We start from the raw sequence: 57,671 nt of genomic DNA, 5'->3' as shown, positions 1-57,671 counted from the left end.
TCAGCCGCCGGCGCAGCGAATAGCGCGCATCCGCCGGCGGCGGCACGGCCGCCGCGGCGCGCCGCCAGCGCGGCCACCTCATCGCGGCGCTCCCAGGCAGTAGCCCTGGCGCCGGATCGTGACGATCAGTGCGCTGCCCAGCTTCTTGCGCAGGTGCGAGATGTGCACTTCGATCGCGTTGCTCTCCACTTCCTCGCCCCAGCCGTACAGCGCGTCCTCGAGCTGGTCGCGGCCGACGATATGGCCCTTGCGCGCCAGCAGCGCATGCAGCACCGCGTACTCGCGCGCGGTCAACGCCACCGGCTCGCCGTTGCGGGTGACGCGCTTGGCCACCGGGTCCAGGGTCACCTCGCCGTGCGACAGCAGCACCGCGGGATCGCCGCCGCCACGGCGCAACGCGGCGCGGATGCGCGCCGACAGCTCTTCCAGGTCGAACGGCTTGACCAGATAGTCGTCGGCGCCCAGGTCCAGGCCCTGTACCCGGTCTTCCAGCGCATCGCGCGCGGTGATCATCAGCACCGGCGTGGTCACCCGCGCCGCGCGCAGCGTGCGCAGCAAGGCGTCGCCGTCGAGTCCGGGCAGGCCGCGGTCGAGCAGCACGCACTGGTAGGGCTGCGCCTGCAGCGCGGTGCGCGCCTCGTCGCCACGGGTCAGCCAGTCCACGGTGTAGCCGTCCAGCTTCAGCCACCCGCGCAGGGTGTCGCCGAGCGAAAGATCGTCTTCTACCAGGAGGATGCGCATCGGGGAAAAATAGCGGGCCGGGCTTAAGGGAATCTGATGGTCGCGACCATACGCGATGCGCGGTGGCGCCGCCGCGAGGCCCCGCGCAGGCGGACCGACACCCGCCCTGCCCGCTCGACCGCCGCAGCGCTCGTCGCGTGCCGGCATGGCTCCGCGCCGGTGCGACCCGTACACTGCGCCGATGAACTATCGCCACGCCTACCACGCCGGCAACCATGCCGACGCGCTCAAGCACACCGTGCTGCTCGCGCTGATCGACGCGCTCAAGCGCAAGGACAGCCCGTTCTTCGTGCTCGACACCCATGCCGGGCGCGGCCGCTACCTGTTCGCCGGCAGCGAGAGCCGCAAGACCGGCGAGGCCGCGGCCGGGGTGCTGAAGCTGATGGGCCAGCCCACCTTGCCCGAGGTGCTGGAGCGCTACCTGCGCGCAGTGCAGGCCGACAACCCGGTGGGCGCCCTGCTCGCCTATCCCGGCTCGCCGCTGCTGGTCGCCCAGGCCATGCGCGAACAGGACCGGCTCGCCGCCTGCGAACTGCAGCCCGAGGAAGCGGCCGAACTGAAGGCGCTGTTCGGCAACGACCGCCGCGTGCAGGTGCATGCCGGCGACGGCTATGCGGCGATCAAGGCGTTCGTGCCGCCGAAGGCCGGCGCGGCCAAGATCGGCCGCGGCCTGGTGCTGATCGATCCGCCCTACGAATCGCAGGACGCCGAATACCCGCTGATCGCCGCGGCGCTGCGCGAGACCCTGACCCGCTGGCCGCAGGCGATGTGCGCGGTGTGGTATCCGATCAAGCAGCGCCGCAGCCTGCAGCCGTTCTTCCGCAAGGCCGCGGCGATGCCGGCCAAGTCGGTGCTGCTGGCCGAACTGCAGGTGCGCCCCGACGATTCGCCGCTGCGGCTCAACGGCAGCGGCATGCTGCTGCTCAATCCGCCGTGGCAGTTCGAGCAGGCGCTGGCCAGCGCGCTGCCGGCGCTGAAGCAGCATCTGGGCGAGGCCGGCGCCTCCAGCCGCCTGGAGTGGCTCAAGCGCGAGGAGTGAGCCGGCGCGCGGGACGTCCCGCCACGCCGCAGCCGCGCGCGTGTCACGCACGGCACTGGGTCAATAGCAATCCCAGTTGTAGGCGACCCGGCTGAAATCGCCGCGCTGCAGGTCGGCCGGATCGATGAAGAAGTTGGCGATGCCGCTGTCGCCCCACATCATGGCGTCGTCGCTGTCCAGCTGCAGCAGCAGGACCTGCGCGTCCTGCGGCGTGCGCGGATCCTCCTGGGTGAACTCCGGATAGCCGCCGAGCTTGTGCCCGCTGCGATTCAATGCGTCGTACAGCGCCTCGTCCACGTCGTCCTGCGGCAGCGCATGGCGGCCGGCGTAGGCGGCGGCGACTTCGTCCAGCGGCCGGCCCAGCGCCTGCTCGAAGTGCACGTCGCTGCTGCCGATGCTTTCCTCGCCGACAGCGAAATGCATCGCCCGCGGATGCGCCGGATCGAACGGCAGCGCGTCGGCGGCCGGCAACGGCACCTCGGCCTGCCGCGCCGACGCATCGGGCCGCGGCCAATACACCACGCGGAAATTGCGTTGCGCGCTCAATGCGGCCAGGTCGGTGGCGCCGTCGAGATTGGCGCCATAGAAATCGTCGCTGCCGATGAAGAACTGCAGCATGCCGTGGGTGGGATAGCCGCGCAGCGGCGGCATCTTCGCCAGGTCCACCTGCGCCAGCAGCGCCAGCGGCTGGCCATGGGCGTCGTGAGGGTAGGCCTTTTCCGCGGTCCAGTACGGGCGGCCGCCGACCTTGCTGGCCAGGCGATCGTCCTGCGCCATCGGCTGCAGGCGCAGCTGCGCCACCGGCTTGCGCGTGGCATCCAGACGTTGCCGGTACGGTGCCAGCACCGCATCGGCCGGCACCTTCGCCGCGGGCGCGGCGCTGGACGATGGCGCCACCGTCGGCGGCGCCTGCATCGTGCGCTTGAGCCACCAGAAGCCGCCCAGCATCAGCCCACCCAGCACCGCGACCAGCGCCAGGGTGATCACGGTGGACAGCAGCACAGCGTTCGAGGTCTTCATTCCGTTGTCGCCCGCGATGGACCGGGCGCCACTGTAGCAATGCCGCTCAGCTGCCGGAAGCGACTTCGGCGGCGCCCGGCTCCGGCTCGAAGAAGCTCCAGCGCACCGCCGGGAACTGCTGCTTCAGGCCGCGCTCGATGCGGGTGATGTCGGCCAGCAGCGCCGCCGCATCGTGCTTCTGCCGCAGCGTGGCCTGCACCGACACCATCACGTCCTCGCCCAGTTGCATCGCGATCAGGTGGATCACCCGCTCGATCTCCGGTTGCGCCTGGAAGAACGCATGCAATTGCCGCTGCATTGCCGGGTCCACGCTCTGCCCGATCAGCATCGCCTTGATCTCGATCGCCACCAGCACCGCGACCACGATCAGCAGCGCACCGATGGCGATGGTGCCCAGCGCGTCCCACAGCGGATTGCCGGTCAGCACCGTCAGCAGCACCGCGGCCAGGGCCAGCGCCAGGCCGAGCAGCGCCGCCAGGTCCTCGCCGAAGATCACGATCAGCTCGGCCTGGCGGCTTTCGCGGAACCAGGTCCACAGCGAACGCTCGCCACGCACCTTGGCGATCTCCTGCAGGCAGGTGCGCAGCGACACGCCCTCGGCGACGAGCGCAAAGCCCAGCACGCCCACCGCCCAGCCCCAACTGCTCAACGGCTCGGGCTGCAGCAGCTTGTGCACGCCCTCGTACACCGAAAACATGCCGCCGATGCAGAACAGCATCACCGCCACCAGGAACGACCAGAAGTAGATCGCGCGGCCGTAGCCCAGTGGATACTCGGCGCTGGCCGGGCGTTTGGCCTGGCGCATGCCCAGCAGCAACAGCAGTTGGTTGCCGCAGTCGGCCAGCGAATGCACGGTCTCGGCCAGCATCGCGCCCGAGCCGGTGGCCAGCGCCGCCGCGCCCTTGGCCAGGGCGATGGCCAGGTTGGCGCCGAGCGCGAAGAAGATGGCGCGCCGCGAATCGCCGCTGCCGGACATGGCCTATCCTTCTAGAAAATCCCCGCACAGGGTAGGCAAACGCGGTGAGCGCTGCGTTCACGGCATCCGCCCCGGGTAATGCGAGAATCCAGGCTTCGTCGAGGATCATCCGGCAATGGCTACCCGCAACCGCATGCCTCCGTGGCATGAAAACTTCACCTTGCCCAGCGGCCGCGAGCTGCTGATCCGGCCGATCCGGCCGGAAGACAGCGCGCCGCTGCAAGGCGCCTTCAGCCTGCTCGGGCCGACCGAGATCCGCGAGCGGTTCCTGCATTCGGTGCAGGAACTGACCGAGGACATGGCGCAGCGCCTGACCCATCCCAATCCGAAGACCGAACTGACCCTGGTCGCGGCCGAACCGCTGCCGCCGGGCGAAGCGGTGGTCGGCGCGGTGGCGCGCGCGGCGATCACGCCCGGCACCCGCGAGGCCGAATACGCGATCCTGGTCAGCAGCTTCGTCGCCGGCCAGGGCCTGGGCCGGCAGCTGATGCGCAAGCTGGTCAAGTGGGCGCGGCGCAAGTACCTGGACCGGCTCTACGGCGATGTGCTGGAAAGCAATCTGCCGATGCTGCAACTGGCCGAATCGCTGGGCTTCCAGCCGATGCCGCATCCGGACACCCCGGGGCTGGTGCGCGTGGTGCTGGAACTGGGCAACTGAGCGAGGGCGGCCCTGCTCGGGCTGCCGCCAGGTGCGTAACCCACCTGCAGACCGCGAACCACGCATGGGTTCGCGAGCCCCAGCGGCTCACCCGCAGTGCTGCGGACGCGGCCACCGCCTGCGCCGCCCGCCTCCGCTGTGCCCGACCAGGCGACCGCGCCGCACCCCGCGCACGCTTGCGGCCAATCCCCAATCCCGACTCCCCAATCCCAGCTTGCTAAACTAAGCGGTCAATGGCGCCTCTTTCCTTCCCCGTTCCGCCGCTGCCCAAATCCGGCCAGCTCCGCGCCTTCTGGCGCGCCCCTGCGTCCTCGACCGCGCTGGCCTGGCACATCGCCTGCGCCGCCGCGGCGCATCGCGGGCCGCTGCTGGTGGTCGCGCGCGACAACCAGAGCGCGCACCAGATCGAGGCCGACCTGCACACGCTGCTGGCCGGCGACGGCAGCCTGCCGGTGGTGCCGTTCCCGGACTGGGAGACCCTGCCCTACGACCAGTTCAGCCCGCACCCGGACATCGTCAGCCAGCGCCTGTCGGCGCTGCACCGGCTGCCGACGCTGAAACAGGGCATCGTGGTGGTGCCGGTGCAGACGCTGATGCAGCGCGTGGCGCCGTTGCGCTACATCGTCGGCGGCAGTTTCGACCTGCACGTGGGCCAGCGCCTGGACCTGGAGGCGGAAAAACGCCGCCTGGAGAGCGCCGGCTACCGCAACGTGCCGCAGGTGATGGACCCGGGCGATTTCGCGGTGCGCGGCGGCCTGCTCGACGTGTATCCGATGGGTTCGGACACGCCGTTGCGGATCGAGCTGCTGGACGATGACATCGACTCGATCCGCGCCTTCGACCCGGAATCGCAGCGCTCGCTGGACCACGTGCAGGCGGTGAAGATGCTGCCCGGCCGCGAAGTGCCGATGGACGATGCCAGCGTGGAGCGGGTGCTGGCCACGCTGCGCGAACGCTTCGACGTGGACACCCGGCGCAGCGCGCTGTACCAGGACCTGAAGGCGCGGCTGGCGCCGTCGGGCATCGAATACTACCTGCCGCTGTTCTTCCAGGAGACGCGCGGCGCCGGCGCCGCGGCGCGCGATGCCACCGCCACCTTGTTCGACTATCTGGGCGAGTCGGTGCTGCCGCTGCTCGCGCCGGGCGTGGGCGCCGCCGCCGATGCGTTCTGGGCGCAGACCCAGAACCGCTACGAGCAGCGCCGCCACGACGTGGAGCGCCCGCTGCTGGCGCCCGAAGAGCTGTACCAGGCGCCGGACACGCTGCGCGAAAAGCTCAACGGCCTGCCGCGCATCGAGGTGTGGGCCGCCGACCACGCGCGCATCGACGAGGCGCAGGCGCTGGGCGACCAGCCGCTGCCGCCGCTGCCGGTGGCGGCCAAGGACGCCGCTCCGGCCGAAGCGCTGAAGAGCTTCCTCGGCAGCTACCCGGGCCGCGTGCTGATCGCCGCCGACTCGCCGGGCCGCCGCGAAGCGCTGCTGGAAGTGCTGGCCGCGGCGGGGCTGAAGCCCGAGGTGATCCCAAACTTCGCAGCATTCCTCCCTTCTCCCCCCGGGAGAAGGTGGCGCGAAGCGCCGGATGAGGGTGCGGCGCTCGCGCCATCCTTGTCGAAGAAGGCTGCTGCTGCTTCTGCTTCTGCTTCGTCTGCATCCTCCACAGCTGCGCAGAAGCAGGTCACTAGCGGCCGTACCCTCACCCCAACCCCTCTCCCGGCGGGAGAGGGGCTCGACTCCGATGTAGCGCCTGCACGCTTCGCCATCGCGGTCGCACCGCTGGACGACGGCTTCGCCCTCGACGATCCGCACATCGCGGTGCTCACCGAGCGCCAGCTGTTCCCCGAGCGCGCCGGCCAGCCGCGGCGCACGCGCCGCGCCGGGCGCGAGCCGGAAGCGATCATCCGCGACCTCGGCGAGCTGACCGAAGGCGCGCCGATCGTGCACGAGGACCACGGCGTCGGCCGCTACCGCGGGCTGATCGTGCTCGATGCCGGCGGCATGCCCGGCGAATTCCTGGAGATCGAATACGCCAAGGGCGACCGCCTGTACGTGCCGGTCGCGCAGCTGCACCTGATCAGCCGCTACTCCGGCGCCTCGGCCGAGACCGCGCCGCTGCATTCGCTGGGCGGCGAGCAGTGGACCAAGGCCAAGCGCCGCGCCGCCGAGAAGGTGCGCGACGTGGCCGCCGAACTGCTGGAGATCCAGGCGCGGCGCCGCGCCCGCGCCGGTCTGGCCTTGCAGGTGGACCGGGCCATGTACGAACCGTTCGCGGCCGGCTTCCCGTTCGAGGAGACCACCGACCAGCTGGCCGCGATCGAGGCCACCCTGCGCGACCTGGGCAGCAGCCAGCCGATGGACCGCGTGGTCTGCGGCGACGTCGGCTTCGGCAAGACCGAGGTCGCGGTGCGCGCCGCGTTCGCCGCGGCCAGCGCCGGCAAGCAGGTGGCGGTGCTGGTGCCGACCACGCTGCTGGCCGAACAGCACTACCGCAACTTCCGCGACCGCTTCGCCGACTGGCCGCTGCGGGTGGAAGTGCTGTCGCGCTTCAAGAGCGCCAAGGAGATCAAGGCCGAGCTGGAGAAGGTCGCCGACGGCGGCATCGACGTGATCATCGGCACCCACCGCCTGCTGCAGCCGGACGTGAAGTTCAAGGACCTGGGCCTGGTCGTGGTCGACGAGGAACAGCGTTTCGGCGTGCGCCAGAAGGAAGCGCTGAAGGCGCTGCGCGCCAACGTGCACCTGCTCACCCTCACCGCCACGCCGATCCCGCGCACGCTGAACATGGCCATGGCCGGGTTGCGCGACCTGTCGATCATCGCCACCCCGCCGCCGAACCGGCTGGCGGTGCAGACCTTCGTCACCGCCTGGGACAACGCGCTGCTGCGCGAGGCGTTCCAGCGCGAGCTGGCGCGCGGCGGCCAGCTGTACTTCCTGCACAACGACGTGGAAAGCATCGGCCGCATGCAGCGCGAGCTCAGCGAGCTGGTGCCCGAGGCGCGCATCGGCATCGCCCACGGGCAGATGCCCGAGCGCGAGCTGGAACGGGTGATGCTGGATTTCCAGAAGCAGCGCTTCAACGTGCTGCTGTCGACCACGATCATCGAATCGGGCATCGACATTCCCAACGCCAACACCATCGTCATCAACCGCGCCGACCGCTTCGGCCTGGCCCAGCTGCACCAGCTGCGCGGCCGCGTCGGCCGTTCGCACCATCGCGCCTACGCCTACCTGCTGGTCCCGGACCGGCGCAGCATCACCGGCGATGCGCAGAAGCGGCTGGACGCGATCGCCTCGATGGACGAACTCGGCGCTGGCTTCACCCTGGCCACCCACGACCTGGAAATCCGCGGCGCCGGCGAACTGCTCGGCGAGGACCAGAGCGGGCAGATGGCCGAGGTTGGCTTCAGCCTGTACACCGAGCTGCTGGAACGCGCGGTGCGCAGCATCCGCCAGGGCAAGCTGCCGGACCTGGACGCCGGCGAGGAAGCGCGCGGCGCCGAAGTGGAACTGCATGTGCCGGCGCTGATCCCGGACGACTACCTGCCCGACGTGCACACCCGCCTGACCCTGTACAAGCGCATCTCCAGCGCGCGCGACAGCGAGCAGCTGCGCGAACTGCAGGTGGAGATGATCGACCGCTTCGGCCTGCTGCCGGATGCGGTGAAGCACCTGTTCGCGGTCGCCGAGCTGAAGCTGCAGGCCAACACGCTGGGCATCCGCAAACTGGAACTTGGCGAGAACGGCGGCCGCATCGTGTTCGAGTCCAAGCCCAATATCGATCCGATGACCATCATCCAGATGATCCAGAAGCAGCCCAAGCTGTACGCGATGGACGGCCCGGACAAGCTGAAGGTGAAGCTGCCGCTGCCGGAAGCGGCGGACCGCTTCAACGCCGCGCGCGGCCTGCTGGCGGCACTGTCGCCGCGGTGACCGCCAGGCCCTGAGCTGCGCGCAGAAGACCCCTGCGCACAGCGGCACGCCATCCAGACGGTCGCGCACCGCGGGTGCGCACAACGCGAACGTTCCGAAAAACGGCCGGCCTCCCCGGCCGTTTTCTGTTGTGGTAGCGCTACCCCAGTACTGGCACGGCGCATGCATCCATTTCGTGGTGGCGGACGGCACTTGCCCATAACTGGAATGGGGTGCCGCTCACTAGACTGAACCGCTCATCCTTGTCAAGGATTTGCGAGACAAATGCGTCTTTCGGCCTAAATATTCCGAAAAGGCGCCGATATCTGCTTACAGCAAGCCCGACCGGCTTGTTTCGCACCCGCGCCGCGGCCGGGATTTCGACGTTCCCCCTGCTCGAATCGGAGACATCCCATGCGCTCGAAACTCCCGGACTCCCTGCCCCCGCCGCTGCAACTGAGCCTGGATGGCGACATGACCATCCGCCGCGCCGGCGAACTCAAGCCGCTGCTGTTGCCGGCGCTGGAACACCCCGGCGGCCTGCAGCTGCAGTTGCAGGCGGTCACCGAAATCGATGCCACCGGCATCCAGCTGCTGCTCGCCACCCAGGCCGCGCTGCGCGCGCTGGGCCGGCCGTTCCAGCTCGACGGCTGCAGCGCGCCGGTCACCGACGCGCTTGACCTGCTCGGCCTGCGCGACACGCTCGCGCCCGGCGCCAGCGACACCTTCCACTGATCGGCGCCAGCTCATGAATTTCGCTCAACTGCTGCAGACCTTCATCGCCGAGAGCCGCGACCTGCTCGAGGACATGGAACGCAACCTGCTGGAAGCCGAACGCGGCGAAGCCGGCCCGGACGCGGTCAATGCCATCTTCCGCGCCGCGCACACCATCAAGGGCTCCGGCGGGCTGTTCGACCTGGCGCAACTGGTGGGCTTCACCCACGTGGTGGAGAGCGTGCTGGACCTGGTGCGCGAGCACGCGGTGGCGCTGGATTCGGAGCTGATCCAGCTGATGCTGGCCTGCTGCGACCACATCCGCGCGCTGGTGGAAGCGGCGGCCGGCGCCGAGGCCGACGAAGCGGTGCTTGCCGCCGAGGGCGAGCCGCTGCTGGTGCGCCTGCAAACCTATCTGCAACCGGCCGCCGCGCCGGCGGCTGCCGCCACCACGGTCGCGGCCACCGCCGCGGCGCAGACAGGCTACTGGCGGATCTCGCTGCAGCTGTTCAGCGACGCGCTGCGCTTCGGCAACTCGCCGCTGCACCTGATCCGCTGCCTGCGCAGCCTGGGCACGCTGGAAGCGGTGCGCACCCGCCACGAGCGCGTGCCGGCGCTGCCGGAACTGGACCCGGAAGCCTGCTACCTGGGCTTCGACATCCTGCTGCGCTCCGACGCGCAGCAGGCCGCGATCGAGGACATTTTCGAATTCGTCCGCGACGACTGCGAGTTGCAAGTCGTGGCGGTGGATCCGCACGGCGATGCCGCCAATCTGGAGTTGCCGCTGCTGGTGGCCGAAGCCGGCGGCCACGGCCACGCCGACGACTTCGCCAACTTCGGCAGTCCAGAGCCGGCGGCGGTGCTGGCCGCGCCCGCGCCAGCGGCACCCTCTGCACCCGCCTCCGCCCTGCCGGCGGCGCCGGCCAAGGCCGCAGCGGCACCCGCCGCCGCGCGCAGCGAGGGCGGCTCGATCCGCGTCGATGCCGACAAGCTCGACCGCATGATCGACCTGGTCGGCGAACTGATCATCGCCGTCGCCAGCACCGGCGCCAACGCGCAGCGCACCGGCGACGCGCAATTGCTCGAATCCACCTCGATCCTGGCCGGGCTGGTCGAGGACGTGCGCGAGAGCGCGCTGCAGCTGCGCATGGTCAAGATCGGCGGCACCTTCAGCCGCTTCCACCGCGTGGTCCACGACGTGGCGCGCGAACTGGGCAAGGACATCGTCCTGGTGGTCAACGGCGAGGACACCGAGCTGGACAAGTCGGTGGTGGAGAAGATCGCCGATCCGCTGACCCACCTGGTGCGCAACGCGATGGACCACGGCATCGAGCCGGCCGAGCTGCGCCAGGCGCGCGGCAAGCCGGTGCGCGGCACGGTGCGGCTCAACGCGTTCCACGATTCGGGCAGCGTGGTCATCCAGATCAGCGACGACGGCGGCGGCTTGAATCGCGAGCGGATCCTGGCCAAGGCGCTGGAGCGCGGCTTGATCGAGCCCGGCCGCAGCCTGTCCGATCGCGAGGTGTTCGCGCTGATCTTCGAGCCGGGCTTCTCCACCGCCGAGAAGGTCACCAACCTGTCCGGCCGCGGCGTCGGCATGGACGTGGTCAAGCGCAACATCACCGCGCTGCGCGGCAGCGTGGACATCAGCAGCCAGCAGGACGTGGGCACCACCATCTCGGTGCGGCTGCCGCTGACCCTGGCGATCATCAACGGTTTCCAGGTCGGCGTCGGCAAGTCGGTGTTCGTGGTGCCGCTGGACGTGGTCGAGGAATGCGTGGAGTTCGCGCCGAACTACCAGAGCGACTACATCGACCTGCGCGGCGGGGTGCTGCCGTACGTGCGCCTGCGCTCGCTGTTCGGCATCGCCGGCGCGCCGCCGGCGCGCGAGAGCATCGTGGTGATCCGCCAGGGCGCGCAGCGCTTCGGCCTGGTCGTGGACACGCTGCTGGGCGAATGGCAGACCGTGATCAAGCCGCTGGCCAAGGTGTTCGCCGGGGTCAAGGGCATCAGCGGGTCGAGCATCCTCGGCAGCGGCGGCGTCGCCCTGATCCTGGACGTGCCCTCGCTGCTGTCGCAAGTCGAACCTTCCACCGCTTCGCTGGCGGCCTGACGCCGCCCCGCGGGTGCCGCCGCGCACCCACACCATTCATAGACGCTAGCCAGGAACCGCTGCCATGTCTTATCGCTCACGGATCGCGACCACGTTATTGATCACGACGGCCATCGCCGTCGCCCTGCCCGCCGCTGCCGCCGCCACGGCGCTGCTGCTGCCGCTCGCGCAGGGCGCCGCGCTGGCCCTGGTCGCGGCCGCGACGCTGGCCTGCGCCGGCGTGCTGGGCTGGGCCGCGCTCGCCGCGGCGCGCACGTTGAACCTGGCCACCGCCGGGCTGGACGCGCTGGTGCGCGGCGACCTGGAACGGATCGTGCCGGCAGCCGGCGCCGCCGACAACGAAGTGACGCAGCTGCTGCGCACCGCGCAGGCCGACCTGCGCCAGTTCCACGCCGACGTCGGCCACATGGCCAGCGCGCATGCCGCCGGCGAGTGCGAGGTGGCGATGGATCCGGCGCGCTGGCCCGGCACCCACCGTGATCTGGCCCAGAGCATCAACGCGATGGTCGCCGGGCACATCGGCGTGAACAAGCAGGCGATCGATTGCGTGGCCGAATTCGGCCGCGGCAACTTCGCCGCGCCGCTGGCCGCGTTCCCGGGCAAGAAAGCCTTCATCAACGACACCATCGAGCAGGTGCGCCGCAACCTGACCGGGCTGATCGCGGAAATGCGGCGCATGTCCGACCAGCACGAGGCCGGCGAGATCGACGCGGTCATCGACAGCGCGCAGTTCCAGGGCGATTTCCGCGGCATGGCCGACGGCATCAACCGCATGGTCGGCGGGCACATCGCGGTCAAGAAGCTGGCGCTGGGCGTGGTCGCCGAATTCGGCCGCGGCAACTTCGACGCGCCGCTGGCGCAGCTGCCCGGCAAGAAGGCCTTCATCAACGACACCATCGAGCACGTGCGCGGCAACTTCAAGCAGCTGATCGCCGAGATCAACCGCATGTCCGCCGAGCACGACAAGGGCGAGATCGACGTGGTCATCGACACCGCCAGGTGCGAGGGCGACTTCGCCACGATGGGCGACGGTATCAACCAGATGGTGGCCGCGCACATCGCGGTCAAGAAGCTGGCGCTGGGCGTCGTCGCCGAATTCGGCCGCGGCAACTTCGACGCGCCGCTGGCGCAGCTGCCCGGCAAGAAGGCCTTCATCAACGATACCATCGAACACGTGCGCGGCAACTTCAAGCACCTGATCGCCGAGATCAACCGCATGTCCGCCGAGCACGACAAGGGCGAGATCGACGCGGCCATCGACACCGCCAAGTTCGAGGGCGACTTCGGCGCGATGGGCAACGGCATCAACCAGATGGTCGCCGCGCATATCGCGGTCAAGAAACTGGCGATGGGCGTGGTCGCCGAGTTCGGCCGCGGCAATTTCGACGCGCCGCTGGCGCAACTGCCCGGCAAGAAGGCCTTCATCAACGACACCATCGAGCAGGCGCGCGGCAATCTGCGCAGCGTCGGCGACGTGATCAAGGTGATGGGTGCGGTCGCCGACGGCGACCTCAGCTGCAAGGTGCAGGGCCGCTACGAGGGCGCGTTCGCCGACATGCAACGCTACGTCAACGCCACCATCGACAAGCTCACCGGCATCGTCAACGAAGTCAACAGCAATGCGGTCACGCTCGCCAGCGCCTCGGAGGAACTCTCGGCCACGGCGCAATCGCTGAGCCAGGCGGCCAGCGAACAGGCGGCCGGCGTGGAGGAGACCAGCGCGTCGCTGGAGCAGATGACCGCCTCGATCTCGCAGAACGCCGAAAACGCCAAGGTCACCGACGGCATGGCCGCCAAGGCCGCACGCGAAGCCGCCGAGAGCGGCGAAGCCGTGCGCGCCACGGTCAACGCGATGAAGGAGATCGCCAGGAAGATCAGCATCATCGACGACATCGCCTACCAGACCAATCTGCTGGCGCTGAACGCGGCGATCGAGGCCGCGCGCGCCGGCGAGCACGGCAAGGGCTTCGCCGTGGTCGCCGCGGAAGTACGCAAGCTGGCCGAGCGCAGCCAGGTCGCCGCGCACGAGATCGGCGACGTGGCCGGTTCCAGCGTGGAGCTGGCGGAAAGCGCCGGGCGCCTGCTCGACGGGATGGTGCCGTCGATCCGCCGCACCTCCGACCTGGTGCAGGAGATCAGCGCTGCCTCCGAGGAACAGACCTCCGGGGTCGGGCAGATCAATACGGCCGTGGTCCAGCTCAACCAGACCACCCAGCAATCGGCAGCCAACGCTGAAGAACTGGCGGCCACGGCCGAAGAAGTAAGCAGCCAGGCCGAACAACTGCAGGTGCTCATGAACTTCTTCAGGACCGGCCCCGCCAACGCGGCGTCCGCCCCTACCCCGCTGCCGCGGCGCGTCCCGGTACCGCCGGTGCGGGCGCCGCGCCTGCGCGCCTTCGCCGGCGCCGCACCTGCGGCGGCACGGCTCGACGAAACCGCGTTCGAAACCTTCTGATCCCCGCACCAGCCCACCCGGAACCGGCCGCGACACGGCCGGGACCCGCCACCCCATCACCGATAGGTACACAGCGATGTCCAACGCCATCTCACTCTCTTCCAAGCTATGGACTGGCTGCTGCATCGCCGTGCTGCTGCCGTTGGCAGCCAGCGCGGCCGGCTTCGCGCTGGCGCTGCCGCCAGGCCAGGTGCTGGCGCTGGCCATCGCCGCAGCGGTGCTGGGCGGCGCGGTGCTTGCCTACGTGGCGCACGCGATCTCGCGCTCGCTGGGCATCGCCACCGCCGCCCTGACCCGCTTCGCCCGCGGCAATTTCGAGGTGGTGATGCCGACGGTGCGCAACGACCAGGCCTGCGAGATCCTGTTGGCGCTGCGCGAGGTGCAGTTCGGCGTGCGCCAGATCGGCGACGAGATCGGGCGCATGTCGCGCGAGCACGATGCCGGCGACATCGACGTGATCATCGACAGCCAGCGCTTCGAAGGCGATTTCCGCAGCATCGCCGAGGGCATCAACCGCATGGTCGCCAGCCATATCGCGGGCAAGAGGAAGGCCATGGCCTGCGTCGCCGAGTTCGGCCGCGGCAACTTCCAGGCGCCGCTGGAGACCTTCCCGGGCAAGAAGGCGTTCATCAACGACACCATCGAACAGGTGCGCCGCAACCTGCTGGGGCTGATCGCGCAGATGAACCACATGTCGGCCGAACACGACGCCGGCGACATCGACGTGACCATCGACAGCCAGCGCTTCGAAGGCGATTTCCGCAGCATGGCCGACGGCATCAACCGCATGGTCGTGGGCCACATCGCGGTCAAGAAGCTGGCGATGGGCGTGGTCGCCGAATTCGGCCGCGGCAACTTCGACGCGCCGCTGGCGCAGCTGCCCGGCAAGAAGGCGTTCATCAACGACATCATCGAGCAGGTGCGCAGCAACCTGCGCGCGCTGATCCGCGATACCAACCTGCTGGTCGAAGCCGCCGGTGCCGGACGCCTGGACGTGCGCGCCGACGCCGGCCTGCACCAGGGCGATTTCCGCCGCATCGTCGACGGCGTCAACCAGACCCTGGACACGGTGATCGGGCCGCTGACCGAAGCGCGCCAGGTGCTCAAGGCGATCGAGGACGGCGACCTGACCCGCACCGCCAACGTCGCCTGCCACGGCCAGCTTAAGGAACTGTGCGACAGCATCAACGGCACCGTGGCGCGCCTGGCGCAGGTGGTCGGCGAGGTCAACATCAACGCCGAGGCGCTGGCCAGCGCCTCGGAAGAAGTCAGCGCCACCGCGCAGTCGCTGAGCCAGGCGGCCAGCGAGCAGGCCGCGGGCGTGGAGGAAACCAGCGCCTCGCTGGAGCAGATGACCGCCTCGATCGCGCAGAACACCGAGAACGCCAAGGTCACCGACGGCATGGCCGCCAAGGCCGCGCGCGAAGCCATCGAAGGCGGCGAAGCGGTGCGCTCCACGGTGGCGGCGATGAAGCAGATCGCGCACAAGATCGGCATCATCGACGACATCGCCTACCAGACCAATCTGCTGGCGCTGAACGCGGCGATCGAAGCGGCGCGCGCCGGCGAGCACGGCAAGGGCTTCGCCGTGGTCGCCGCGGAAGTGCGCAAGCTGGCCGAGCGCAGCCAGATCGCCGCGCAGGAGATCGGCGACGTCGCCACCTCCAGCGTCGAGCTGGCCGAGAACGCCGGCAAGCTGCTCGAGCAGATGGTGCCGTCGATCAAGCGCACTTCCGACCTGGTGCAGGAGATCACCGCCGCCTCCGAGGAACAGACCTCCGGCGTCGGCCAGATCAATGCCGCGGTCGGCCAGCTCAACCAGACCACGCAGCAGGCCGCGTCCAATTCCGAGGAACTGGCCGCCACCGCCGAGGAGATGAGCGGCCAGGCCGAGCAACTGCAGCAGCTGATGAGCTTCTTCCGCACCAACCAGGCGGCGGCGACGCCGCGGCGCCCGGTCGCGGTGCCGCGCGCCGGCAGGAAGCCGGCGGCACCTGCGCGGGCACGCAGCTACGGCGAGGCCGGGCTGGCGCTGGTGACGGCACCGGACGAACTGCATTTCGACAGCTTCTGAACCAACCCGGCGTCCGGCCTTGCGTCCGCACAGCTGGCGCGCGGCGCGGACCCGGACCGCTCGCACATTCCATCTTCAAGAGATCACGCGCGTGTTTGCCAACATGAAAATCGGTACAAGAATCGGCCTGGGTTTCGCCTCGGTGCTGCTGTTGATGCTCGGCATGGGCCTGTTCGCCACCGACAAGCTGGCCCAGGTCAACCAGTCCTCGACCGACATGGCCGAGAACTGGATGCCCAGCATCCGCTACATCCAGCAGATGAACACCAACACCTCCGACCTGCGCGTGGCCGAGCTGCAGCACGTGGTCAGCGAGCGCCCGGAGGAAATGGCCAAGTTGGATCAGGTCATGGACAAGATCCTGGCCGACTACGCGAGCAACCGCGACCATTACGTCAAGCTGATCTCCTCGCCCGAGGAAAAGGCCGACTACGACGATTTCGCGCACAAGTTCGACGAATACCTGGCGCTGCACAAGCAGGTGCTGCAGCTGTCGCGCGAGCTCAAGACCAGCGAGGCGATGGCCCTGCTCAACGGCCGCCAGCAGACCCTGTTCGACGATTCCTCGGCGACCCTGGACAAGCTGGTCGAGATCAACGTCAAGGGCGGCGAAGCCGCCAGTGCGCAGGGCGATGCGCTGTACGCCAGCGCGCGTAGCTGGATCGTCGCGGTGATCGCGGTATGCGTGCTGCTCGGCGCCGGCATCTCGGTGTTCATCGTGCGCGGACTGATGCGTCTGCTTGGCGGCGAGCCGGCCTACGTGGCCGAGATCGCCAACAAGGTGGCGCAGGGCGATCTGGCCCTGGACGTCAGGACACGCGCCAACGACAACGGCAGCGCGCTGTATGCGATGCGCAGCATGGTCGAGCGGCTGAAGCTGGTCATCGACGGCCAGCGCCGCGTGATCCAGGCCGCCAACCGCGGCGACTTCTCCGAGCAGGTCGCGCTGGACGGCCTGGCCGGTTTCCAGCGCGAGATGGGCCAGGGCCTGAACGATCTGGTCGGCACCACCGGCAACAGCATCCAGGACGTGGTGCGGGTGATGAGCGCGCTGTCCGATGGCGACCTGACCCAGAGCATCGACAAGAGCTACGACGGCGCCTACGCGGAGATGAAGAACTACGTCAACGACACCATCGCGCGCCTGTCGCAGGTGGTCAGCGAGGTCAACGGCAGCGCCGAGGCGCTGGCCAGCGCCTCGGAGGAAGTCAGCGCCACCGCGCAGTCGCTGAGCCAGGCGGCCAGCGAGCAGGCGGCCGGAGTCGAGGAGACCAGCGCCGCGATCGAGCAGATGACCGCCTCGATCGCGCAGAACACCGAGAACGCCAAGGTCACCGACGGCATGGCCAGCAAGGCCTCCAGCCAGGCGCTGGACGGCGGCGAATCGGTCCGCGCCACGGTGCAGGCGATGAAGCAGATCGCGCAGAAGATCGGCATCATCGACGACATCGCCTACCAGACCAACCTGCTCGCGCTGAACGCGGCGATCGAAGCGGCGCGCGCCGGCGAGCACGGCAAGGGCTTCGCCGTGGTCGCCGCGGAAGTGCGCAAGCTGGCCGAGCGCAGCCAGGTCGCCGCGCAGGAGATCGGCGACGTCGCCGGCTCCAGCGTCGAACTGGCCGAGAACGCCGGCAAGCTGCTCGAGCAGATGGTGCCGTCGATCAAGCGCACCTCCGACCTGGTGCAGGAAATCACCGCCGCGTCCGAGGAACAGGCCTCGGGCGTGAGCCAGATCAATACCGCGGTCGGCCAGCTCAACCAGACCACCCAGCAGGCCGCGTCCAACTCCGAGGAGCTGGCCGCCACCGCCGAGGAAATGAGCGGCCAGGCCGAGCAACTGCAGCAGTTGATGAGCTTCTTCAAGCTCGCCGGCGTGGCGCCGCCGCGCCGCGCGGCGACCGCGACCGCAGCCGCGCGCAAGCCGGCGCAGCCCGCCCGCGCCGCAGCGCGCAAGCCGTTCGTGCGTTTCGCCGACAGCCAGCTCGCGCTGGCCGGCGCTGCGCCGGACGAAGCCAATTTCGACAGTTTCTGAGGACCAGCCATGAACGCTCACGCATCCACCGTCCCGTTCGGCGGCACCGATCTCGCTCCCGACCAGTTCCTGACCTTCCTGCTCGGCAAGGAGATGTTCGGCGTCGGCATCCTCGGCATCAAGGAAATCATCGAATACCGCACGCCGACCGACGTGCCGATGATGCCGCCGGCCTTGCGCGGGGTGATCAACCTGCGCGGCGCGGTGGTGCCGGTGGTGGACCTGCAGCAACGCTTCGGCCGCTCCGCCAGCGAGGTCACCAAGCGCACCTGCATCGTCATCGTCGAAGTCGCCAACGGCAACGAGCGCCAGGTGCTGGGGCTGCTGGTGGACGCGGTCAGCGAAGTGCTGGAGATCGCCGCCGCCGACATCGCCCCGGCCCCTGCGTTCGGCGCCGGCATCCGCCGCGATTTCATCCACGGCATGGGCAAGGTCGGCGAACGTTTCGTGATCCTGCTCGATGCCGATGCGGCGCTGTCCACCCAGGAGTTCGTCGCCATGGCCGGCGTCGAGTCGGCTGCCGAGGAAGGCCTGGCCGCCTGAGTTTCCCGCGCGGCGTGGCGCCTCGCGCCGCGTCCACCTTGCCCACCGACGGAATCCGCATGTCGCTCGCCCCCGAAATCGCCACGCTCAGCCAATTCGGTACGGTCCTGGTCGTCGACGACAGCCATGTCCAGCGCGAGCATGCGCTGGCGCTGTGCCTGCGGCTGGGCGCGGTGGCGGTGGAGGGCGTGCCGGACGGCCATGCGGCGCTGGCGCGGGTGAGCCAGGGGCCGGCGCCGGGGCTGTTGATCGTGGATCTGGAAATGCCCGGCATGGACGGCGTGCAGCTGCTCGATGCGCTGGCCCGCTGCAACGTGCGCGTGCCGATCGTGGTCGCCTCGCAACGCGGCTCGGCGCTGATCGACTCGGTGCTGCAGGTCGGCCGCGCCAGCGGCCTGCAGGTGCTGGCCGGCCTGGAAAAGCCGCTGCGCGCGGCCGAACTCGATGCGGCGTTGCAGGCGCACCCGCAGCCGCTGCCGGCCGCGCGCAACGACGCCGGCGCCGGCGATCCGACCGACGCGGCGATGCTGCACGAGGCGCTGCGCCGCGGCGACATCGAAGTGGCGTACCAGCCCAAGGTGGACATGCGCAGCGGCCAGGTCAGCGGCGTGGAAGCGCTGGCGCGCTGGCGGCATCCGCAGAACGGGCAGATCGCGCCGGACCGCTTCATCGCCCTGGCCGAACGCGAAGGCCTGATCCATGCGCTGACCGCCAGCGTCGCCGACCAGGCGATGGCGCGGCTGGCGACCTGGAAGCAGTCCGGCTTCCGCCTGACCCTGGCGATCAACGTGTCGCCGTGCCTGCTGCAGGACCCCGGGCTGCTCGACGAACTGCAAACGCAACTGCGCCGCCACGGACTGGTGCCGGCCGACGTGATCCTGGAGATCACCGAAAGCTCGCTGGTCGAGGCCAGCGCGCTGGGCATGCTGGCACGGCTGCGGCTGCAGGGCTTCGGCCTGTCGCTGGACGACTACGGCACCGGCTTCTCCTCGCTGCAACAGCTGACCCGCATCCCCTTCACCGAACTGAAGATCGACCGCATCTTCGTGCACGACGCGCACCGCAGCCGCAATCTGCGCACCGTGCTCGAATCGGCGCTGGGCATGGCCCAACGGCTGGGCCTGAGCACCGTCGCCGAAGGCATCGAAACGGTCGAGGACTGGCAACTGCTGCAGGAACTGGGTTGCGACCTGGGCCAGGGCTATCTGCTGGCGCGGCCGATGGGCGGCGGCGCGCTGACTACCTGGCTGCTCGAGCACCAGACCCGGCTGCAGGAACACGGCCCCACCTCGGCGCAAGCGCCGCACCACTGACTCCCGGACCACCATGACCAGCACCGACACCATCACCGAGCAGGAATTCGGCAGGTTCCAGCGCTTCATCTTCGACGCCGCCGGCATCACCATTTCCCCGGCCAAGAAGGCGATGCTGTGCGGGCGCCTGGGCAAGCGCCTGAAGGCGCATTCGCTGCAGACCTACACCCAGTACATGAAGCTGCTGGAAAGCCGCGAAGGCAGCGGCGAGGTGCAGACCGCGATCGACCTGCTGACCACCAACGAAACCTACTTCTTCCGCGAACCCAAGCACTTCGACCTGCTGCGCAAGCTGGCCAGCGAGCACAAGGGCAACGCGCCGTTCCGCATCTGGAGCGCGGCCAGTTCCACCGGCGAGGAGGCCTACAGCATGGCGATGGTGCTGGACGACACGCTGCAAGGTCGCGCCTACGAAGTGGTCGGCACCGACATCAGCACCCGCGTGCTGGCCAAGGCGCGCACCGGCCACTATCCGCTGCAGCGCATCGAGCACATGCCGCCCGCCCTGCTCAAGCGCTACTGCCTGAAAGGCCGCGGCGAATACGAAGGTAGCCTGCTGATCGACCGCAAGCTGCGCGACAACGTGCGCTTCCTGCACGCCAACCTCAATGCGTCGCTGCCCAACCTCGGCCAGTTCGATGTGATCTTCCTGCGCAACGTGATGATCTACTTCAACGGCCAGACCAAGCGCGAAGTGGTCGCGCGGGTGCTGTCCACGCTCAAGCGCGGCGGCATCTTCTGCATCGGCCATTCGGAAAGCCTCAACGACGTCAACAACGAAGTCGTGCAGGTGGCGCCGTCGGTCTACCGCAAGCCATGAGCGCCCCTGCTGCATCTACAAGGAACGACCGATGACGACGACGATCAAGGCCATGGTGGTCGACGATTCGGCGGTGGTGCGCCAGGTGCTGGTGGCGGTGCTCAACGACGCGCCCGGGATCGAAGTGATCGCCGCGGCCGCCGACCCGCTGCTGGCGATCGAGAAGATGCGCCAACAATGGCCGGACGTGATCGTGCTGGACGTGGAAATGCCGAAGATGGACGGCATCACCTTCTTGCGCAAGATCATGAGCGAGCGCCCCACCCCGGTGGTGATCTGTTCCACCCTCACCGAAAAAGGCGCGCGGGTGACCATGGACGCGCTGGCCGCCGGCGCGGTGGCGGTGGTGACCAAGCCCAAGCTCGGGCTGAAGCAATTCCTTACCGACTCGGCCGAGGAACTCGTCGCCACGGTGCGCACCGCCGCGCGCGCCAACGTCAAGCGCCTGGCCGCGCGCAGTGCCGCGCCGCCGGTGGAAGCGGAGGTCAAGCACACCGCCGACGTGATCCTGCCGGCGCAGGGCGGGCGCCCGTTGGCGCAGACCACCGAACGGGTGATCGCGATCGGCACCTCCACCGGCGGTACCCAGGCGCTGGAGGAAGTGCTGACCGCGCTGCCGCGGGTCAGCCCCGGCATCGTCATCGTGCAGCACATGCCGGAGAAGTTCACCGCCGCGTTCGCCGCGCGGCTGGACAGCCTGTGCCAGATCGCGGTGAAGGAAGCGGCCAACAACGACCGCGTGGTCCCGGGCCGCGCGCTGATCGCGCCCGGCGGCAAGCACATGCTGCTGCGCCGCAGCGGCGCGCAGTATTTCGTCGAGGTGGTGGACGGGCCGCCGGTGAACCGGCACCGGCCGTCGGTGGACGTGCTGTTCCGCTCCGCCGCGCGCGCCGCCGGCGCCAATGCGCTGGGCATCATCATGACCGGCATGGGCGACGACGGCGCGGTCGGCCTGCTGGAGATGCGCCAGGCCGGCGCGCGCACCGTGGCCCAGGACGAACAGAGCAGCATCGTGTTCGGCATGCCCAAGGAAGCGATCAAGCGCGGCGGCGCGGAGAAGATCCTGCCGCTGGGCTCGATGGCGCGCGAGATCGTGCAGCAGCTGACCTAGCGCGGCTCGCCGCCGCCGAAATGCCGTCCCTGTAGGAGCGGCTTCAGCCGCGACAGGCATTACCAATAGAACCTGTCGCGGCTGAAGCCGCTCCTACAATTTCGCTACGGTCCGTGCCGCTACAGCTGCGACTCCACCGGCAACCAGCCGATCACACGCGCCGCGGCACGCCGCCAGATCCCTGCCTCCGGCTCGCGCTCCCAGGTCGTTGGCGGCCGCGCCGCCGCGTCGTGCCAGCGCACCGCCCCATCCTGCAGCGCCAGCCGGTAGCTGACCGGCGCCGACACCTTCGTCCGGTACAGCCGCTCGAGTTCGGCCGCCGCCGCGCGATCGCGGAACAGCAGGCCCATCTCGGTATTGAGATTCATCGAGCGCGGGTCGAGATTGAACGAGCCGATGAAGCCTTCGCGCCCATCGACCACGAACGCCTTGGTGTGCAGGCTGGCGCCGCTGGAGCCGAACAGGCTGCCGCCCGGATCGCCCTGCGGCTTGAGTTCGAACAGCGCCACGCCCTGGCGCAGCAGCGGCACCCGGTAGCCGGCATAGCCGCCATGCACCGCGACCACGTCGTTGGCCGCCAGCGAATTGGTCAGCACACCGACCGCGACGCCGCGCTGGCGCAGCTGGCCGATCCAGCGCATGCCCTCCGCGCCAGGCACGAAGTACGGCGAGATCAGCGCCAGTTCGCGCTGCGCGCGCGCCATTTCGCCGACCAGCCGCGGCGTCATCCAGTCCGCGCGCGGCGGCGCGCCTTCGGCCTTCTCCGGCGGGTCGGACACGATCGACGCCTCGGCGCTCCAGTGGATCGGGCGCTCGCCCTCGACCAGGTTGCGCACGCTGGGCGCCTGCCGCAGGCGCTGCACGTAGGGATGCGCCCGCGCCGAACCCAGGCCGGCATCAATGCTGGCGCGCAGCCTGGGCAGCGCCTCCGGCTCGGCCTGTACCAGCGCGCCGAGCGGCACCGCGGTGCGGCTGTTCCAGTAGGCGTCGAAGATCTGCGCGGCCTGCGCCACCGCCGGCCCCACCACCGCCACATCGGTGTCCATGAAATTGGTGTCGCGCGCCGCATCGAAGTATTCGTCGCCGACGTTGCGCCCGCCCACCACCGCCATGCGCCCATCGGCGATCCAGGCCTTGTTGTGCATGCGCCGGTTGACGCTGAAGAAGCGCAGCACCAGTTCCACCCCGCGCATCAGCGTGCCTTCGCGGGCGCGGGTCGGGTTGAACAGCCGCACCTCGATCAGCGGATGACTGTCCAGCGCGGCCAGCACCGAATTGCTGCCGTGCACGTTCATGTCGTCCAGCAGCAGGCGCACGCGCACGCCGCGGTCGGCGGCGCGCAACAATTCGTTGTAGAGCAGGTTGCCGGTGAAATCCGCATGCCAGATGTAGTACTGCAGGTCCAGGCTGCGCCCGGCCGCGCGCGCGGCCGCCGCGCGCACCGCGAACGCCTCGACGTTGTCGGGCAGGATCACCATGCCGCTGTGCCCGGGATGCGCGGCGGTCAGCGGCGCCACCACCCGGTCGATCGGGGTGTGCAGCGCGGTCGCCGGCAAGGCGTGGCTGGCCGGCCCCTGCGCGCGGTCGGCGAAGCGGCCGTAGCCGTACAGCGCCGCCAGCGAGGCCAGCACCAACGCGGCCAGGGCGATGCCGCTCCATTTCAGCGCCTTCTTCATCTTGCGGACTCCCCATGACATCGGCGCAGTGTAGGCAATGCCCTGTGTAGGCCGCTGCGCGAACGCGCTCACCCCGAGTTGATGTGCTCCTTGCAGTACAAGCGCCGATACGCGGTTGGGGTCATGCCCAGGCGTTGGCGGAAGATGCGGCGGAAATAGCCGCAATCGCTGAAACCGGCGCGCTGCGCGACTTCGTCGACGGTGCAGGTGTTCACCAGCAGCAGTTTCTCGGCAAAGGCGATGCGCTGGCGATGGATCGCCTCGGTCAGCGTGGTGCCGAACGCGCGGCGGTAGATGCGGCCCAGGTAGTCCGGATTGCAATGCAGCTGCGCGGCCAGCGTGGACGCGGTCAGCGCGGTATGGAACTGGGTGCCGATCAGCTGCTTGGCGCGGTACGCCAGCGCCACGCCGGCGCGATCGGAGTCGTGCGGATCGGGCCAGGCGCCGGCCACGCATTGCAGCATCGACAGCACGATCGGCTCCAGCATCGGCAGCGTGCGCCGTTCTTCCTGCTCGGCGAGGAACCAGCGGAACAGGCCAACGAAACGCTCCGGATCGCGGATCGCGGTGCGTTGCGGCATCGACAGCAGCGTCGCCTCGTCCGCGGCGACGGCGGTCGGTGCCAGTTCGAAATGCACCCAGTAGAACCGCAGCTCGTCGGAGAAGCGGCCCAGGCCGGCGTGTTCGCGCCCCGGCCACAGGATCAGCGTCTCGCCGGGGCCGATGTGGAAGTCGTCGTCCTGTTCACGGATCGACAAGGTGCCGCGCTCGACGAAGATCAGTTCGTAGGACTGGATCACCCGCGTCGGGTGCGCACCGACCCCGCGGGAAATGAACAGTCCGCCGTTCTGCACCCGGATCGGATAGGCGACTGCGAGTTCGAGCATGTCGGAAGCGTCTCCCCGCGAGAATGGCACGCTGCACTGCAGCAAACAAAGCGCGGCATCGCCGCGCACGCCGCCGTAGCCGCGCAGGTCGGAATCGTACCGTTTTTATACCGCACCGGCTCTTGTTCCGATGCCGCCGGCATGCGACTTTGCGGTGGCGCCGCATCCCGCGCCCGCCAGGAACCGTCCCGTTGAATGCGACCGCCGTTGGCCCCGTTGCCGCAGGCGCCGAACAGGCCGCCACGCACCGCCTCTCGCGCCTGGAAAAGTTCGGCTACGGCCTGGGCGATGCCGGCGGCACCATCGTCACCTGCCTGATCGCCAACTTCCTCACGTTCTTCTACACCGATGTGTTCGGCCTGACCCCGGCGCTGGTGGGCACGCTGTTCACCGTGCTGCGCATCGCCGACGCGGTGTCCGATCCGCTGATGGGCCTGCTCGCCGACCGCACCCGCAGCCGCTGGGGCCGCTTCCGTGGCTGGCAGCTGTGGATCGCCTTGCCGATCGGCATCGCCTGCGTGCTGACCTTCAGCACCCCGCAACTGAGCTACGCGGCCAAGGTCGCCTACGCCTTTGCCAGCTATTTCCTGCTGTCGCTGTGCTACACCGCGATCAACGTGCCGTATTGCGCGCTGATCAACAGCATGACCAGCGACCACCGCGAAGTGGTGTCGGCGCAGTCGTGGCGCTTCGTGCTGTGCGGCATCGCCGGCTTCCTGGTCTCGGTCGGGCTGCCGTGGCTGGTGCGAGTGCTCGGCAATGGCGATACCGCGCACGGCTACCAGCTCGGCGTGGGCCTGCTCAGCCTGCTGGCGGTGGCGATGTTCCTGTGTTGCTTCTTCGCCGTGCGCGAGCGCGTGCCGGTCAGCCTGCTGGGCGAGGCCGGCATCGGCGAGCACCTGCGCGGGCTGTTGCGCAACGACCAGATGCGGCTGGTGCTGCTGATGTCGTTCCTGCTGATCAACGTGTTCAACATCCGCGGCGGCGGCTATCTGTACTTCATCAGCTACGTGCTCGGCGGCGGCGCCGGCTACACCTCGCTGTTCTTCGCGATGGTGGCGCTGGCCACGGTGCTCGGCGCGATCGTGGTCAACGCGCTGTGCCGCCGTTTCGATCCGCTGGCGCTGTACCTGCACACCAACCTGGCGCTGGCCGCGCTGGGCGTGCTGCAGTGGTGCATGCCCACCGGGCCGGCGCAGCAGACGCTGTGGCTGGGGCTGATCTTCGTCAACTGCCTGGTGCTCGGCTTCGCGCTGCCGTTGCACTTCTCGATCATGGCCTTTGCCGACGACTACGGCGCGTGGAAGAACCGCATCCGTTCCTCCGGCATCAACTTCGCCTTCAACCTGTTCTGCATCAAGCTGGCCTGGGCCTCGAGCGCGGTGGTGATCAGCTACCTGTTCGTGCGCGTGGGCTACCGTGCCGGCGCCGAGCACCAGACCGCCGCCTCGCTGCAGGCGATCACCCTGCTGGAAACGCTGATTCCGGCGGGCATCCACCTGCTGCTGGCCGCGGTGATCTACCGCTGCCGCCTGCGCCGGCCGCTGCTGGCCGAGATCGGCGCCGATCTGGCCGCGCGACCGGTGCACTGACGCCCTTCCCTCTCTCCCTCCCCAGGATCGACTCCTCCATGCCGCTTTCGCTCGCCCCGCCGCCCGAACTCCCGCTCGACCGCCTGCGCATCGCCGACCCGTTCTGGCAGCGCTACCAGCGCCTGGTGCAGGAGGTGGTGCTGCCGTACCAGTGGGATGCGCTCAACGACAACGTCGCCGATGCCGAACCCAGCCACGCGATCGAGAACTTCCGCATCGCCGCCGGGCGCAGCGACGGCGCGTTCTACGGCATGGTGTTCCAGGACAGCGACGTGGCCAAGTGGCTGGAAGCGGTGGCCTACCTGCTCGCGCAGCATCCCGATCCGGCGCTGGAGCGCGATGCCGACGCCACCATCGAACTGATCGGTGCCGCGCAGCAGGCCGACGGCTACCTCAACACCTATTTCACGGTGAAGGCGCCGGAACAGCGCTGGACCAACCTGGCCGAATGCCACGAGCTGTACTGCGCCGGGCACATGATCGAGGCCGGCGTCGCCTACCACCAGGCCACCGGCAAGCGCGCGCTGCTGGACATCGTGTGCCGGCTCGCCGACCACATCGACGCCACCTTCGGCCCAGGCCCGGACCAGCTGCACGGCTACCCCGGACATCCGGAGATCGAACTGGCGCTGATGCGCCTGTACGAGGCCACCGGCGAGCCGCGCTACCTGGCGCTGACCCGCTACTTCGTCGAGCAGCGCGGCACCGCGCCGCACTACTACGACGAGGAATACGAAAAGCGCGGGCGCAGCTTCTTCTGGGGCGGGCATGGGCCGGCGTGGATGATCGAGGACAAGGCCTACAGCCAGGCGCATGTGCCGGTCGCGCTGCAGACCACCGCGGTCGGCCACGCGGTGCGCTTCGTCTACCTGTACGCCGGCGTGGCGCACCTGGCGCGGCACAGCGGCGACGCCGACCTGCGCGCGACCTGCGAACGGCTGTGGGAGAACACCACCCAGCGGCAGCTGTACCTCACCGGCGCGATCGGCGCGCAGAGCTACGGCGAAGCCTTCAGCGTCGACTACGACCTGCCCAACGACACCGCCTACAACGAGAGCTGCGCCTCGATCGGGCTGATGATGTTCGCCAACCGCATGCTGCAGCTGGCGCCGGACAGCCGCTACGCCGACGTGATGGAGCGTGCGCTGTACAACACCGTGCTGGCCGGCATGGCCCTGGACGGGCGCCACTTCTTCTACGTCAACCCGCTGGAAGTGCATCCGCCCACGGTGCACGGCAACCACGGCTTCGACCACGTCAAGCCGGTGCGCCAGCGCTGGTTCGGCTGCGCCTGCTGCCCGCCGAACATCGCCCGCGTGCTGACCTCGCTCGGCCACTACATCTACACTCGGCGCGACGACACGCTCTACGTGAACCTGTATGTCGGCAGCGATGCGGCGTTCGACGTGGACGGACAGACCCTGACCCTGCGCCAGCGCGGCGAATACCCGTGGCAGGAGCAAGTCGAACTGAGCGTGGATTGCGAGGCGCCGATCGAGGCCGCCCTGGCGCTGCGCCTGCCGGACTGGTGCCGCGCGCCGCAACTGCGGCTCAACGGCGAAGCGGTGGCGATCGAGGCGCATCTGCAGCACGGCTATTGCGTGCTGCGCCGGCGCTGGCAACGCGGCGACACCCTGCACCTGGACTTGCCGATGCCGGTGATGCGAGTCAGCGGCCATCCGCGCGTTCGCCATCTGGCCGGCAAGGTCGCGCTGCAGCGCGGGCCATTGGTGTATTGCCTGGAGCAGGCCGACAACGGCACGCAACTGCACCAGCTGCGCCTGCCCGCCGACGCGGCGATCCGCAGCGAACCCGGCAGCGGCACGCTGGCCGGCCAGGTGCTGCTGCAGGCCGAAGGCGAACGCCTGCACGGCCACGACGACGCACAGGCCGACGCCTCGCCGCTGTACCGCTACGACGCGCCGCCGCCGTCGCGGCAGGCGCAGACCCTGACCTTCGTGCCCTACTTCGCCTGGGCCAACCGCGGCGAAGGCGAGATGCGAGTGTGGGTGGACGCGAGCGGCAACGACTGAAGCCGCGCGACGCCGCGCCGCGCGTTACAGATCGGCGAGGATCTGCTGGCGCCGGCGTTCGTACTCCGCCTGGTCGACCAGGCCCTGCGCGCGTAACGCCTCGAGCGCGCGCAACCGCGTTTCCACCGATGCCGCGGGCGGCAGCGGTGGTGGCGCAGCGGCGCGACGCGACGCTTGCGCACGCCGGTCGGCGCGCATCGCCAGCCATACCGCCGCGAACACCAGCACCGGCAGCGCCAGCAGAACCGACATGATCACGAAGTGCCAGATGCTGAAACCGAACATCCCATCCTCCTTGATGCGGCAGGTAGCGCCAGCGTGTTACTTGGCCTTGCCCTGGTTGGCCACCGCTTCGGCCGCCTTCTTCGCCGCTTCCTGATCGCCGAGATAGCGGTAGGACTGCACCTTCAATTCGTCGTCCAACTCGAACAGCAGCGGGATGCCGGTGGGGATATTGAGTTCCAGGATTTCCTCACGCGAGACGCCGTTCAAATACTTGTACAGCGCGCGCAGCGAGTTGCCGTGCGCGGTGACCAGCACGGTCTGCCCGGCCTTCAGCTGCGGCGCGATCGCGTCGTGCCAGTACGGCAGCACGCGCTCGAGCGTGGTCGCCAGCGACTCGGTGGCCGGCAACGCATTGCGGTCGAGCGTGGCGTAGCGGCGGTCGTGCAGCGGATGACCCGGATCGTCGGCGTCCATCGGCGGCGGCGGGATGTCGTAGGAACGGCGCCAGATCTTGACCTGCTCCTCGCCGTGCTTGGCCGCGGTCTCGGCCTTGTCCAGGCCCTGCAGGCCGCCGTAGTGGCGTTCGTTGAGGCGCCAGCTCTTGTGCACCGGCAGCCAGTCCTGATCCAGTTCCTTCAGCGCGCCCTGCAGAGTGTGGATGGCGCGCTTGAGCACCGAGGTATGCGCCACGTCGAACTGCAGCCCCTCCTCGCGCAGCAGGCGCCCGGCGGCGGCGGCTTCCTGGCGGCCTTGCTCGGTGAGTTCCACATCCACCCAGCCGGTGAAGCGGTTATCCAGGTTCCACTGGCTCTGGCCATGGCGCAACAATACGAGTTTGCGGGTCACTGCGACGGTCTCCGTTGGGGGATGCGTGGGTCGTGCGGCCCTGGATTGTAGCGGGATGTGACGGCTGGGAATGGGGAAATGGGAATGGGGGAATGGGAAACGGCCTGGCGTTCCAGCGCGCCTTGCCGTCTGGCGATCTGTCGCGGCTGAAGCCGCTCCTACAAGGCGCGCCGGGCTGGCGCTACGCCGGAACGCAAGCGGATCGGCGCTGACCACCGTCACCCTCTTGTCGAGACCGCGACCTCTCGTCGCCAGGCATCAGGAACCTGCTTCAACGATTCCCCATTCCCGTTTCCCCATTCCCAGCTCCTCCACGCCACAGCCACGACCACCGCGCGATCATCGCCGCATGGACACTCCTTCGCACAATGTCTTCGGCGACTGGGACGGCAGCATCGTGCAGGCGCGGGCGCTGCAGGCCACGCTGGCCAAGCAGGTGCGGCTGCACGACGAGGTGCCGGACCCGCCGCGCTGGCTGGCCGGGTTCGACGTCGGTTTCGAGGACGAAGGCCGCATCACCCGCGCCGCCGCCGTTCTGATCGATGCCGACACCCTGCAACCGCAACAGGCCGAGATCGCCCGCGTGCCGACCTCGATGCCCTACGTGCCGGGCTTGCTGAGCTTTCGCGAACTGCCGGCGCTGCTGGCCGCGCTGGCCCTGCTGCGGCAGCGTCCGGACCTGGTGTTCGTCGATGGCCAGGGCATCGCCCATCCGCGCCGGCTCGGCATCGCCGCGCACTTCGGCGTGATCAGCGGCCTGCCCAGCATCGGCGTGGCCAAGAAGCTGCTGGCCGGACGCTACGACGAACCCGGGCCGCAGGCCGGCGACCGCAGCCCCATCGTGCACCGCGGCGACACTGTCGGCTGGGCGCTGCGCAGCAAGTCGCGCTGCAATCCATTGATCGTCTCGCCCGGCCACCGCGTCGCGGTGGACAGCGCGCTGGACTGGACCCTGCGCTACCTGCGCGGCTACCGGCTGCCGGAACCGACCCGCCTGGCCGACCGGCTGGCCTCGCGACGCGGCGAGGTCGCGGTGCAGGCAGCCGAGAGCGGGCAGTTGTTCTGAATCGAGCCGCTACGCATCGATGCGTTGGGCGCCGCCTCTACACGACGCGCGGCGGCGGCAAGCACCGCCTGCAGCAGCACGATGCGATCTGCCGCCGGCCACGCGGCGATCGCGCGTGGCCGGCGACAGGCATCGCTGGCGGCTAGCGGTTGCCGACGTTGATCCCGCCGTTGACGATCTGGATGTACATGCCGGCCGGGCGTGCGCGCGCCAGGAATTGGCGGTTGACGCCGGCCAGGCCGGTTCCGCCGGCGCAATCGGCCGAGCTCATGCCGATCACGGTGTAACTAATATTGGTACGCAGCGTCGGGCCGGCGATGCGGCCGCCGTTGTTGACCGCATAACATCCGCTGCCCTGCCCGCCCACCACCATCAACGCCTTGGCGCTCCACAGTGAGTTGATGATCACGGTGGGGACATTGATGTCGGCGCTTTGCGCCTGTGTCGGCATGGCGGAAAACGCCGCTATCGCCATCGCCATCGACAGCACGGCGGTGACGGTGTTACTGGATTTCGACGAACGGATCATCAGCTTGTTCTCGCTTGTTGGGGGACGGATGCAGCGAGCGCGCTGCAACGCTGCGGCCAGGACGGCCCCGACCGGCAGCGCCCGATTATTCCGATTCGCTGTTGATAATTTCACCGCAAGTTACAAATTTGCAGACAAAAAACGCGCGCCCTCTCGCACTATGCGATTTCGCTTGTCTGGCATACCCACTACGCATGCCAGTAGCGGTGCGGCGCCGGCGCAGCCCTGTGCGGCATCGCCCCCACGCGGCGCAGTAAACACTCCGGTCCGGGACAGTCCGTCTTGCTGCAACGCTCCCACTTCGGCCATCGCGCATGCGAAGCTCGTGCCCCTGTTCCCAGCTCCGCGAGGCCGCGCATGCCCACCCTGATCGCTCCCCGCGTCCACGACATCGGCGGCTTCGAAGTGCGCCGCGCGGTGCCCAGCCTGCAGGCGCGCAGCGTCGGCCCGTTCGTGTTCATCGACCACATGGGCCCGGCGATCTTCGAACCCGGCCGCGGCGTGGACGTGCGCCCGCATCCGCATATCGGCCTGGCCACGGTGACCTTCCTGTGGTCCGGCGAAATCGGCCACCGCGACACGCTCGGTTCGGACCAGGTGATCCGCGCCGGCGACGTCAACTGGATGACCGCCGGCCGCGGCATCGCCCATTCCGAGCGCACGCCCACGCCGCTGCGCGCGCAGCCGCATCCGCTGCACGGCATGCAGACCTGGGTGGCGCTGCCGAAGTCGGCCGAGGAAACCGCACCGGCGTTCTACCACCACGCCGCCGCCAGCCTGCCGCAGCAGCGCCGCGACGGGGTGTGGCTGCGGGTGATCGCCGGCCGCGCCTACGGCGAGGAATCGCCGGTCAAGGTGTTCGCGGACACGCTGAACGTGGCGCTGGACCTGGACGCGGACGCGGAGATCGACCTGGACACGGGCCACGTGCAGCGCTCGCTGTACGTGCTGGAAGGCGAAGCGCAACTGGACGGCGTGGACATCCCCGCGCGCTACCTGGTGCTGCCCGAAGCCGGCGCACGCGGGCGGCTGCGCGCCAAGACTCCGCTTAAGGCGATGCTGATGGGCGGCGAGCCGCTGGACGGGCCGCGCCACCTGTGGTGGAACTTCGTGTCCAGCTCCACCGAACGCATCGAGCAGGCCAAGCGCGACTGGCAAGAGGGCCGCTTCGGCCTGATCCCCGGCGACGACCAGGAATTCATCCCGCTGCCCGAGCCGGGCAAGTAACGCCTGCCGGCGCGATCGGGCTTGATTCGGCTGCAGCGTCGCGTGGCGCTGCGGCATCCCCTGCTTCGACGCGGCACGGGCGCCGCAGCGGCGAGCGGCCGCTGACTGCGTTCAGGCGAGCGCCTCCCGCGACAGCGCCGGATCGCGTGCTTCCGACCCGCACTCCAATTGTCAAGTGCCGCTCGCTGGGCTATGGTTCGGGCAGCGGCGGGGACATTGCGGCCGCACACCGGGACACGCATTGCGTAGGGGTATGCACTGCACGCGGATCCCGCAAAGGAATGAGGGTGACGTGCCGTGCGGCCTGCGTCGGCGTGCGCTGAAGATCGATACCGTCGCGGCGCGACGGTGCATGGGGACATCGCAAATGAGGGTTGCAAACTGGCTCACCGGCCTGTCGGTCCTGCCTGCCGTACTGGCGGCGGCCACGGCCATGGCGCAACAGGCGCAAAACTGTCCGCAACTGCCGCCGCAGTCCAAGCTGCAGTGGAGCGAGCGCAGCGACAAGGGCTTCATCGTGTGCCGCGCGACGGCCGCCGACGGCCGCCAGGTACTCGGCATGATGCTGACCTCGCGCGACCCGAACATCCCGCTGGCGCGCAACCTGCGCGAAGAGAAAGGCAGCATCGCCGGCGAAAGCATGCATTGGTACCGGCCGGATCTGGGTGGAGTCGACGCGCCGGGCCTGGCCTCGCGCCGGGTCACCGTGGTCGAGCTGGGCAAGGACCACTACGCCCAGGTCTGGATCGATGCCGGCGACGTGCAGGAACTGCAATCGCTGCAATCGCTGGTGCAGGGACTGGACATGCGCCCGACCAGCGTGGCGCTGGATCGCTGAGTCTGGCGACGCTTTTGTAGGAACGGCTTCAGCCGCGACAGGTTCTATCCGTAGAGCCTGTCGCGGCGTAGAGCAGCTCCTACAGGGTTTCATGGGAGTGGCTATCGCCACCCCAGGCCGCTAGAACCGCCCTTCCTGGAAATCCACGAAGGCCTGCATCAGTTCTTCGCGCGTGTTCATCACGAACGGCCCGTGTCGCGCCACCGGCTCGCGCAGCGGGCGGCCGGCGACCAGGATCAGCCGCGCGCCCGCCGTTCCGGCCTGCAACTGCAGCAGGTCGCCGCCGCCGAGCACGGCCAGGGTCTGCGCCGGCAGCTCGCGCGCGGCCTCGCCCTCGCCCAGCGTCGCGGCGCCTTCGTAGGCGTAGGCGAACGCGTTGTGCCCGGCCGGCAGCAGGCAGTCCCAGCGCGCGTCCGCATCCAGCGCGATGTCCAGGTACAGCGGATCGGTGGCCGGCTGGACGATCGGCCCATGCACGTCGCCGACCTGGCCGGCGATCACCTTGACCGTCACCCCAGGCGCCGGATGCGCCAGCGGGATGCGCTCGGGCGCGAACTCCTGGTAGCGCGGCGCGGTCATCTTGTCGCGCGCCGGCAGGTTCACCCACAGCTGGAAGCCGCGCATGCGCCCGGACTCCTGTTCCGGCATCTCCGAATGCACCAGGCCGCGACCGGCGGTCATCCACTGCACGCTGCCCGGGGTCAGCAGGCCTTCGTTGCCATGGTTGTCCTTGTGCCGCATGCGCCCGTCGAGCATGTAGGTGACGGTCTCGAAACCGCGGTGCGGATGGCTGGGGAAACCGCCGATGTAGTCCTCGGCGCGATCGGTACCGAATTCGTCGAGCAGCAGGAACGGGTCCAGCTCGGGCAGCTCGGCGCCGCCGATGACGCGGGTCAGCCGGACCCCGTCGCCGTCGGCGGTGGCGCGGCCACGGATGGTGCGCGCGATGCGCGCGGGGGCGGCGGTGAGGGTGTCGGTCATGCAGGCGATCTCCTGGTGAAGCACCGAATATGGGCGTGCCGCTGCCGGCGGCCAATCGCGATGCGCGCAACCCATCGTTCCATCGCGAGGCGCCGCCCGCTGCTCCCTTCTCCCCTCGGGGGAAGGTGCCCCACAGGGGCGGATGAGGGTCCGGGCGCAGCCTCGTGCACCCAAACTCCACGAGACGCTTCGCACCATACCCTCACCCCAACCCCTCTCCCGATGGGAGAGGGGCTACGGCTGTTCCTTCTCCCACCGGGACCATGGCCCCCTTTTCGGGGGAAGGTGCCCCGCAGATGAGGGTCGGGCGCAGCCTCGTGCAGCGTCCATTAGCGCAAGCTGGTTTTGCGAGGGCTTCGCCTCGTACCCTCACCCCAACCCCTCTCCCGGTGGGAGAGGGGTAATTGACTACGACCAAAGTACTAGGGCCATTGCCTGTCCCGGCATTGACCCCCCAGGCCATCGGGGCGACCCTTGCGGGAATCTTGTGGGGGAGCGATCTGCATGAAAGGGTTTTCCAAACTGGCCTGGGCCGCGCTCGCGGTGCTGGCGGCGTTCTGCCTGGGCACCATCGCCCTGCGCCGCGGCGAACACATCAACGCACTGTGGATCGTGGTCGCCGCGGTCTCGATCTACCTGATCGCGTATCGCTTCTACAGCCTGTTCATCGCCACCAAGGTGATGCAGCTGGACACCACCCGGGCCACGCCCGCCGTGCTCAACAACGATGGCCTGGACTACGTGCCGACCAACAAGCACGTGCTGTTCGGCCACCACTTCGCCGCCATCGCCGGCGCCGGACCGCTGGTCGGCCCGGTGCTCGCCGCGCAGATGGGCTACCTGCCCGGGCTGCTGTGGCTGGTGGTCGGCGTGGTGTTCGCCGGCGCGGTGCAGGACTTCGTGGTGCTGTTCCTGTCCAGCCGCCGCAACGGCCGCTCGCTCGGCGACCTGGTGCGCGAGGAGATGGGCCAGATCCCTGGCACCATCGCCCTGTTCGGCGCGTTCCTGATCATGATCATCATCCTGGCGGTGCTGGCGATGGTGGTGGTCAAGGCGCTGGCGGAGAGTCCGTGGGGCATGTTCACGGTGATCGCGACGATGCCGATCGCGATCATGATGGGCGTGTACATGCGCTACATCCGCCCCGGCAAGATCGGCGAGATCTCGGTGGTCGGGCTGATCCTGCTGCTGGCCGCGATCTGGTTCGGAGGCAAGGTCGCCGCCGATCCGACCTGGGGCCCGGCCTTCACCTTCACCGACGTGCAGATCACCTGGATGCTGATCGGCTACGGCTTCGTCGCCTCGGTGCTGCCGGTGTGGCTGCTGCTGGCACCGCGCGACTACCTGTCCACCTTCCTCAAGATCGGCACCATCATCGCCCTGGCCATCGGCATCCTGGTGGTCATGCCCGACCTGAAGATGCCGGCGCTGACCCAGTACGCGCACAACGGCATGGGCCCGGTGTGGACCGGCGGCATCTTCCCGTTCCTGTTCATCACCATCGCCTGCGGCGCGGTGTCCGGTTTCCATGCGCTGATCTCCTCCGGCACCACCCCCAAGCTGCTCGCCAACGAAGGCCACATGCGCTACATCGGCTACGGCGGCATGCTGATGGAGTCGTTCGTCGCGGTGATGGCGCTGGTCGCCGCCTCGATCATCGAACCGGGCGTGTATTTCGCGATGAACGCGCCGGCCTCGATGGTCGGCAGCGACGTGGTCGCGGTCGCGGCCAAGGTCAGCGAATGGGGCTTCGCGATCACCCCCGAGGTGCTCGAGGCCACTGCCCGCGACATCGGCGAGACCACCATCCTGGCCCGCGCCGGCGGCGCCCCCACCCTGGCGGTGGGCATCGCGCAGATCCTGCACCAGTTGCTGCCGGGCGAGGACATGATGGCGTTCTGGTACCACTTCGCGATCCTGTTCGAGGCGCTGTTCATCCTCACCGCGGTCGATGCCGGCACCCGCGCCGGGCGCTTCATGCTGCAGGACCTGCTCGGCAACTTCGTGCCGGCGCTGAAGCGGACCGAGTCGTGGGCCGCCAACATCGTCGCCACCGGCGGCTGCGTGGCGCTGTGGGGCTACCTGCTGTACACCGGAGTCAAGGATCCGTACGGCGGCATCCGCACGCTGTGGCCGCTGTTCGGCATCTCCAACCAGATGCTCGCCGGCATCGCGCTGATGCTGGGCACGGTGGTGCTGTTCAAGATGAAGCGCGACCGCTACGCCTGGGTCACCATCGTGCCGGCGCTGTGGTTGCTGATCTGCACCACCTACGCCGGGTTGATCAAGATCTTCGACCCGAATCCGGCGCAGGGCTTCCTGGCGCAGGCGCACAAGTTCCAGGACGCGATCGCCAGCGGCACCATCACCGCGCCGGCCAAGACCCTGCCGCAGATGCAGCAGATCGTCACCAACGCCTACGTCAACACCGGGCTGACCGCGCTGTTCCTGTTCGTGGTGCTCTCGATCCTGATCTACTCGGTCAAGACCATCCTCGCCGCGCGCCGCAACCCGCAGCGCAGCGACAAGGAAACCGCGTACGTGGCGCTGCAGCCGCACCAGATGGCGGACGTGTGATGAGCAACGATCTGGTTCCGGTCGGGCAATACCAGGCGCACCGCCGGCTGTGGCGGCGCCTGGTGCAGACCGCGCGGCTGTGCTGCGGCATTCCCGACTACGACAACTACGTGCGCCATGTGCTGGAGAAACACCCCGACCGGCAACCGATGGACTACAAGACCTTCTTCCGCGAGCGCCAGGAAGCGCGGTATGGCGGCAAGAGTGGGTTTCGTTGTTGTTGAAAGGCCGGGATGACCAGCCATTCGGCTGTGGAAAGCCGGGATTGGGGATTTGGGATTGGCAAAGGCGGCAGCGCGGTGCCCGAGGGCATCGCGGCTGCGGAAGGCACGCCATGACGCTCCGGTGCGTGAGCGCGCACTCCGACATGCTTTGAACACGCGCCACCCCATGTAGGAGCGGCTTCAGCCGCGACAGGCAGCACGAAGAAGACACGCACCACGAATGGCGAGACGCTGTCCGGAGCGACTCTCGCCGTCCGCGACGCTACGCGAAGGCTCCAGCGAGCGGACAGCCCCGGCTGTGCGCTTTTGCGTCGCCGCCACCCGGCAGCGCGACCTCCCGATCGAAACTACGCCGCCGCCGCGCGCACCAGTTCCGCATAGACCTGCGGCAACTGCCGCATATGCTCCATCACCGCCGCCACGCCGAGGTGGCGCAGGGTGTCGGCATGGCCCGGCGGGATATGCGCCGCGCCGGTGAAACCGATCACGGTCATGCCCGCAGCCAGCGCCGCACTGGCGCCGGTGACGCTGTCCTCGATCACCAGGCAACGCGCTGGCGCCGCACCCAGCGTGTGTGCGGCCAGCAGGTAGACGTCCGGCGCCGGCTTCGGCCGCGCCACCATGTCGGCGCCGAAGATGTGGCCGTTCACCCGTTCGCTCAGCCCAGCGCGCGCCACCGACGCCACCACGCTGTGGCGCAGGCTGTTGGAAGCGACCGCCAGCGGCAGCGGCAACGCCAGCAGCGCTTCGCGGACGCCATCGATCGGCTGTACCTCGGCGGCGATCAACGCTTCCGAACGCTCGCGGATGTCCTCGAACAGGCCCGGCGGCAGGGTCACCGCGAAATGCCGCTGCACCCGCTCCACGATCTCGTGCGCGGTCTGGCCGAAACTGCCGGCGAGGTAGGCCTCCAGCTCCGCCCGCGGCACGTAGGCGCCCAGCGCGTCGAACATGACCCGGTCGGCCAGCACCTCGCTGTCGACAAGCACGCCGTCGCAGTCGCTGATCAGCAGGTCGAAAGGGGTCGCGGTCATCGCAAGGGCCTCGGCGGAAACCGGCATTATGCCAAGTTGCGCATGTATGCCGCCTGCGTGCGGCAGCGCTGACGCGTGCGCTTCGCCGCAATCGAGCCACTCCCCGCTTTCGGCGCAACCATTCGTTTCGCGTTAATCGACGTTCCACTGCGCATGGCACGCCACGCGGATCGCGCCAGCCCTGTAACAAAACCTTACCGAACCGACGCCGGACAGCTGCTAGCATCGGCGAAGGTGGCAAGGAATGTCGCCACCGGCAACAGGAACGCGAACAGGAAAAGGAGCCCTCCATGCGCAAGCAGTTCCCCGCCCTGATCGCGCTTGCGACCTCGATGTTCTTCTCGGTCTCATGCGCCGCCCCGCCCGGCGCCAAGGAGCAATCTGCCATGTCAGCCACGCTGCAGGATCACTCGGTCGCATTCCGCGATCCCCATCTCGCCGACATCGCCGCCGCCGTCGCGCGCGGCGATGCCGCCCGCATCGCCGCGCTCGCGCCCGGCGTGGACCTGTCCGCGCACGGCGATCAGAACGTCACCCTGCTCGAATATGCGATCTGGAACGAACAGCCGCGCGCGCTCGGCGCCTTGCTGGACGCCGGCGCCAATCCGGCCGAACCGGGCATGGACCAGGAAACCGTGGTGCACATGGCGGCGATGGCCAAGGATCCGCAATACCTGAAGATCCTGCTGCAGCATGGCGCGCCGGTAGACCCGGTCAGCGCGCGCGGCAACTGGACGCCGCTGTTCCGCGCGCTGCAGAGCAAGCGCGACGAGCAGATCCAGCTGCTGCTGCAGGCCGGTGCCGATCCGCACCGGGTCGATGCCAGCGGCAACTCGCTGCTGCACCTGGCCGCGCAGAGCAGCGCCGGCAATCCGTGGGTACTGAAACTGCTGCAGGCCGGGGTCGATCCGGGCCTGCGCAACGCGCAGCAGAAGACCTTCCAGGCGTACTTCTTCACTACGCCCGAGCGCCTGCTCAACAGTACCGCGCAGCAGACCCGCGCAGCGGTACGCGAGTGGTTGAGCGCCCACGACATCCCCCTGGAAGCGGCCCGCTGAGGCGGCTGTTCGCACACACGCAAGGAGCCGCGCATGAGCCAGAACGATCTCCCCGACAACGCCGCGTCCGCCCCCTTCGCCGAGGCCGTTCGCGGCCAGCAGCCGCAGGCGGTGGACACGCAACTTCCCACCCTGCTGCAGGACCTGTACACCACGGCCGACCAGCGCCGCGCCGGCGGCGCTGAAAGCTTCGCGGCGCTGCCCGATGGCTGGACCCGCCTGGACGACGGCGCGGTACAGCGCGCCGGCATCGATCCGAGCATGCTGCACGACGCCAAGAGCGGCTTCGACGCTGCGTTCTACCGCAACGAACAGGGCAACGTGGTGCTGGCGTTCTGCGGCACCGACGAAGGCAAGGACTGGAAGCACAACATCGGCCAGGGCCTGGGCTTTGCCGACGCGCAGTACGCCTCGGCGATCCAGCTCGGCAGCCAGGCCAAGCAGGCGTTCGGCCAGGACCTGATGATCTCCGGGCATTCGCTCGGCGGCGGCCTGGCCGCGGCCTCGGCGATGGTCAACGACGTGCCGGCGGTCACCTACAACGCCGCAGGGGTCAACGACCGCACGCTGGAACGCGAAGGCCTGGACGCATCCGCGGCCAAGGCCTATGCCGCCGACGGCTTGATCCGCGGCTACCACGTCAAGAACGAACTGCTGACCCACCTGCAGGAAGACAGCATCCCGCTGAAATGGGCGATGCCCGATGCCGCCGGCCACCAGATCCAGCTGCCGGACCCCGATCCGCTGTCGTTCGGCCAGCGCCTGGTGCCGGGGATGATGCTCAAGCATCGGCTGGACCTGCACGGCATCGATTCGGTGATCAAGGCGCAGGAACTGGAATCGCAGAGCCACGCGCAGACCCAGGAACGCGCACTGCCGACCGGTAGCCGCTTGTTCAACGACGCGGTGGTGCAGTTGGATGGACAACGCGAGCGGCTCGGCCTGCGCGACGACGCGGCTTTCCTCAACACCGCCGCCAGCGTCGCCGCGCACGCAAGCCACGATGGCCTGAAACAGATCGACCAGTTGGTACCGAGCCGCGACGGCGACCGCCTGTTCGCGGTGCAGGGCCGCGCCGACGATCCGGCGCACCTGCGCAGCCAGGTACAGACCGCGGCCGCGGCCAGCGAACCTGCGCAGGCCAATGTCGGCCAGCTGCAGCAGCAGAACAACCTGCAGGCGAACGTACCGCAGCAGGAAGAGCAACAGCGGCGGGTCGCGCTGCAGCAGTAGGCCGCACGCAATCCCCTGTAGGAGCGGCTTCAGCCGCGACAGGATCTGTCGGTAAAGCCCGTCGCGGCTGAAGCCGCTCCTACAGGGTCATGGGGTGCACTACGGCGCGCCCGCCATCGCGCGCAAGGTGATCCCGACCAGATACGCCAGATAGGTGCCGGTGGCATAGCCCATCGTGCCCAGCAGCACGCCGACCGGCGCCAGCGCCGGATGGAACGCCGCGGCCACCACTGGTGCCGAGGCCGGGCCGCCGACGTTGCTCTGCGAGCCGATCGCGAAATAGAAGAACGGCACCCGCAGCAATTTGCCCAGCGCCAGCAACAGCAGGATGTGCACGCACAGCCAGATCAGCCCGAGCAGGAAGATCCACGGGCGGTCGAACAGCGCCAGCAGGTCCATCTGCATGCCGATGCAGGCGATCAGGAAATACAGCAACAGCGAGCCGATGCGCGAAGCGCCGGCGCCTTCGAGCGTGCGTGCGCGGGTGAAGCTGAGCAGCAGGCCGATCGTGGTCGACAGCACCACCACCCACACGAACGGCGAGCCGAGGCTGAACTGCTTGGCCCAGGCGACGTTGGCCGCGAACCAGGCCGCGGTCGGCATCGCGATCGCGTGGGCCAGCCCCACCGCCCCGAACGCGAGGCCGACGATCAGCATCAGGTCGGTCAGGCTGGCGACGCGTTCGTGCTGCGCCTGGAACTGCGCGATGCGCTGTTTGAGATCGTCGATGCCGCGGGTGTCGGCGCCGCTGCGCGCATCGATCGCCGCCGCGCGCGGGGCCAGGAAGATCAGCAAGGCCATCCACACGTAACCGACGCCGACATCGACCACCGCGAACTGGCCGAAGGTGGTGGCATCGACGTTGAACACTTCGCGCATCGCCAGCATGTTGGCGCCGCCGCCGATCCAGCTGCCGGCCAGTGCGGCCATGCCGGCCCAGGTATCGCCGGCCACCGTGGCCGGATGCAGCCATTTCATCAGCTGGAACGCGACCACCGCGCCGAGCATGATGCTGAAGGACGCGCCCAGGTATATCGCCACCAGCTTCGGCCCCAGGCGCAGGATGCCTTTCAGGTCGACGGTGAGCGTCAGCAGCACCAACGCCGCCGGCAGCAACACGTCGCGCGCGACCGGGTCGTACAGGCGGTTGTGCTGCCCGTCGATCAGCCCGACCGTGTTGTAGATGCCGGGAATCAGGTAGCACAGCAGCAGCGCCGGCACCACGCTGTAGAAGCGCTTCCAGAATCCGCGCGGCCGCGCCGCGGTCCAGAACACCGCGCCGAGCGTGGCCGCGATCAGGCCGAAGATGACGATGTCGTTGTGGATCATTGGGAAGCCGGGACTCGGGACGGGGGACTCGGGACTCGTAGAAGCAAAGCCGAACGGCGCGAACTCGAGCGCCGCGCAATCGATCGACATCGCGGATGGAATGGCTCACTCATACTTGAGACCCGTCCCGAGTCCCGAGTCCCGAGTCCCGAGTCCCGAGTCCCGAGTCCCGAGTCCCGATTTCATTCCCCGATATGCTGCTTCAACCAACCATTGACCGTGTCGTGCCACAGGATGCTGTTCTGCGGCTTCAGCACCCAGTGGTTCTCGTCCGGGAAGTACAGGAATTTCGACTCGATGCCCTTGCGCTGCAGCGCACTGAACGCGGCCAGGCCCTGCTCCACCGGAATGCGGAAATCCTGCTGGCCGTGGATCACCAGCATCGGCACCTTCCACTTGTCCACGTGCAGCACCGGGTTGAACTTCTCGTAGCCGGCCGGGTTCTGCCACGGCGTGCCGCCGTTCTCCCACTCGCTGAACCACAGTTCCTCGGTGGCGTAGCCCATCGTGCGGTTGTCGAAGACGCCGTCGTGGTCGACCAGGCACTTCCACGGCTGGTTCCAGTTGCCGGCCATCCAGTACACCATGTAGCCGCCGTAGCTGGCGCCGAGCGCGCAGGCCTTGTCGCCGTCGAGGAATTTGTACTGCTGCTGCGCCGCGGCCCAGCCCTTCTGCAGGTCCTCAAGCGGGCGGTCGCCCCAGTGCTGGCTGATCGCATCGGTGAACGCCTGGCCGTAGCCGGTGGAGCCGTGGAAATCGATCATCACCACCGCGTAGCCCTGGCCGGCATAGGTCTGCGGATTCCAGCGGTTGCTCCAGCCGTTGCCGAAGCTGCCCTGCGGGCCGCCGTGGATCAGGAACGCGACCGGGTAGGTCTTGCCGGGCTGGTAGTTGTACGGCTTGACCACGTAGCCGTGCACGGTCTCGCCGTTCCAGCCCTTGAACTGGAACTGCTCGTAATCGCCGAAGGCCACGTCCGGCAACTGTTCGCCGGCGCTGGCGGTGATCGCGCGCGGATGCTGGCCGTCGGCGTCGGCGACGAACACCTGGTCGCCGCTCTTGAGGCTGTTGCGGGTGAAGGCCAGCGTGGTGCCGGCCAGTACCGGCGCGCCGACGCTGCCGCCATCGGCCACGCTGCGGACCTTGCCGCTGGCGGTATCCACCGCGAACAGCGGATGCTGGCCGAGGTCGTCGGCGGTGGTGTACACGGTGGCGCCGTCGGCCGAGGGCACGATCTCGCCGGCCGAGCGGTCCCACTGCGGCGCGATCTCGCGGGTCTTGCCGCTGGCCACGTCCATCGCCATCAGGCCGAAGCGGTCGGCTTCGAAGCCCGGGCGCTTCATCGCGCGGTAGTACAGGGTCTTGCCGTCGGCGGAGAACACCGGGCCGGCGTCCCAGGCCGGGTTGGCCGCGGTCAGGTTGACCGGCGCGGCCTTGCCCGCCGCGTCCAGCCGGTACAGGTCGAAGTTGGTCGACCACGGCTCCTCGCGCCCGGCCACGCGCACGCTGGCGACCAGCGACTGCCCGTCCGGCGCCCAGGTGTAGTCCTCGCTACCGCCGAACGGCTTGGACGGAATGTCGCCGGCCAGGGTCGCGCTGATCGCCGAGGCGCCGACCACCGGCTTGGCCTTGGCGTCGCCGGGCAGCGGCGCCACGAACAGGCTGTTGCGGCGGCCATCGTTCCAGGTGTCCCAGTGGCGCACGAACAACTGGTCGAACACCACGCCGCTGGCCTTGGCGTTCTTCTTCGCGTCCAGCCGCTTCTGCGTGCAGCCCAGGTCCGAGCCGCAGTCCTGGAACACGCCGGCGCTGAAGGCGACGCGGTCGCCCTGCGGCGCGACGCGGTAGCTGTCCACGTCCAGCGCGAAGTCGGTGAGCTGGCGCGGCGCGCCGCCGGCCAGCGGCAGCGCGTACAGCTGCTGGCGGCCGGACTTGGCGCTGAGGAAGTACACGGTCTTGCCGTCGGCCGACAGCTCCGGCGAATTGACGTTCCAGCCGTCCGGGGTCAGCCGCTTCGGCGGCGCCGCATCGCGGGTGCGCAGGTTGCGCAGCCATAGCCCGGTGCTGGCCTTGTCGCTGGCCTTGTCCACCTGCCGCTTGGCGAAGATCACCGTGCCGCCATCGGGCGTCAGCAGCGGCGAGGACACCCGGTCCAGCGCCACCATGTCGCGGACGTCGAAACCGCGGGTCGCCGCCAGCGCAGGCAGCGCGGTCAGCAGGCACAGGGGCAGCAAGGCGTAGCGCAAGGTCATCGGGCGTCTCCGGAATACGGCAAAACGTCGATGGTAGGCGCGCGGGTGGGCGTGGCGCAAAGGCATGAAGTCATGGAGAGGCCGGGATTGGGGATTCGGGATTGGGGATTCGCAAGAGCGAAGTGCGTATTGCGCTTATGGGCGATCGACCAAAAACAAGAAACCCGGCGCAGGGCCGGGCTTCTTGTAGTGCTTGGCGGGTGACTGCGCTTACGCCGACGGCGGCAGCGTTGCAGTGGGTTCGCCCTTCTTGCCGGTGCGGTACAGCAGCCAGCCGACGAAGGCGAGCAGGACCAGGCCGTACCACTGGTTCAGATGGAACGCCGCGGGCAGCGCCAGCACGTCGGCGTGGCCGGAGACCACGATCGGCACGGCGATGGCGATGCCCATCAGCGCCTCGCCGGTGATCAGGCCGGCGGCGAACAGCGTGCCCGGACGGTGCACGCGGTCGCGGCCTTCCTCGTCGTCGGCGCGGATCTTGTGGAAGCGCTCGACCAGGTAGGTGATCAGGCCGCCGAGGAAGATCGGCACCATCAGTTCCAGCGGCAGGTAGATGCCGATCGCCGCGGCCAGCACCGGCACGCGGAAGCGCTTGCCGGTGCGCTTGAGCCACTCGTCCAGGGCGATGATCGCTGCGCCGACGCCAGCGCCGATGGCGATCATCGTCCACGGCAGTTCGCCGCCGAACAGGCCTTTGGCCACCGAAGCCATCAGCGTCGCCTGCGGCGCGGCCAGCGAGTTCGGATGCTCCGGCGTCGCCGCGCCGATGCCGTAGGCCTGCGCCAGCAGGTTCAGCACCGGGGCCATGATCAAGGCGCAGGAGAACGCGCCGATGGCCAGCATCAGCTGCTGCTTCCACGGCGTGGCGCCGACCAGGTAGCCGGCCTTCAGATCCTGCAGATTGTCGCCGCCCACCGCTGCAGCGCAGCACACCACGGCGCCGATCATGATCGCGGCGACCGCGCCGATCGGCGAGTCGCGCCCGAGCAGCAGCACCAGCACCGCCGAGGCGAACAGGATGGTGGAGATGGTGATGCCCGAGACCGGATTGTTCGACGAACCGATCAGGCCGGCCAGGTAGCCGGACACCGACACGAACAGGAAGCCGGCGACGATCATGATCAAGGTCATCGGGATGCTGACGTGCCACTGGCCGACGATCGCCTGATACAGGCCCAGCAGCGGCAGCGTGCACAGCAGCAGCGCCACCAGCATCCACTTCATCGGCAGGTCGCGATCGGTCTCGGCCACGACGGTGCCGGCGGTGCTCTTGCGCGCGGCGGCGAAGCCGCTCTTGACCCCGGACAGCAGCGACTTGCGCAGCGAGAACAGCGTCCACACGCCGCCGATCAGCATCGCGCCCACGCCCAGGTAGCGCACCTTGGCCGCCCAGATGCCGAACGCGGCCTCGGCCGCCGGCGCGGTGGCCAGGCTCTGCGCCAGCGCCGGATCGGAGTTCATGAAGAACTGCTGGTACAGCGGAATGGCGATGTGCCAGGACAGGATCGAGCCGGACAGCACCACGATGCCGACGTTGAGCCCGACGATGTAGCCGACGCCGAGCAGCGCCGGCGACAGGTTGGTGCCGACGTAGCCGACCAGCTTGCTGCTGCCCAGGTAGGTGGCCTGCGCCCAGGTGTCGGGAATCACTTTCAGGCCGCTGGCCGCGGCCAGCTTGACCAGCCCGCCGATGGTCGCCGACAGCGCCAGGATCTTCAGTCCCGGCCCGGGATTCTCGCCGGCCTTGAGCACTTCGGCCGCGGCCTTGCCCTCAGGGAACGGCAGCGGATCCTCGACGATCATCGAGCGCCGCAGCGGCACCGAGAACAGCACCCCGAGCAGGCCGCCCATGCCGGCGATGCCGAGCACCCACCAGTACTTGAAGTCCGGCCAGTAGCCCATGATCACCAGCGCCGGGATGGTGAAGATCACCCCCGCCGCGATCGACGAACCGGCCGAGGCGCCGGTCTGCACGATGTTGTTCTCGAGGATGGTGCCGCCGCCGAGCAGGCGCAGCACGCCCATCGACACCACCGCCGCCGGAATCGCGGTGGCGATGGTCAGGCCGGCGAACAGCCCCAGGTAGGCGTTGGCGGCCGACAGCACGACGGCCAGCACGATCGCCAGCACGACCGCGCGGAAAGTGAGCTGACGCGGCGCAGCAGCGTTGTTCATGGTTACCCCTGAAACGACAAAAACGTTTTCCACGCTAGCGTCTGGGGCTGGGCAAGTCCAGCATCCTGCCGCCCAGCTTGTGGCACATGCCTGGGGGGCGGGGATTCGGGATTCGGGATTCGGGATTCGGGATTCGGGATCGGGGATTCGGGATTCGCAAATGCAGCGGCGTCCCTGCGGCCGATGGTGTCAGCCCCTCTCCCATCGGGAGAGGGGTTGGGGTGAGGGTCCGGGGCGGAGCCTCGCACTGTGTCGATCCCATGAGGCTGCGCGCGTACCCTCATCCGCCCCTTCGGGGCACCTTCCCCCGAAAAAGGGGGCCATGGTCCCGAGGGAAGAATGAACCGCGATAGCCCCTCTCCCACCGGGAGAGGGGTTGGGGTGGGGTACGGAGCGAAGCCTCGCGCTGTGTCGATCCCATGAGGCTGCGCCCGTACCCTCATCCGCCCCTGCGGGGCACCTTCTCCCGAGGGGAGAAGGAACCGCGCTAGCCCCTCTCCCGCCGGGAGAGGGGTTGGGGTGAGGGTACGGGGCGAAGCCTCGCGCTGTGTCGATCCCATGAGGCTGCGCCCGTACCCTCATCCGCCCCTGCGGGGCACCTTCCCCCGAAAAGGGGGCCATGGTCCCGATGGGAGAAGGAACTGCTACCCAGACTCAACCAATCCCCACCAGCACGCCTATACTCCGCCGCTGCCCTTCCCGCCCCAGGCCAGCCGTGTCCGCCACCGCCCTCCCCGCCCGCGACGCGCGCGACGATTTCCTCGGCCATCCCAAGGGCGTCTACGTCTGTTTCTTCACCGAGATGTGGGAGCGCTTCTCCTTCTACGGGATGAAGGCGCTGCTGCTGTTGTACCTGACCAAGTACCACCTGTTCGGCGACAAGGCCGGGCTCGACCTGCTCGGCGCCTACGGCGGCCTGGTGTATTGCGTGCCGGTGATCGGCGGCCTGCTCGCCGACCGCTGGCTGGGCATGCGCAAGGCGGTGGTGTTCGGCGGCATCCTGCTGGTGCTCGGCCACGTCGGCATGGCCTTCGAGGGCCACGCCGCCACCCGGGTCGCCGGCGTGGTGGTGCGCGACACCGCGTCGCTGGGCGTGACCTACCTGTCGCTGGCGCTGATCATCATGGGCGTGGGCTTCCTCAAGCCGAACATCTCCACCATCGTCGGCAAGCTGTATGCGCAGGACGATCCGCGCCGCGATTCCGGCTTCTCGCTGTTCTACGCCGGCATCAACCTCGGCGCGCTGTTCGCCTCGCTGGTGTGCGGCTTCCTCGGCGAAGCCTACGGCTGGCGCTACGGTTTCGGCGCCGCCGGGATCGGCATGCTGCTCGGCCTGGGCATGTTCCTGTGGGGCCAGAAATACCTACACGGCCATGCCGAGCCGGCACAACCGGCGCTGCTGCGCCAGCGCGTGGCCGGGCTGCCGCGCGAATGGGCGATCTATCTGGTGGCGGTGCTCGGCGTGCTGCCGGTGGCCTGGCTGATGTGGGCCGCGGCCAACGGCGCCTTCAGCCTGGGCGGCGAGATCTCGCTGGCCTTGCTGCTGATGCTGGTGGTGCTCGGCGCCGTGCTGCTGTGGTTCGCCTGGTTCACCGGCACCCAGTGCACGCCGGTGCAGCGCCAGCAGATGATCGCGCTGATGGTGCTGATCGCGATGGCGCTGGTGTACTTCACCCTGTACGAGCAGACCTACGGTTCCTGGGTCACCTTCACCGACCGGCTGATGACCAAAGACATCGTGCCGTCGCTGGTAATCCGCGGCGGCACTCCGCTGCCGTGGTCGATCGCCTCGTTGCTGCTGGCGCCATTGGGCTTCGTCGCCGCGGCGTCGCTGTCCGACCGCAATCCGGCGTCGGCCGCGCCGCGCCTGCTGTTCATCGCGGTCAGCGTGCTGATGCTGCTGCTCCTGGTGCGCGACTGCCTGGTACTGCCGCAGACCGCCGGTTCGCTGACCTACCTGGGCGCGTTGTTCCTGGTGCTTCTGGCGCCGCTGTTCGCGGCGCTGTGGGCGTGGCTGGAACGGCGCGGCCTGGAACCATCCAAGCCGTCCAAATCGGCCATGGGCCTGTTGTTGGCGGGATTGTCGTTCGTGCCGCTGGCGCTGGCCGCGCAGCAGGTCGGCGTCAGCGGGCAGATGGCCAGCGTGTGGTGGCTGGTGCTGGCCTACCTGGTGCTGGAAGCCGGCGAGATGTGCCTGTCGCCGGTCGGTCTGTCGGCGGTGACCCAGCTCGCGGTGCCGCGCGTGGTCAGCCTGATGATGGGCACCTGGTTCCTGGCCACGGCGTTCTCCGAAGCGCTGGCCGCGCTGTTCGGCAAGCTCGCCGCGATCGACGTGCCCGAAGGCGAAACGCTGAACATCGCCGACGCCGCCGCCAAGTACGCGCACCTGTTCTGGCTGATGCTGTGGATCGGCGTGGGCTGCGCGGTCCTGGCGTTCCTCGCCGCTCCCCTGTTGCGGCGCATGATGCACGGGGTGCGCTGAGCGGGTGCGTGCGGCACCCATCGGCAGGCGCGGCGACGGCATGCGCGATGCCTTCGATGGCAAGGATCGGCAGGAAAGGTCATCCCGCGTGTTGCGACGATATTCAAGTCGGGCCGGATCGCCACACGGGCAATCCGGCCGTCCGTCGCTCGGTCGATTGCCGCTTACGGCGGTGCGCAGGCTTTGCCTGCGCACCGCCCAGTGACGTGCCCAGGAACCCCAGCAGGCGGGTGTAGAACTCGCGGCGTTGCATCTTCAGATGCAGATCGGCAATTGACGCGCTTGATTCCATATTTTTAGACGAGACTGTGGCCCGGCCGTCCAAACTTGTCATGCCATGGACACAGTGCTAGGTTCTGTCCGTCGCCGCATGGCGATATTCAGGAAGAGGAGCTTCGTGATGAAAATTCAAGATGCCAAACTTGAGAAACAAGATTCCCAATCCAACCCGTTCGCCATTCAGCTCGACGAGCCCATGCAAAATATCGCGGCGCCGGGCGTCTGCGAGATGAAGCCATATCTTGGCGAAGATTCCCGCTGGTACTCGGTACAGCCAGGCGGCTGAAACGACGGCGCTTCCATCAAGACGTCGCGACAAAGAACGCCGCCATCAGGCGGCGTTCTTTTGTTCGAAAACGCGATGACCGCACGACACCGATCGCAGGCAGCCGAGTAGCCATGATCAAGGCCAACATTGCTTTTTCCGACCTGGCGCAACCGCCGGCGTGGCAGAACAACACCCTGTGTCTCGGGAACAGCCAGATTGCGCCGTACTGTCACTCCGCTGTGGAAACCGTCGTGGTCCGCACCCAGGGACAGTGGTTCGCCACGGTGCGCGAGCGTTGCAGGGATGTCGAATGGGAAAAAAACGCGACGGGTGCATTGGTCGATGCCGATCGATTCAACCAACTATACAAAGAGGCCCTTCTATGGCCGCTTGATTATCTGATGATCGAAGTGGCTCAGGCCGGATGCCGACTGAAGTTGCGCGCAGGTCTTCTCGGATCGGCGCCAGTCTATTGCCGGCTCACCGATGACACAGCAGAAATCTCCTATGATCTGGCCGACTTTTTTTCCCGGCCCACCACCATTGATCTGGAGATGGCCAGTCGGCGCCTCGCGCTCGGCGCAGATTATTCCGCGAGGCAATTATGTTCTGGCGTTCTCATGCTGACAGAACGCGCCACGCTTTACGCGGAGCCAGGCAAGGTACGTTACGTCTATCCTTCGCCTGCTGAAACCGTATCGCCTTCCGAAGAAGCATTGATCGACCACGGCATAGAGCAATTCGAGCAACTGTTGCATCGTGCAGTTTCGATTCGACCCGCGTCGAAACAAATGGCCGTCGAGTTGAGTGGGGGCATGGACTCGGCGACCGTTGCGTGCGCCCTGACCCGATCGCATGACAACATCGCAAGCCTGGGGATCTTGCTCGATGAGGGATACAGTCAAACCCAGGCCAAACGCCGCCGCATGCTTGTCGAAAAGCTAGGCCTTCGCGATACGAGCGTAAATATCGATTCATTCCCGCCGACGCTCGATCTACAGCCAAGCGCGAGCCGACCGGACTATCCACTTGCCGAGTTCTATCTCGAAGCGTTCGAAAGTTTGTGGGACAGCGCGCAAGCGCAAGGCAGCGAACGGCTTTTCACCGGCCTTGGCGGAGACCAGCTGTTCCCGACGTACCGGAATGAGGACCATCCCACCGGCAGCCAGAGTGGCATTGTGGCCGCAGAAGCCAAGCGTCGCGCGGAATTGTTGTTGACGCCCCGAGCGCTCAGTTCATCACGGTCGGTCAATGGATTTGACGCTCCCGTCGGCCCGTTATCTGCATCGGTGCTGGCTTCGAGTATGTGTCAGGCTCCCCATCTGCTCCGGCGAGGTCTTTGGCCGGTCAATCCGTTAAGCGATCCACATTTGGTTTCTTTTTGTCGGCGCCTGCCTCTTGAGAGCCGCAAAGACCGGGAAACGATGTGGCGGTATTTACGGGCCAACGTAGGCGAAATATTTCCACGCAACTATTGCAAAGAAACCTTCGCCCATGTTCTCCCTGAATTGATCGCCCATCACGCCAAGACGATCGCCATGCAGCTGCGCGAGTGCGCCCTTGCCGACTTGGGCCTGGTCGACCGAGACGCTGTACTCCAACTGCTGGACGAGTTGGTGGCGACGCGCGCACGTCCGCTGACGGCGCCGTTGATCTCGTTCCTTTGGCTGGAGCGCTTCGTTCGGCAGCTTGCCTGACGATCCCATCCAGCGGCGTCGAAGCCGCTTTCCTGGCGTGCGCAGATGCAGCGGCTTGGAGCCGTCCAAGTCGGCCATGGGCCTGTTGTTGGCAGGGATTGTCGTTCGTGCCGCTGGCGCTGGCCGCGCAACAGGTCGGCGCCAGCGGGCAGATGGCCAACGTGTGGTGGCTGGTGCTGGCCTACCTGGTGCTGGAAGCCAGCGAGATGTACCTGTCGCCGGTCGGGCTGTCGGCGGTGACCCAGCTCGCGGTGCCGCGCGTGGTCAGCCTGATGATGGGCACCTGGTTCCTGGCCACAGCGTTCTCCGAAGCGCTGGCCGCGCTGTTCGGCAAGCTCGCCGCGATCGACGTGCCCGAAGGCGAAACGCTGAACATCGCCGACGCCGCCGCCAAGTACGCGCACCTGTTCTGGCTGATGCAGTGGATCGGCGTGGGTTGCGCGGTACTGGCCTTCCTGGCCGCGCCGCTGCTGCGGCGGATGATGCACCCCGGGGTGCGCTGAGCCTCGGCACCGTAGTCGTTACGCGCGAGTCGCGGCCCGACCATGCGTCGGGCCGCGGATCGGCTTTCGCGGCTTGCAGGTGCTGATGCGCTTGCTGCACATCAGCACCGAGGACACCCCCCAGCGACTAGCGCGCCGGCGCCGGCGCAGCCTGCGCGCCGCCCAGCGAGCGGCTCAGGAACGCCAGCAGCCTGGTGTAGAACTCGCGGCGGTGTTCTTCGGTGTAGAAGCCATGGCCCTCGGTCGGCACGTACAGCGTCTCCACCGGCACGCCGGCCTTCTTCAGCGCCGCTTCCATCTTCTTCGAATGCTGGATCGGTGCACGCTCGTCTTCGCCGCCGGCCGCCAGGAACACCGGCACCTTGATCTTGTCGGCGAGATTGACCGGCGACACCGCGGCCAGTTCGGCGCTCGATCCCACCCATTCGCGCAGAAACGTCTGATCGGAGTCGCGTTGGTAGGTGTCGCCTCTGACGTACAGCATCGGCAAGTCGTAGACGCCGACGTAGCCGGCCGCGCAGCGGTACAGCGATGGTTCCTTGGCCACGCCCATCAGCGACGCATAGGCGCCGTAACTGGCACCGTACATGCAAATACGCGCAGGATCGGCGATGCCCTGGGCGATCGCCCAACGCGTGGCGTCGGTCACGTCGTCCTGCATCGCGCCGCCCCATTTCCCGCCACCTGCCTGGTGAAAAGCGCGTCCGTAGTTGCCCGAACCGCGATAGTTGACCTGCAGTACCGCATAACCGGCGCTGGCCAGGATCTGCGCATCCTGATCGAACAGGCCATCGTCGAACACGCCGAACGGGCCGCCATGCGGCATCACCACCATCGGCACCTTGCCGGACGCAGCCGCCGCAGGCAGGGTCACGAAGCCGTGCAGCTGCAGGCCGTCGCGCGCCTGCAATGCGATCGGCCGCACCTCGGCCAGCTTCGGCGGCTGCAACGCGGCACGGCTGGCGAATGCGAAGTCCGCCTTCTTCGCCACGGTGTCGAACAGGTAGAACTCGCCAGGATTGCGCCCGGACTGCACCTGCACCAGGTTGAGCCGGCCATCGCGGGTGCTGGAGGTCACAAAGACCGCCTGCCCCGGGAACGCGGCCTCCAGCGAGCGTTGGGTCTTGGCCTCGGGCGAAGTCGGGTCGAAGAACAGGCTACGCGGCTTGTCGGCCAGCACCTGGATTCCCACCGGAATGCGGGTGCCGTGGCGATACATGACCCGGTACCGGTCGGCCAGGGCATCGCGTGCCACCTCCTTGCGCTCGTTGCTGTCCACGTTCCAGGCCACGATCGCGTCGCTGCCCTTGTCCTGCTCGACCTGCAGATACGCGGTGCGCCCGTCTTCGGAAAAGCCGATCGGCGCTTCGGCATGATGGCTGAGGTTCTCGTCGTTGATCAGCCGCCAGTCGCCGCCTTGCGCGTCGCGGTAGAACAGCTTGCTGGCATTGTCTGCATCGGCACCCGAGGCAAAACGCACCTTGCCTTGCTCGTCGCTGTAGAAATCGGCCCTGCGCACCTTCGGAGAGCCGACCAGCGGCCGCCGCCGGCCGCTGTACACGTCCAGCACCTCGCTGCGGCTGTACGGATCCTTGTTGACGCTGAACGGACGCACCTGGATCACCACGTTGCGGTCGTCGCCAGGCAACCGGCCGACCATGTGCGCGATGACGTCCTCCACCTTCTTGGTCTGGATCAGCGTGCCCGGGCCATTGCCGGTGACGCGCTGGCCCACCAGCAGCTCGGCCGCACTGCCGTCGGCATTGATGGCGAACAGTTCGCCGGTGGAACGCGGCTCGTCCATCGCCCCGATCTTGATGTCCATATTGAACAACACGCGCGTATCGTTGACCCACTCGAAATCGGAGACATGGGTGTTCTTCTCCATCGAGAAACTGCCGACGATCTTGTTGTCGGAGCGGCGCATCACCGCCAGCGCGGTGCGGTCCGCCAGCGGCACGGTGGCCGCGTAATACTCGCCGGTCGGCGACAGCTTCAGCTCGCCGACCTGTTCCTTCATCAGGAACGGCGCCAGGTCCACCTGCGCCTGCGCGCTCCCCATTCCGATGCCCATCCCCAGCACACAGCACAACGCGACTGCACCCAATCTCCCGCTCATCCTGATCCCCTGTATCCATGTGGTTTGGCTTGCGGGCGAAAGTGTAATACGGCGCGTGCTTCGCGAAAGCGGACCAGCGCCGACCATCGCAAGAAAATCGCCGGGCACAACGCTACACCTGCCCGGCCAGGATCCGCCCAGGCACGATGTCATGCGCGCGCATAGCAAGGACCGCGTGCAACAGGGGTCGTTCGGTCCACTGTGGACCGCTGCGGGTCGCAGCGCCGACTGTCACAGGCACGCCCGCCGGTTCCGGCGAATCGTTGCGTGGTTCGAGGCTGGAAGCGCATTTCCCCACCGCCAAGAAAAATGTACAGTTGGGTTCACTTTAGGAGGCGCAATGAAGGTTCGGACCGAGGCCCGACGCGAGGCCATCGTCGAGGCGGCGACGCAACTGTTCCAGGAACTGGGCTACGAACGCGCCTCGATGAACGAACTGGCGAAACGGATGGGCGGCTCCAAGGCCACCCTGTACGGCTATTTCGCGTCCAAGCAGGAACTGTTCGGCGCGGTGGTCCGCGCCGCGGCGACCGTGCATCTGTCCGACGCGATCCGGCGCTTGCAGGCGCCGCTGGCCGGCAAGAGCGACCTGCATGCGATGCTGCTGCGCTTCGGCGAATGCATGCTGCAGGTGGTGAGCAACGATGCGGTCGCCATCGCGGTCTACCGCATGGTGGTGGCCGAGGCCGGCCGCTCCGAGGTCGGGCAGCTGTTCTACCAGGCCGGTCCCAGCGAATCGGTGGTGGCGGTGGCCGCGGTGCTGGAAGCGGCGATGGCGCGCGGCGAACTGCGCCAGACCGACCCGACCATCGCCGCCCTGCACTTCCTGGCACTGCTCACCGCGGAAGTGGACGTGCGCATCTACCAGCGCGATCCGCCGCCGCTGGCGCCAGCGCTGGTGCGCAAGATGGCGCAACGCGCGGTCGAGCAGTTCCTGCTTGGCGCCGCGCCACGGCAGAAGACCAGTGCCGCGGCACGCCCGGCCGGCAAACCTGCGGCGCGCAAGCGCGTGCGCGCCTGAGAGAGGTGTTGCGCCATCGCGATGCTTCGCACCGAGTGCGTTTCGCGATGCCACGCCACTGTACTATCGGGGACTGCGCCAACAGCCGCCGTTGCGCCCTGCCGTCATCTACTCCCTCGGCGCACCGGTCGATCCGCGCAACATCAACCGGAAATCCAGCGTCTGCTGAAGCGGCACGTCCACATTTTCGATGATGGCGAGCAGCAGGTTGACTGCGCGGATACCGATCTCGCGCATGGGTTGGCGGATGGTCGTCAATGGCGGCGTGAGGTAGCTGGATGACGCCAGGTCGTCGAAGCCGACGATGGACAGGTCGTCCGGCACGCGCAAGCCCAGGTCCCGGCAGGCCGCCAGGGCGCCCAGCGCCATCTGGTCGCTGAAGCAGAAGATCGCGGTCGGCACCGGCGCGCGGGCCAAGAGCGCCATCGCTGCCGCATGCCCGGATTCCACGGAGAAATCGCCCGGCACCACGCTCAGGTTGCGCAGGCGGCCGCGCGCCTTGCCGGCGGCGCGGGCCCCTTCCAGTCGCTGCTGGTGCAGGGGATTGTCGGACGGGCCGCCCACCACGGCGATCCGCTCGTGCCCCAGTCCGTACAGGTGTTCCATCACCGCGCGCGCGGCGGCCGCGTTGTCGATGTGGACGCTGGGGATGCCCAGCGCCGGGTCGAACTCGCAGCCGTTGACCACCGGCGCGGCGGTGCCCAATTGCTTGACGATCTCGCGCGCCGTCGGCGGGAGGCGGTGCCCCAGCACGATCAGCCCGTCCGCTTCGTTGCGCCGGAGCATCTGCGCGTAGCGCTCCTCGCGGTCGGGCTGATGCTGGGTATCGCCCAGCAGGACCGCGTAGCCGACGGCCTGCGCCGCTTCCTCCGCGCCCTGCAGGATCTGCGCGAAGAATGGATTGGCGATGTCCGGCACTGTGACCAGGATCTTGCCGCTGCGCTGGGTCTTGAGCGTCCTGGCGACCGTGTTGGGAACATAGCCCAGCGCGGCGGCGGCCTGCTCAATGCGCGTGCGCGTGGCCGGCAGGACTTTCTCCGGCCGGGACAGCGCGCGCGACACCGTGCCGGCGGAGACGCCGACGTGCTTTGCGATGTCGTAAATGGTGGCCATGACGTCAGTTCTTCTTTCTGCTGTGCAGTGCACAACGGGTCTTGCGGGAGGCGATGCTACGATAATGCAATCGATTGCATCAGGGCGAATCACGTTGAAGACGCTCAAGGGTCCGGCGCTGTTCCTGGCGCAGTTCATCGGCGACACACCTCCCTTCGATCGCTTGGACACGCTGGCCGAGTGGGCCGCGGGCCTGGGCTATTCTGGCCTACAAGTACCGACCAGCGCGCCCCACCTGTTCGATCTGGCCCAGGCCGCGCAGAGCCAGGCGTACTGCGACGACGTCGCCGGCATGCTGACTGGGCACGGCCTGCAGATCACCGAGCTGTCCACACACCTGCAGGGGCAACTGGTCGCTGTCCATCCCGCCTACGACGACCTGTTCGACGGCTTCGCGCCGCCGGACAAGCGCGGCGATCCCGCCGCACGCCAGGCGTGGGCGGTGGAGCAATTGCTGTTGGCCGCCAAGGCCAGCCAGCGCCTGGGGCTGACGGCGCATGCCACGTTCTCCGGCGCGCTGGCCTGGCCTTATTTCTACCCTTGGCCGCAACGCCCGCCCGGGCTGGTGGAGGAAGCCTTCGCCGAACTCGGCCGCCGCTGGCGCCCCATCCTGGATGCCTTCAACGCCTGCGGCGTGGACCTGTGCTTCGAGATTCACCCGGGCGAGGACCTGCACGATGGCGCGACCTTCGAGCGTTTCCTCGAGGTGGTCGACCATCATCCGCGCGCCAAGATCCTGTACGACCCCAGCCACCTGCTGCTGCAGCAGATGGACTACCTGGGCTTCATCGACCGGTATCACGCGCGCATCGGCATCTTCCACGTCAAGGACGCGGAGTATCGCGCCAGCGCGCGCAGCGGCGTCTATGCCGGCTACCAGGACTGGATCGATCGTCCGGGACGGTTCCGTTCGCTCGGCGATGGCCAGATCGACTTCAAGGCGATCTTCTCGAAGTTCGCGCAATACGATTTCCCGGGCTGGGCGGTGCTGGAGTGGGAGTGCTGCCTGAAGCATCCGGAAGACGGCGCACGCGAGGGTGCCGCGTTCATCCGCGAGCACATCATCCGGGTGACCGAACGCGCCTTCGACGACTTTGCCGACAGCGGCGCCGATCCGGAATCGCTGCGCCGCATGCTGGGGACCTGAGCCGATACCGCCCTGGGAGGGGAAGCCATGACGCACACCATGCCGCGCTTGGGCGCGATGATGTTTCTGCAGTTCTTCATCTGGGGGGCATGGTTCGTGACCCTGGGCACGTACCTGGTGCAGGGCCCCCTGCACGCCAGCGCGAGCCAGGTGGCGACGGCCTTCCTCAGCCAGTCCATCGGCGCCATCGTGGCGCCGTTCCTGGTCGGCCTGATCGCCGATCGCTACTTCGCGGCGCAGCGCATCCTCGCGGTGCTGCACCTCGCCGGCGCGGTGCTCATGTGGCTGGCGTCCACGGCGACGAGCTTCGGCATGTTCTCCGCCTGCGTCATGGGGTACATGCTGCTGTTCATGCCGACGCTGGCGCTGGCCAACAGCGTGGCGATGCGGCACATGCAATCGCCGGAAAAGCAGTTCCCGCCGGTGCGGGTGGCCGGCAGCGTCGGCTGGATCGTGGCCGGCGTACTGATCGGCTGGCTGGGCTGGGAACAGGCGCACCGACTCGAGCTGACGTTCCGGATGGCGGCGATGGCGTCGCTGGCCCTGGGCCTGTATGCCTTCACCCTGCCGCACACGCCGCCGCTGGCGCAACAGCGCGACGCCGGGCTGGGGCAGGTCCTGGGACTGGACTCGCTGAGGCTGCTGAAGTCGCGCTCCTACCTGGTGTTCTTCCTGGCATCGATCGCCATCTGCATCCCGTTGGCGTTCTACTACAACTTCACCAACCCGTATCTCAACGATCTGGGCGTGCGCGGCGCGGCCGGCCTGCAGTCGCTGGGCCAGGTGTCCGAAGTGCTGCTGATGCTGGCCATGCCGTTCCTGTTCGTGCGGCTGGGGGTCAAGACCATGCTGGCGGTGGGCATGGCCGCGTGGGTGCTGCGCTACGCGATGTTCGCCTTCGGCGATGCGGGCGGCGGCTTCTCCCTGCTGGTGATCGGCATCGTGTTGCACGGCATCTGCTACGACTTCTTCTTCGTCACCGGCCAGATCTACACCGACGCGCATGCCGGGCCCGCCGCGCGCAGCAGCGCGCAGGGCTTCATCACCCTGGCCACGTACGGTGTGGGCATGTTGATCGGCACGTTCCTGTCCGGCGCGGTCGTGGAGCACTACACCACGGCGGCGGGCCCGGACTGGCAGCAGATCTGGCTGTTCCCGGCCGGCGTGGCGCTGGTTGTGCTGATCGCCTTCCTGTTGCTGTTCCGCGACCGGCCGGTCGTCGCGGCCGCGCCCTCCACGCATTGAGAGCCCACCCGATGAGTAAGCTCGGAATCGCCATCGTCGGCACCGGCATGATCGGCGCCGTGCATCGTCGCGCGGCGCTGCTGGCCGGTGCGCAGGTCCGCGGCGTCGCCGCCTCTTCCCCGCAACGCGCACGCGAGGTGGCGCAGTCCTGGAATGTGCCGCGCGCCTATCGCGACATCGAGGACGTGATCGCCGATCCGCAGGTGCAGGTCGTGCACGTGTGCACGCCCAATCATCTGCACCGCGCCATGGCGCAGGCGGCGCTGCAAGCCGGCAAGCACGTGATCTGCGAGAAGCCGCTGGCCACGACCTTGCAGGACGCCCAGGCCTTGGCGGCATTGGCCGCCTCGACCGGGCTGATCGCCACGGTACCCTTCGTCTACCGCTACCACCCGGTGGTGCGCGAGGCGCGCGCACGCATCGCGCAGGGCGACCTGGGGCCGCTGCGCCTGATCCACGGCAGCTATCTGCAGGACTGGCTGCTGGACCCCGCCAGCAACA

43 protein-coding genes and 2 pseudogenes (2 of these 45 cut by a window edge) are annotated in these 57,671 nt (G+C 68.3%); 29 read left to right on the top strand and 16 right to left on the bottom strand.

What is annotated here, in order from left to right:
• Together HEP75_RS07450 and HEP75_RS07445 are read right to left on the bottom strand one after the other, a co-directional pair.
• Positions 1–82 carry the beginning of an ATP-binding protein gene (locus HEP75_RS07450; RefSeq protein ID WP_185825988.1) on the bottom strand. The gene continues 1,373 nt to the left of window position 1, outside the view, so 82 of the gene's 1,455 nt are visible here — the first part of the coding sequence; the start codon lies at positions 80–82; its stop codon lies off the left edge, out of view.
• Positions 79–741, bottom strand: coding sequence for a response regulator transcription factor (locus HEP75_RS07445; protein WP_185825987.1), 663 nt, complete (start codon positions 739–741; stop codon positions 79–81). Before HEP75_RS07445 ends, HEP75_RS07450 begins: the two co-directional genes overlap by 4 nt.
• Before the next feature lie 181 nt (positions 742–922).
• Here HEP75_RS07445 and rlmJ point away from each other — a divergent pair, with 181 nt between their 5' ends.
• Complete coding sequence (gene rlmJ, locus HEP75_RS07440; RefSeq protein ID WP_185825986.1) at positions 923–1,780, top strand: 23S rRNA (adenine(2030)-N(6))-methyltransferase RlmJ; 858 nt, start codon at positions 923–925, stop codon at positions 1,778–1,780.
• A 60-nt stretch (positions 1,781–1,840) separates the two neighbouring features.
• On the opposite strand, the gene HEP75_RS07435 is transcribed toward rlmJ, so the two are convergent.
• On the bottom strand, positions 1,841–2,800 hold the full coding sequence (locus tag HEP75_RS07435; protein ID WP_185825985.1) for a YwqG family protein: 960 nt from the start codon (positions 2,798–2,800) through the stop codon (positions 1,841–1,843).
• Between the two features lie 46 nt (positions 2,801–2,846).
• A complete protein-coding gene (locus HEP75_RS07430; protein ID WP_185825984.1) occupies positions 2,847–3,776 on the bottom strand; it encodes a cation diffusion facilitator family transporter in 930 nt (309 codons plus the stop codon).
• A 115-nt stretch (positions 3,777–3,891) separates the two neighbouring features.
• Between HEP75_RS07430 and HEP75_RS07425 the strand changes: the two genes are divergently transcribed.
• The 11 genes and pseudogenes from HEP75_RS07425 to HEP75_RS07375 all read left to right on the top strand — a co-directional run bounded on the left by HEP75_RS07425 (position 3,892) and on the right by HEP75_RS07375 (position 21,514).
• Positions 3,892–4,434 (top strand): GNAT family N-acetyltransferase, encoded by a 543-nt coding sequence (locus tag HEP75_RS07425; protein ID WP_145707860.1) that lies wholly within the window; start codon positions 3,892–3,894, stop codon positions 4,432–4,434.
• Between the two features lie 233 nt (positions 4,435–4,667).
• A complete protein-coding gene (gene mfd, locus HEP75_RS07420) occupies positions 4,668–8,360 on the top strand; it encodes a transcription-repair coupling factor (RefSeq protein ID WP_185825983.1) in 3,693 nt (1,230 codons plus the stop codon).
• Between the two features lie 393 nt (positions 8,361–8,753).
• On the top strand, positions 8,754–9,074 hold the full coding sequence (locus HEP75_RS07415) for an STAS domain-containing protein (protein WP_185815832.1): 321 nt from the start codon (positions 8,754–8,756) through the stop codon (positions 9,072–9,074).
• Between the two features lie 13 nt (positions 9,075–9,087).
• Positions 9,088–11,166 (top strand): chemotaxis protein CheA, encoded by a 2,079-nt coding sequence (locus HEP75_RS07410; protein ID WP_185825982.1) that lies wholly within the window; start codon positions 9,088–9,090, stop codon positions 11,164–11,166.
• Positions 11,167–11,386: 220 nt separating this feature from the next.
• A pseudogene (locus HEP75_RS07405) lies at positions 11,387–13,621 on the top strand (methyl-accepting chemotaxis protein); the annotation flags it as partial.
• 76 nt (positions 13,622–13,697) lie between these two features.
• Positions 13,698–15,695 (top strand): methyl-accepting chemotaxis protein, encoded by a 1,998-nt coding sequence (locus HEP75_RS07400; protein WP_185825980.1) that lies wholly within the window; start codon positions 13,698–13,700, stop codon positions 15,693–15,695.
• Between the two features lie 103 nt (positions 15,696–15,798).
• A complete protein-coding gene (locus HEP75_RS07395) occupies positions 15,799–17,727 on the top strand; it encodes a methyl-accepting chemotaxis protein (protein ID WP_221899313.1) in 1,929 nt (642 codons plus the stop codon).
• Positions 17,728–17,736: 9 nt separating this feature from the next.
• Positions 17,737–18,270 carry a chemotaxis protein CheW gene (locus HEP75_RS07390; RefSeq protein ID WP_185825978.1) on the top strand — a complete coding sequence of 178 codons (534 nt, stop codon included), beginning with the start codon at positions 17,737–17,739 and terminating at the stop codon, positions 18,268–18,270.
• A 59-nt stretch (positions 18,271–18,329) separates the two neighbouring features.
• Positions 18,330–19,583 (top strand): EAL domain-containing response regulator, encoded by a 1,254-nt coding sequence (locus HEP75_RS07385; protein WP_185815826.1) that lies wholly within the window; start codon positions 18,330–18,332, stop codon positions 19,581–19,583.
• A gap of 13 nt (positions 19,584–19,596) precedes the next feature.
• Positions 19,597–20,403 carry a protein-glutamate O-methyltransferase CheR gene (locus HEP75_RS07380; protein WP_185822696.1) on the top strand — a complete coding sequence of 269 codons (807 nt, stop codon included), beginning with the start codon at positions 19,597–19,599 and terminating at the stop codon, positions 20,401–20,403.
• Positions 20,404–20,434: 31 nt separating this feature from the next.
• Positions 20,435–21,514 carry a chemotaxis response regulator protein-glutamate methylesterase gene (locus HEP75_RS07375; protein ID WP_185815824.1) on the top strand — a complete coding sequence of 360 codons (1,080 nt, stop codon included), beginning with the start codon at positions 20,435–20,437 and terminating at the stop codon, positions 21,512–21,514.
• 119 nt (positions 21,515–21,633) lie between these two features.
• On the opposite strand, the gene HEP75_RS07370 is transcribed toward HEP75_RS07375, so the two are convergent.
• Together HEP75_RS07370 and HEP75_RS07365 are read right to left on the bottom strand one after the other, a co-directional pair.
• Entirely contained in the window at positions 21,634–23,190 is a 1,557-nt protein-coding gene (locus HEP75_RS07370) for a phospholipase D family protein (protein ID WP_185825977.1), read from the bottom strand.
• A gap of 68 nt (positions 23,191–23,258) precedes the next feature.
• On the bottom strand, positions 23,259–24,077 hold the full coding sequence (locus tag HEP75_RS07365; RefSeq protein WP_185825976.1) for an AraC family transcriptional regulator: 819 nt from the start codon (positions 24,075–24,077) through the stop codon (positions 23,259–23,261).
• A 191-nt stretch (positions 24,078–24,268) separates the two neighbouring features.
• Between HEP75_RS07365 and HEP75_RS07360 the strand changes: the two genes are divergently transcribed.
• Positions 24,269–25,669, top strand: coding sequence for an MFS transporter (locus HEP75_RS07360; protein WP_185825975.1), 1,401 nt, complete (start codon positions 24,269–24,271; stop codon positions 25,667–25,669).
• A gap of 38 nt (positions 25,670–25,707) precedes the next feature.
• Positions 25,708–27,702, top strand: a complete 1,995-nt coding sequence (locus tag HEP75_RS07355) for a beta-L-arabinofuranosidase domain-containing protein (RefSeq protein ID WP_185825974.1) — start codon at positions 25,708–25,710, stop codon at positions 27,700–27,702.
• A gap of 24 nt (positions 27,703–27,726) precedes the next feature.
• On the opposite strand, the gene HEP75_RS07350 is transcribed toward HEP75_RS07355, so the two are convergent.
• Positions 27,727–27,987 (bottom strand): SHOCT domain-containing protein, encoded by a 261-nt coding sequence (locus tag HEP75_RS07350; RefSeq protein WP_185825973.1) that lies wholly within the window; start codon positions 27,985–27,987, stop codon positions 27,727–27,729.
• Positions 27,988–28,023: 36 nt separating this feature from the next.
• Positions 28,024–28,773 carry a 2,3-diphosphoglycerate-dependent phosphoglycerate mutase gene (gene gpmA, locus HEP75_RS07345; RefSeq protein WP_185825972.1) on the bottom strand — a complete coding sequence of 250 codons (750 nt, stop codon included), beginning with the start codon at positions 28,771–28,773 and terminating at the stop codon, positions 28,024–28,026.
• A gap of 349 nt (positions 28,774–29,122) precedes the next feature.
• On the opposite strand from gpmA, the gene nfi reads away from it, so the two are divergent.
• Positions 29,123–29,839, top strand: coding sequence for a deoxyribonuclease V (gene nfi, locus HEP75_RS07340; protein ID WP_185825971.1), 717 nt, complete (start codon positions 29,123–29,125; stop codon positions 29,837–29,839).
• A gap of 142 nt (positions 29,840–29,981) precedes the next feature.
• Here the strand turns inward: nfi and HEP75_RS07335 are convergent, their stop codons facing one another.
• A complete protein-coding gene (locus tag HEP75_RS07335) occupies positions 29,982–30,482 on the bottom strand; it encodes a hypothetical protein (RefSeq protein ID WP_185825970.1) in 501 nt (166 codons plus the stop codon).
• Positions 30,483–30,725: 243 nt separating this feature from the next.
• Between HEP75_RS07335 and HEP75_RS07330 the strand changes: the two genes are divergently transcribed.
• Together HEP75_RS07330 and HEP75_RS07325 are read left to right on the top strand one after the other, a co-directional pair.
• Complete coding sequence (locus HEP75_RS07330; protein ID WP_185825969.1) at positions 30,726–31,595, top strand: pirin family protein; 870 nt, start codon at positions 30,726–30,728, stop codon at positions 31,593–31,595.
• Positions 31,596–31,962: 367 nt separating this feature from the next.
• Complete coding sequence (locus HEP75_RS07325; RefSeq protein WP_185815814.1) at positions 31,963–32,433, top strand: hypothetical protein; 471 nt, start codon at positions 31,963–31,965, stop codon at positions 32,431–32,433.
• Between the two features lie 120 nt (positions 32,434–32,553).
• On the opposite strand, the gene HEP75_RS07320 is transcribed toward HEP75_RS07325, so the two are convergent.
• Positions 32,554–33,414 carry a pirin family protein gene (locus HEP75_RS07320; protein WP_185825968.1) on the bottom strand — a complete coding sequence of 287 codons (861 nt, stop codon included), beginning with the start codon at positions 33,412–33,414 and terminating at the stop codon, positions 32,554–32,556.
• 504 nt (positions 33,415–33,918) lie between these two features.
• Between HEP75_RS07320 and HEP75_RS07315 the strand changes: the two genes are divergently transcribed.
• Together HEP75_RS07315 and HEP75_RS07310 are read left to right on the top strand one after the other, a co-directional pair.
• Complete coding sequence (locus tag HEP75_RS07315) at positions 33,919–35,991, top strand: carbon starvation CstA family protein (protein WP_185825967.1); 2,073 nt, start codon at positions 33,919–33,921, stop codon at positions 35,989–35,991.
• On the top strand, positions 35,991–36,215 hold the full coding sequence (locus HEP75_RS07310; protein ID WP_064539465.1) for a CstA-like transporter-associated (seleno)protein: 225 nt from the start codon (positions 35,991–35,993) through the stop codon (positions 36,213–36,215). The genes HEP75_RS07315 and HEP75_RS07310 overlap by 1 nt, the downstream gene beginning before the upstream one ends.
• Before the next feature lie 347 nt (positions 36,216–36,562).
• Here the strand turns inward: HEP75_RS07310 and HEP75_RS07305 are convergent, their stop codons facing one another.
• Positions 36,563–37,249, bottom strand: coding sequence for an HAD family hydrolase (locus HEP75_RS07305; RefSeq protein WP_185825966.1), 687 nt, complete (start codon positions 37,247–37,249; stop codon positions 36,563–36,565).
• Positions 37,250–37,539: 290 nt separating this feature from the next.
• Here HEP75_RS07305 and HEP75_RS07300 point away from each other — a divergent pair, with 290 nt between their 5' ends.
• Together HEP75_RS07300 and HEP75_RS07295 are read left to right on the top strand one after the other, a co-directional pair.
• The gene (locus tag HEP75_RS07300) at positions 37,540–38,307 is read left to right on the top strand and encodes an ankyrin repeat domain-containing protein (protein WP_185825965.1); all 768 of its coding nucleotides are present in this window, start codon (positions 37,540–37,542) and stop codon (positions 38,305–38,307) included.
• A gap of 33 nt (positions 38,308–38,340) precedes the next feature.
• Entirely contained in the window at positions 38,341–39,540 is a 1,200-nt protein-coding gene (locus HEP75_RS07295) for an XVIPCD domain-containing protein (RefSeq protein ID WP_185825964.1), read from the top strand.
• 99 nt (positions 39,541–39,639) lie between these two features.
• Here the strand turns inward: HEP75_RS07295 and HEP75_RS07290 are convergent, their stop codons facing one another.
• From HEP75_RS07290 to HEP75_RS07280, 3 genes are all read right to left on the bottom strand, one after another.
• On the bottom strand, positions 39,640–40,869 hold the full coding sequence (locus tag HEP75_RS07290; protein WP_185825963.1) for a DUF819 family protein: 1,230 nt from the start codon (positions 40,867–40,869) through the stop codon (positions 39,640–39,642).
• A 182-nt stretch (positions 40,870–41,051) separates the two neighbouring features.
• The gene (locus HEP75_RS07285) at positions 41,052–43,121 is read right to left on the bottom strand and encodes a S9 family peptidase (RefSeq protein ID WP_185825962.1); all 2,070 of its coding nucleotides are present in this window, start codon (positions 43,119–43,121) and stop codon (positions 41,052–41,054) included.
• A gap of 210 nt (positions 43,122–43,331) precedes the next feature.
• Positions 43,332–45,296, bottom strand: a complete 1,965-nt coding sequence (locus tag HEP75_RS07280) for an oligopeptide transporter, OPT family (RefSeq protein ID WP_185825961.1) — start codon at positions 45,294–45,296, stop codon at positions 43,332–43,334.
• Between the two features lie 715 nt (positions 45,297–46,011).
• Between HEP75_RS07280 and HEP75_RS07275 the strand changes: the two genes are divergently transcribed.
• The 4 genes and pseudogenes from HEP75_RS07275 to HEP75_RS07260 form a co-directional block, all read left to right on the top strand.
• Positions 46,012–47,778, top strand: a complete 1,767-nt coding sequence (locus HEP75_RS07275) for an oligopeptide:H+ symporter (protein WP_185825960.1) — start codon at positions 46,012–46,014, stop codon at positions 47,776–47,778.
• Positions 47,779–48,178: 400 nt separating this feature from the next.
• Entirely contained in the window at positions 48,179–48,343 is a 165-nt protein-coding gene (locus HEP75_RS07270) for a hypothetical protein (RefSeq protein ID WP_185822677.1), read from the top strand.
• 113 nt (positions 48,344–48,456) lie between these two features.
• Positions 48,457–50,022 (top strand): asparagine synthase-related protein, encoded by a 1,566-nt coding sequence (locus HEP75_RS07265; RefSeq protein ID WP_185825959.1) that lies wholly within the window; start codon positions 48,457–48,459, stop codon positions 50,020–50,022.
• A 98-nt stretch (positions 50,023–50,120) separates the two neighbouring features.
• Positions 50,121–50,525, top strand: a pseudogene (locus HEP75_RS07260) (MFS transporter); the annotation flags it as partial.
• A gap of 127 nt (positions 50,526–50,652) precedes the next feature.
• On the opposite strand, the gene HEP75_RS07255 reads toward HEP75_RS07260, so the two are convergent.
• The gene (locus HEP75_RS07255; protein ID WP_255424026.1) at positions 50,653–52,587 is read right to left on the bottom strand and encodes a S9 family peptidase; all 1,935 of its coding nucleotides are present in this window, start codon (positions 52,585–52,587) and stop codon (positions 50,653–50,655) included.
• A 397-nt stretch (positions 52,588–52,984) separates the two neighbouring features.
• Here HEP75_RS07255 and HEP75_RS07250 point away from each other — a divergent pair, with 397 nt between their 5' ends.
• Entirely contained in the window at positions 52,985–53,665 is a 681-nt protein-coding gene (locus tag HEP75_RS07250; RefSeq protein ID WP_185825957.1) for a TetR/AcrR family transcriptional regulator, read from the top strand.
• Positions 53,666–53,773: 108 nt separating this feature from the next.
• Here HEP75_RS07250 and HEP75_RS07245 read toward each other — a convergent pair whose 3' ends face one another.
• Complete coding sequence (locus HEP75_RS07245) at positions 53,774–54,778, bottom strand: LacI family DNA-binding transcriptional regulator (protein WP_185826527.1); 1,005 nt, start codon at positions 54,776–54,778, stop codon at positions 53,774–53,776.
• Positions 54,779–54,872: 94 nt separating this feature from the next.
• Between HEP75_RS07245 and HEP75_RS07240 the strand changes: the two genes are divergently transcribed.
• The 3 genes in view from HEP75_RS07240 to HEP75_RS07230 are tightly spaced (at most 27 nt apart) and all read left to right on the top strand, a layout consistent with a single transcriptional unit that may run on beyond the window.
• The gene (locus HEP75_RS07240; RefSeq protein WP_185825956.1) at positions 54,873–55,925 is read left to right on the top strand and encodes a sugar phosphate isomerase/epimerase family protein; all 1,053 of its coding nucleotides are present in this window, start codon (positions 54,873–54,875) and stop codon (positions 55,923–55,925) included.
• Between the two features lie 27 nt (positions 55,926–55,952).
• Positions 55,953–57,170 (top strand): nucleoside permease, encoded by a 1,218-nt coding sequence (locus HEP75_RS07235; protein WP_185825955.1) that lies wholly within the window; start codon positions 55,953–55,955, stop codon positions 57,168–57,170.
• An 11-nt stretch (positions 57,171–57,181) separates the two neighbouring features.
• Positions 57,182–57,671, top strand: partial view of a Gfo/Idh/MocA family oxidoreductase gene (locus tag HEP75_RS07230; protein WP_185825954.1) — the start only. 635 nt of this gene lie beyond the right edge of the window; only the first 490 of its 1,125 coding nucleotides appear in the window; it begins with the start codon at positions 57,182–57,184; its stop codon lies beyond the right edge, outside the window.

The sequence above is a fragment of the Xanthomonas sp. SI genome, assembly GCF_014236855.1.
Classification (GTDB): domain Bacteria; phylum Pseudomonadota; class Gammaproteobacteria; order Xanthomonadales; family Xanthomonadaceae; genus Xanthomonas_A.
The sequence above is the reverse complement of the archived record's forward strand: the minus strand, read 5'-3'. Positions and strand labels throughout refer to the sequence as shown.

What these genes read in the sequence shown, in the direction of transcription:
- HEP75_RS07320 (WP_185825968.1), bottom strand. Translation starts at nt 33,414, where the DNA reads ATGACCGACACCCTCACCGCCGCCCCCGCGCGCATCGCGCGCACCATC.
- HEP75_RS07350 (WP_185825973.1), bottom strand. Translation starts at nt 27,987, where the DNA reads ATGTTCGGTTTCAGCATCTGGCACTTCGTGATCATGTCGGTTCTGCTG.
- HEP75_RS07375 (WP_185815824.1), top strand. Translation starts at nt 20,435, where the DNA reads ATGACGACGACGATCAAGGCCATGGTGGTCGACGATTCGGCGGTGGTG.
- HEP75_RS07365 (WP_185825976.1), bottom strand. Translation starts at nt 24,077, where the DNA reads ATGCTCGAACTCGCAGTCGCCTATCCGATCCGGGTGCAGAACGGCGGA.
- HEP75_RS07430 (WP_185825984.1), bottom strand. Translation starts at nt 3,776, where the DNA reads ATGTCCGGCAGCGGCGATTCGCGGCGCGCCATCTTCTTCGCGCTCGGC.
- HEP75_RS07235 (WP_185825955.1), top strand. Translation starts at nt 55,953, where the DNA reads ATGACGCACACCATGCCGCGCTTGGGCGCGATGATGTTTCTGCAGTTC.
- HEP75_RS07385 (WP_185815826.1), top strand. Translation starts at nt 18,330, where the DNA reads ATGTCGCTCGCCCCCGAAATCGCCACGCTCAGCCAATTCGGTACGGTC.
- HEP75_RS07310 (WP_064539465.1), top strand. Translation starts at nt 35,991, where the DNA reads ATGAGCAACGATCTGGTTCCGGTCGGGCAATACCAGGCGCACCGCCGG.
- HEP75_RS07245 (WP_185826527.1), bottom strand. Translation starts at nt 54,778, where the DNA reads ATGGCCACCATTTACGACATCGCAAAGCACGTCGGCGTCTCCGCCGGC.
- rlmJ (WP_185825986.1), top strand. Translation starts at nt 923, where the DNA reads ATGAACTATCGCCACGCCTACCACGCCGGCAACCATGCCGACGCGCTC.
- HEP75_RS07290 (WP_185825963.1), bottom strand. Translation starts at nt 40,869, where the DNA reads ATGATCCACAACGACATCGTCATCTTCGGCCTGATCGCGGCCACGCTC.
- HEP75_RS07435 (WP_185825985.1), bottom strand. Translation starts at nt 2,800, where the DNA reads ATGAAGACCTCGAACGCTGTGCTGCTGTCCACCGTGATCACCCTGGCG.
- mfd (WP_185825983.1), top strand. Translation starts at nt 4,668, where the DNA reads ATGGCGCCTCTTTCCTTCCCCGTTCCGCCGCTGCCCAAATCCGGCCAG.
- HEP75_RS07325 (WP_185815814.1), top strand. Translation starts at nt 31,963, where the DNA reads ATGAGGGTTGCAAACTGGCTCACCGGCCTGTCGGTCCTGCCTGCCGTA.
- HEP75_RS07355 (WP_185825974.1), top strand. Translation starts at nt 25,708, where the DNA reads ATGCCGCTTTCGCTCGCCCCGCCGCCCGAACTCCCGCTCGACCGCCTG.
- HEP75_RS07390 (WP_185825978.1), top strand. Translation starts at nt 17,737, where the DNA reads ATGAACGCTCACGCATCCACCGTCCCGTTCGGCGGCACCGATCTCGCT.
- HEP75_RS07250 (WP_185825957.1), top strand. Translation starts at nt 52,985, where the DNA reads ATGAAGGTTCGGACCGAGGCCCGACGCGAGGCCATCGTCGAGGCGGCG.
- HEP75_RS07380 (WP_185822696.1), top strand. Translation starts at nt 19,597, where the DNA reads ATGACCAGCACCGACACCATCACCGAGCAGGAATTCGGCAGGTTCCAG.
- HEP75_RS07300 (WP_185825965.1), top strand. Translation starts at nt 37,540, where the DNA reads ATGCGCAAGCAGTTCCCCGCCCTGATCGCGCTTGCGACCTCGATGTTC.
- HEP75_RS07370 (WP_185825977.1), bottom strand. Translation starts at nt 23,190, where the DNA reads ATGAAGAAGGCGCTGAAATGGAGCGGCATCGCCCTGGCCGCGTTGGTG.
- HEP75_RS07280 (WP_185825961.1), bottom strand. Translation starts at nt 45,296, where the DNA reads ATGAACAACGCTGCTGCGCCGCGTCAGCTCACTTTCCGCGCGGTCGTG.
- HEP75_RS07270 (WP_185822677.1), top strand. Translation starts at nt 48,179, where the DNA reads ATGAAAATTCAAGATGCCAAACTTGAGAAACAAGATTCCCAATCCAAC.
- HEP75_RS07255 (WP_255424026.1), bottom strand. Translation starts at nt 52,587, where the DNA reads ATGGGGAGCGCGCAGGCGCAGGTGGACCTGGCGCCGTTCCTGATGAAG.
- HEP75_RS07285 (WP_185825962.1), bottom strand. Translation starts at nt 43,121, where the DNA reads ATGACCTTGCGCTACGCCTTGCTGCCCCTGTGCCTGCTGACCGCGCTG.
- HEP75_RS07425 (WP_145707860.1), top strand. Translation starts at nt 3,892, where the DNA reads ATGGCTACCCGCAACCGCATGCCTCCGTGGCATGAAAACTTCACCTTG.
- HEP75_RS07395 (WP_221899313.1), top strand. Translation starts at nt 15,799, where the DNA reads ATGAAAATCGGTACAAGAATCGGCCTGGGTTTCGCCTCGGTGCTGCTG.
- HEP75_RS07445 (WP_185825987.1), bottom strand. Translation starts at nt 741, where the DNA reads ATGCGCATCCTCCTGGTAGAAGACGATCTTTCGCTCGGCGACACCCTG.
- nfi (WP_185825971.1), top strand. Translation starts at nt 29,123, where the DNA reads ATGGACACTCCTTCGCACAATGTCTTCGGCGACTGGGACGGCAGCATC.
- HEP75_RS07410 (WP_185825982.1), top strand. Translation starts at nt 9,088, where the DNA reads ATGAATTTCGCTCAACTGCTGCAGACCTTCATCGCCGAGAGCCGCGAC.
- HEP75_RS07265 (WP_185825959.1), top strand. Translation starts at nt 48,457, where the DNA reads ATGATCAAGGCCAACATTGCTTTTTCCGACCTGGCGCAACCGCCGGCG.
- HEP75_RS07305 (WP_185825966.1), bottom strand. Translation starts at nt 37,249, where the DNA reads ATGACCGCGACCCCTTTCGACCTGCTGATCAGCGACTGCGACGGCGTG.
- HEP75_RS07400 (WP_185825980.1), top strand. Translation starts at nt 13,698, where the DNA reads ATGTCCAACGCCATCTCACTCTCTTCCAAGCTATGGACTGGCTGCTGC.
- HEP75_RS07295 (WP_185825964.1), top strand. Translation starts at nt 38,341, where the DNA reads ATGAGCCAGAACGATCTCCCCGACAACGCCGCGTCCGCCCCCTTCGCC.
- HEP75_RS07315 (WP_185825967.1), top strand. Translation starts at nt 33,919, where the DNA reads ATGAAAGGGTTTTCCAAACTGGCCTGGGCCGCGCTCGCGGTGCTGGCG.
- HEP75_RS07415 (WP_185815832.1), top strand. Translation starts at nt 8,754, where the DNA reads ATGCGCTCGAAACTCCCGGACTCCCTGCCCCCGCCGCTGCAACTGAGC.
- HEP75_RS07330 (WP_185825969.1), top strand. Translation starts at nt 30,726, where the DNA reads ATGCCCACCCTGATCGCTCCCCGCGTCCACGACATCGGCGGCTTCGAA.